A 54,988-nucleotide genomic window follows, 5' to 3' on the forward strand; every position below is an offset into this window, starting at 1 on the left:
GCGCTCTGTTCGCCCGCGCTCGGCCGGGTGGAGATCAGCAGCGCGGTACGGGAGTTGTGGACCAGCAGGGAGAAGCGGACGCTGCCCCGTGTGGTGGTGATGGTGCCGCGCAGCTCGGCGTCCCAGAGGTCGAGGGTCCAGTCGATATCGGTCACCTCGCCGGCGAGCGTGAGGTCGAAGTGGCCGATGGGCAGCCGCGAGAAGCCGTACGGGGCGCGCCACTGCGGCCGTTGGTCCTGCACCTGGCTGTGGCTGACCATGACTTTCACGGAGTTGGGCGTGGCGCCCCGGTAGACCTGGACACCGAGCAGGCCGTTGCCGAGGAAGGGTCCGTCCTTCCAGTCGCCCGGCAGCCTTCGCCATCGCATGGCGGCGGCTCTCACCAGCCGCTCATGTGTGCTTCCGGCCCGGTCCGAGGCTCCTTGGGGCGCGGCCCACGCGGTGCCGGATCCGGTCAGCCAGCCTCCGGCGCCGACGGCGGCGGCCGTGCCGATCACACCTCGCCGAGAGATTCCGTTCCCCGTCCCTGAGGTCACGTACATGCCTCCCATACCTGGTTGTGAACTACCGGGCATAGTGCAGGCTTGTCGAGCCGTAGGGAAGACCTCCGACCTATTGCAATTCAGAGAGGGGGCGAAGTAGCAGGTGAGGGGATACGGCTTCGAAGAGCCGCCCAAAGGTCCGATCAGACAGCCTTCTCGGCTGGGCGGACCAGCGGCGCGGGGAGGCCATCCAGGAAGAGCGCCCCGGCGAGCACCGCGGCGCTGCCCCGGGGCGCGACACCGAGCTCGCGCAGCTCGGCGTCCAGCCCGGCCAGGGCGGCCACCCCCACGGCCGTCGCCGTGCCGCCCGCCTCCAGGACGCCGCGCGCCCCGTCCTGCACCCGCCGGAGCCCGGGCGGGCCCGCGTGGTACAGCGGCCCGGTGTCCTGGAGCGTGCTCATCACGGTGAGCAGCGCGTCGAGGCGGGCCTGCGGCTCCGTGGCCCCCGCACCCCGCGCCCGGTTCAGGGCGTCCAGGGCGCGGCGTACATGCGGAAGGCCGGCCCGTGCCTCGCCGCGCGCCCCCGCCGCGCCGTAGGTGGCGGAGACCTGCGAGCCCGGCGAGGGCCTGCGCGGGGCACGCCGGTCCGGGTGGGCGGCGATCCGCTTGGCGACGGCGGGCAGTTCGCGGGGCGGGGCGGCGGGCTCCAGGGCGGCGGCCGCGACCAGCAGCCCCGTCACCCAGAGCGCCCCGCGATGCGGGCCCACGGCCGGGCCGCCGCAGGCCCGGGACATCGCCCACTCGGCCCCCCGGCCGATCGCGCCCAACTCCTCGCGGAGCGCCCGCGTCGGCCCGCCCGGGCGGCGGGCCGACGCCGCGATGGCCGCGAACGCCGGCGCCAGCGCCTTGGCCGACCAGCGCAGCGTGAGCAGATCCGTGCCGGTGGTCCGGGCCCGCGGATCGCGGGCGTCGGCGAGCCCGGGCTTCGGCGTGAGCTCCGCCTGCGCGATCAGGGCGCGCACCGCCGCCCGCGCCAGAGCGTCGTCCATGTCATCCACGGACCGCGACGCTAGTCAGCGAACCTGTCGGGAATGTGGGTCCTTCCTGTGCGCGGGCTGTGCGGCGCCGGCCCGATCGGTGCTGTCGGTACTGTCGTTGGGAGTGTTGAGATCGCGGTCGAGCGTCTCCGGCGCCATCCGGGTGGTGATGAGGCTGACCGCGGCGACCAGCGTCATATAGCCGGCCACCGGTATCCAGGACCCCGAGAAGGCGCTGACCAGCGCGGTACAGATCAGGGGCGCGACCCCGCCGCCGATCACGGAGGAGAACTCCCGGCCCAGGGTGACCCCGGCGTAGCGGTAGCGGTTTCCGAACAGCTCGGGGAAGTAGCTCATCTGCACGCCGACCGCCCCCTGGCAGGCCAGTACGAAGCCGATGACGATGGCCACGGTGATCGCGACCTTGGAGCCGGAGTTCAGCGCGACGAAGGTGGGGGTCGGCAGCAGGACCAGGGCGCCGACGATCAGGGAGTACACCGGGCGCCGCCCGAAGCGGTCCGAGAGCGTGCCGAAGCAGACCGCCGCGACGCCGCCGCACAGGGCGCCCAGCAGCAGCACTTCAGGGACGAAGTGCTTGTCGACGCCCACCGAGGACACCAGGTACGAGGCCATGAACACCTGGTAGGTGTACGACTGGGTGCTGATTCCGAAGTTCATGAAGAGCACCAGGAGCGTCGGCTTCCTGCCGTGCTTGAAGACCTCCTTCACCGGGGACGCGGGCCGCTCGTGCTGCTGCTTCAGCTCCTTGAAGACGGGGCTCTCGGTCAGCTTGCGCCGGAAGACCATGGCGACCACGGTGACCAGGAGGCTGCTGCCGAAGACGAGCCGCCAGCCCCAGCTCATCAGGGCGTCGTCGGAGAGGCGTTGAGCGAGGATCCAGGCCACGGCCCCGAGGGCGGTGCCCAGCGCGGCGCCGGTCATGACGAGGGAGGCCAGTCTTCCGCGCCGTCCGGTGGCCGCCGTCTCGGTGAGCAGGGTGGCGCCTCCGGACTGCTCGGCGCCCGCGCCGAAGCCCTGGGCCATGCGGCAGATCAGCAGCAGGATGGGGGCGAGCAGGCCCACTTGGCCGTATGTCGGCAGCAGACCGATCGCCAGCGTGGATCCGCCCATCAGCAGCAGCGTCGCGACCAGCACCCACTTGCGGCCGAGCCGGTCCCCGTAGCGGGAGAAGAAGAGCCCTCCCAGCGGCCGGGCGGCGAAGCCGACGGCGTAGGTGCTGAAGCTGGCGAGGATGCCGACGGAGGCCGAGACGTTCGGGAAGAACAGATCGCTGAAGATCAGCGCCGAGGCCGTGCCGTAGATGACGAAGTCGTACTGTTCCAGCGCGGTGCCGATCAGACCGGCCCAGGCGGCACGCCGTACCGCGCCCGGGTCGGTGGGCGTTTCCCCGGGTGGGGCTGTTGTGGCCGGCGTGGGAGGGGGCGCGGTGGTGCGCGCGGTGTTTTCCATGATCCATGCCTCCTTGAACGGATCGATTTCCGGAGCGGTTTCAGGGCAGGGCAAGGCAGGGGTGAGGGGGGTGGGGACGGGGTGGGGCGGGACCGGGCGGGAAACCCGGCGACCCCGGGAGAACGCGGAAGGGGAAGAGTGAAAGGGGGCGGGCCCTAGGCGCCAGGGCGGGCGGCCGTCTCGACGGGGGACGGTGCGGTGGCCGCCCGGGCATCGGCCGCCGCGGCGGCCGGGCCGAATCGCACGATGACGTCGATGAGTTCGGCGATCCGGGCCGTGAACGCGGGGTATTCGGGCAGGCCGTCGCCGAGCAGCCCACTGGCCAGGACGGCCTCGACGAAGGGTGTCCCGGAGGAGGTGCGGGGCCGGTCGGCGATCGCGGCGAGTGTGTCCCGGGCCGGGTCCGTCATCGCGGTGGCGTGCGGGCCCGGGGAGAATCCGTACGGTGGCGCCACACAGCACAGGTACGCGGCCACGGTCAGCGCCAGATGGTGCGGCATCCGCCCGGCGCGCAGCTGGAGCAGGGCGGGGTCGGGCACCCGCTGGCGGAGCTTGACCGAGCCGTCCGAGCCGACCTGCCGGGTGCGGTGGCCCAGTGCCGAGTTGGCCCAGCGGTCGAACAGCCGGCTGACATAGTCGTCGAGGTCGATGTCGGCGGGCACGGTGAGGCTCGGCAGGTACTCCTCGTGCAGCACGCTCCGCGCCGCCTCGGCGATGAACGGCCGGGCGATCGCGTCCGGGATGGTGTCCCGCCCGTCCAGGGCGCCCAGATAGGCGATGAGCGAGTGGGTGCCGTTGAGCAGCCGGAGCTTGAGCAGTTCGTACGGCTCGACGTCGTCCGTGAACAGCGCCCCGGCCAGCTCCCAGCGCGGACGCCCGGCGGCGAAGAGGTCCTCCATCACCCACATGGAGAACGGCTCGGCCGGCACCGGTACGGTGTCGCGCACGCCGAGGTGGGCCGCGACCGCCTCGCGGTAGGCGTCGGTGGTGGCGGGGACGATCCGGTCCACCATGGAGCCGGGAAACGCCACCGAGCTCTCCAGCCACGGCACCAGGTCGTCGCGTTCGGCCGCGGGGAGCGCCTCGGCGAACTCGCGCACCAGCCGCCTCGTCAACTCACCGTTTCCCACCAGGTTGTCGCAGCTCAGGACGGTCACCGGCCGGGCGTGGGCCCGGCTGCGGCGCTGTAGCCCCCGCACGATCCGCCCGATGGTGGTGCGCGGTGGCGCGTCGCCGCGCAGATCGGCCCGTACCGCGGGCGCGTCCAGGTCCAGGCCGTGGGTGCGCGGGGAGAAGGTGTACCCGTGCTCGGTGACCGTCATGGTGATGACGGCCGTGCCGGGCGCGGCCAGCGCGTCGAGCACCGCGTCCGGCTGCTCCGCCGCCACCAGCGCCCCGGTGTGCACGGCGGGGACGGTGACCCGGGTGCGGCCGGGGGAGATCTCCACGACCGCGTAGCGCAGGTCCTGTTCCCGCATCGCCCGGACCACGCCGGCGGACCGGCCGGCGACCCCGAGGATGCCCCAGGGGCCGTCGGCGCGGGCCAGCGCCGCCGCGGTGTGCACGGCCTGGTGGGCGCGGTGGAAGTTGCCGAGGCCGAGGTGGACGATGCCGGTCTCGGCCGGTGGCCGCGCGAGGACCGGCGCGGCCGGGGGAACGGTGGCCCGGCCGAGGCGGGGCACAGTCGTCGATCGCATCGTCACCAGTCCGTCATCGAGCCGTCGCGGCGCCGCGCGACGGGCAGGTAGGCGGGCTCGTACGGGAACCGGGCGGCCAGCGCCTCGTCGACCTCGACCCCGAGCCCGGGCCGGTCGCCGGGGTGCAGATGTCCGTCGGCGTAGCTCCACGCGTGCCGGAACACCTCGCGCACGACGGGCTCGTAGCCCATGTACTCCTGGATGGCGAAGTTCGGCGTCGCGAGGCCCACATGCAGCGACGCCGCGAGGGCCACCGGCGAGATGTCCGAGGGACCGTGCGGTCCGAGCCGCACCTGCCAGACCTCGGCGAGCGCCGCGATCCGCCGCAGATGGCTGATCCCGCCCGCGTGGGTCACACAGGTCCGTATGAAGTCGATCAGCTGCTCGGTGATCAGCGTCTGGCACTCCCAGACGGTGTTGAACACCTCGCCGATCGCCAGCGGGACGGTGGTGTGGCGCCGGACGTGCCGCAGCATCTCCTGGTTCTCCGCGGGGGTGACGTCCTCCAGCCAGTAGAGGTCCACCTCCTCCAGCGCACGGCCGAGCCGGGCCGCCTGGCCGGGGGTGAGCCGGTGGTGGGCGTCGTGCAACAGCTTCAGCTCGGGGCCCACATGCTCGCGTACCGCCGTGAGGACACGCGGGGCGTGCCGCAGGTAGGAGTCGGTGTCCCAGACCTCCTCCGCCGGGGCCGCGCCACGGTCGGCCGGCTCGTACCCGGGGCCGCCCCTGCTCACCCCGTACACCGTGTCCAGACCGGGGACGCCGCTCTGCGCGCGCACCGCGAGAAAACCCTGTTCGCGCCGCTCGTCGACCGCGTCGAGCAACTGGGGGATCTCCCAGCCGGAGGCGTGGGTGTACGTCAGGATCCGGTCGCGCACCGCGCCGCCGAGCAACTGGTACACCGGCTGGCCGGTGGCCTTCCCCTTGATGTCCCACAGCGCGAGGTCCACCGCGCCGATGGACGTCATCGTCACCGGACCGCGCCGCCAGTACGCCCCGCGGTAGAGGTACTGCCAGGTGTCCTCGATCCGTGCCGGGTCCCGGCCGATCAGCAGCGGAGCCACGTGGTCGCGCAGATACGAGGCGACGGCGAGCTCGCGGCCGTTGAGCGTGGCGTCGCCCCACCCGACCAGGCCCTCCGCGGTGGTGATCTTGAGTGCGACGAAGTTGCGGCCCGGGCTGGTCACCAGCACATCGACCGCGACGATGGTGTCGCTCCCCCCGGGCGTCGTCTCGTGCGTTTCTTTCATCGGTTGGCCCCCGGTGCCACGGCCACGACGTTGTGCAGCCGCTCGCCCGCGGCCAGCCGGCCGATGTTGGCGGCGATGTCACCGGCCCGGCGCACGAAGGTCTCGCGGGTGAGGCCCGAGGAGTGGGGTGTCATCAGTACGTTGTCCAGCGTCTCGAAGGGATGTTTGCTGGGGGCCGCGGAGTGTCCGCCGGCCGGGTAGCGGTACCAGACGTCGAGCGCGGCCCCGCCGATCGAGTGGTCGCCCAAGGCCCGGTAGAGCGCGTCCTCGTCCACGACGGGGCCACGGCCGACATTGACCAGCACCGCCGACGGGCGCATCCGGGACAGCTCGGGCGCGCCGATCAGCCCCGTGGTCTCGGGAGCCAGCGGGGCCGACACCACCACCACATCGGACCCCTCCAGCAGGGTGCCGAGGTCGTCGACGGTCCCGGACCAGGCCAGCCCCTCGGCCGCCGCGTCCACGCCGCCACGCCTGGTGACCGCCACCCCCCGCGCGCCGAACGCCCGGAACCGCTGCCAGCAGCGGGCGCCGATGTGCCCGAAGCCGACGAACCCGACCGTCGCCGCGCCCAGCGTGTCGACCCAGGGGGAGCGCGGGTCGTACGCGGGGGAGTCCCACCGCGCGCGGCGCAGCGCGTCGTGCTGCCGCAGAAAGCCGCGCCGCAGCAGGATGGCCGCCGAGACGGCGTACTCGGCGATCGAGTCCTCGTGGTGGAAGGTGTTGGCGACCTGGGTCCCGGGGGCCAGCGAGGCGATGTCGATCCCGTCCGTGCCGGCCCCGGCCGCGTGGACCAGCCGGAGCCGGGTGGCGATCGCGGCCATCCGGCCGTCGCACTTTCCCGTCACCAGCACATCCGCCGTCTTCACGGCCGCCTCGACCGCCCCGGCGTCCCGGGAGTCCGGCCAGCTGACGGACACTCCGTCCGGCAGCGCGGCCTCGAACTCGGCACGCAGCGGGTCGAGATTGGGGTCGACGACCACCACGGTCAGCATGTCGGCCGTCATGACCCGGCCCCTCCCGCTGCCGCTCCCACTGCCGCCTGGCCCGCCGCGGCGCCGTGCCCGGCGGGGCGGGTGCGGGCCGCGCCGGTCGAGCCGCGCACGATGAGCTGGGTCGGCAGCCGGAGCGTGCGCGGGGTCTGCCGCTCACCCCCGATGACCTTCCCCAGCAGCTCCAGGCTGAGCGCGCCGGCCCGCACCATCGGCACCGCGATGCTCGTCAAGGACGGCTGCGACACCTCCGCGAACGGGATGTCGTCGACCCCGACCACACTCAGGTCCTCGGGGACACTCACCCCCAGCGCCCGGGCGCCGGAGATCACCCCGAGCGCCACCAGGTCGTTGTGCGCGAGGACGGCGGAGGCGCCCGAGGCCACCACACCGGCCGCCGCGGCGGTCCCGCCCGCCACCGTCTCGGACTGCCAGCCCAGCAGCGTCAGCTCCAGCCCGGCCCGCCCGGCCTCGGCGCGGATCAACTCCACGCGCTGGGCGTTGGACCAGGAGCGCTGCATGCCCTGGACATAGGCGATCCGCCGATGGCCGAGCGCGGCCAGATACTCGACGGCCTGGCGCATGCCCTCGGCGGCGTCGGCGAGCACACAGTCGGCGCCGGTCGTCTCGCGGTTGACCAGCACGGCGGGCGTACGGCCGCAGATGTCGAGGACCTCGTCCGCGTCGAGCCGGGGCGAGCACACGATCAGCCCGTCGGCCTGCTCGTGGAGATGGGCGAGGACTTCGCGCTCGTGGTCGGGGTCGAAGTCGGTGTCGGCGAGCACGACGGTCTGCCCGCGGCGCCAGCCCGCGCCCTGCGCGGCCTTCACGAAGGCGCCGAACACGGGGTTGGCGATGTCGGGCACGACGACGGCGACCGTGGCGGTCCCCGCGTCGGCGGTCGGCTCGGCGGCACGCGCCACGGACGATTCGTAGCCGAGCTCTTGCGCAACGGTCAGCACCTTGCGCAAGGTCTGCGGTCCGAGCCGGTTGGGGTCGCTGAACGCGCGAGAGGCGGTGGACAGCGCGACATTGGCGCGCTTGGCCACGTCAGTGAGGGTGGGGGCCATGGGGACTCCGCTCCTGGTGCGACGGAGTGGTGCAGATGAACGACATGTTTCATGGTCGTCACCCTTGCGCAAACTTGTCAACGCTTGCCAAGGCATTGGCAAGCGCGTCGGCCGACCTCACACCCGGCACTCGACGGTGCAGCCGCGGAGCTCGTAGCCGCTTATCTCGTCCTTGAAGCCGACCCCGGGCGGGGTCGCCATCCGGATGCCGGGCAGCGCGAACAGACGGCTGAGGAAGATGTCCGTCTCCAGGATCGCGATATGGGCGCCGGGGCACTTGTGGGGGCCGTCGCCGAAGGACAGACCGGCCGCGCCGGCGCCCTCGGCCAGGGGGCGGCCGGGGCGGATCAGCTCCGGCCGCTCGCCCACCGTGCGGGCGTCGACATTGGCACTCTCCAGGTCCACATCGACCAGCGCCCCGGCCGGCACCGTCACGGCACCGTCGCCGCCGCGCAGTTCCAGCGCGGCGGTGGTACGGCGGCGCAGCCGGCCGATGACCGGCTCCAGCCGGAGGATCTCGTGCAGGATCGCGATCCGGCCGGGCTCGTCCGTGGCCCGGTACCGCGCGAGCAGGGCGCCGTCGGTGAACAGGTGCCAGGCCGCGACGTTGATGAACTCCCGGGTGGTGACCATCCCCGCCGCGGCGAAGGTGAGGCACTCGCCGAGGATCTCTCCGGCCGAACACCCTTCATCGAGCAGATGGGAGATCAGATCGTCCCGGCGGCGTCGGCGGCGGGCCCGCACGGCCGGGCGTACGTCGGCCAGATAGACCCGCAGCCAGTTCACGTTCTGGCGCAGCAGCCAGTGGATCCCGTGCAGGCTGGTCAGCCCGGGCCTCCCGAACTTCTCGGGGAAGAAACGCTCCAGCCGGCGCCGGATGCCGGGCCGGCTCTCCGTCAGACCGATCACGGACGCGGCCACCTCGATCGCCAGATGGAAGCTCAGGTCGGCCAGGTGTGCCCGGCCCGCCGCGCGGACCTTGCCGAGCTGCGCCTCCGCGACCCGGACCATGACCTCCCGGTACCGCTCGTCGACGCGGCGCGGCGTGAAGAACCGGGCCGTCTGCCGCCGGTGTTCACGGTGCTCGGGGCCGTCCCGGTACAGCACCGGCCGCCGGAGCCCCGACGGCAGCTTCTCCACGGTCTCGATGCCCAGACCGGCCTGCACGGTGCCGGTGCTGCGCAACACGGCGCGCGCCTCCGCGTATCCGCGCACCTGCCAGACCCCGTCGGGACCCCGCCGTACCGGGCAGCCGGAGCGTCCGTCGGAGTCTGCCGCTCGCTCGATCTTGCGTGCCCCGTATCCCATGCGTTCCCCGTCGTGGAGCCGCATCGCGCGGCCTGGGCCCGTCCCTTGAGGACACTCGTCCCCCGCGCCGAGCCGGACTAACCGGCCCCGTGCCCCGGGGTCCCGGTGGGGGAGAGCAGCAGGCGGTCGACCAGCGCGTCGACGTAGCCGGGGGTGAGCGGGGCCGTTCCGAACAGGACGCGGAGGTACATCGGGGCCAGGATGTGGTCGACCACGTCGAGGACGTCCGGCGCGCGTTCGCCTCGCTCGCGGGCCCGGTCGAGCATGACGCGCAGCTGGCGGGAGCGCTCGGCGAGGAACTCGTCGCGCGCCTGCACGCCCTGCTGCCCCGCGGTGGCCAGGGCGATGACCAGGCGCAGCACCGCCACACCGTCGGGCCCCGTGACGTCGCGGGTCACCTGGGCGGCGTAGGTGCGCAGGTCGCGGTCCAGGCTTCCGGTGTCCGGGATCGGGGAGTCGGCGGTGAGTCTGGTGAGCACCACGTCCTTGGTCAGGGCTTCGAGGTTGCCCCAGCGGCGGTAGATGCTGGTGTCGGCCACGCCGGCGCGGGCCGCGACCTCGCCGACCGCGAGGTTGCCGTACCCGCGTTCGGCGACCAGGTCGGTGACGGCCTGGTGCACCGCCGCGCGGACGCGGGCGCTGCGACCGCCGGGCCGGCGGCCCCGCTGGCGCTCCTCTTCTTCCATGGCCGCACCTTCTTCCACACCTCCACTTTAACGCAGTCGGTACTTGCGTTTATTGCCCGCGCCGTCATGCGGCCACGCTGAACGCGGTCGGCGACACGGGCCCTGACCCGCGTGGCGTCAGAAGCGGGCGCCGAGGGCGGAGCCGTCGCGGGGGACGAGGAAGGTCGAGGACGGGATCGAGCCGTCCGCCGCGCGGGGGCCGGTGATCTTCGCCTGGTCGGTGCTCAGCACCGAGCTCTCGTTCCACACCCCGCCCAGGTCCCAGGAGTTGCCCTGGGAGGTGGAGCTGCCGAGGTGGACCGGCTCGGTGTCCAGCAGTGAGAGGTTCGCGGTGAGCGTGGAGCGCGACCGGTCCGTCCGGAAGCCGCTGCCGCCGTTGCGGTAGGTGGTGGTGCGGGAGATGGCGAGGGCGCCCGGGTTGCCGTTGTCCGTGACACCGTGTGCCGCGTTGCCGAAGGCGATGGCGTTGCGCAGGGAGTGGTCGGCGGGCGGGTCCACGTCGCCACCGCCGCCCATCTTGAAGCCGTTGCCGTCACCGGTGAAGTCGGGGAAGTTCCACCGGTTGAACCCGTTGCCGTAGGCGATCGTGTTCTCGATGGCGATCGGGGAGGTGAATTCCCAGGCGTCGAAGCCGTCGTCCGCGTTGTTCCACAGCCGGGCGCCGCGGACCCGGTTGCCCGCGCCCTGGCCCTCCTTGATGGCCAGGCCGTCGGCGCTCTCGCCGTTCTTGCGCGGGTCGCGGTTGCCGTACGAGTCGAGGTTCGCGATCAGGTTGCGGCTGGAGGCGCCCTGGAGCTGGAAACCGGACTCGTAGTTGTCGCGTGTGGTCAGCCCGGTGAACTCGTTGTCGTTGCAGCCGGCGCAGTAGATCCCGTACGGCCCGTGGATGATCTCCAGCCCCCGGATCCGCCAGTACGAGGCCTCCTGGTGGATGGCCCCGCGCTCGGCCCGGGGGATGGAGCCGCCGACCGGGGTGTGGCTGGCGGGCAGCCGCTCGCCGTCGATGACGACATGTTCACCGGAGTAGTTGGTCAGCGTGATGGGGCTGGCCGCCGTGCCGGAGGTGGCGATGGTGATGTTGTCGGTCAGCTCGTAGGTGCCGCCGCGGACCGCGATGGTGTCTCCGGGCCCGCTTCGGTCCACCGCCGCCTGAATGGTGGCCAGCGGGTCCTCCAGGGTGCCCGCGCCGGTGTCGTGCCCGCCCACGGCCACGACGATCTGCCGCGCCTCGGCGGCGGCGGGCGCGGCGGGTAATGCCCGCGGCGCGCTCACCGCCGCCATGGACACCGCGCCGAGCAGCACCGTCACGGCTTTGTTGACCTTCACTGGGCCCATCCCTTCACCGGTCCGTCCTGGCCTCCGGCTCTACGTCGCCGCCCCGGCCCGATAGGTTGCCGCCTCCCGGGTCCGACCCCGGGGCCGGAACGCCGCCGGGACCGGGGCGGCGAGCGCGGGAGCGGGCGCTCGCCCGGGCCGTCCGGCGCCTACAGGCCCTGCGAGAGCAGCAGCTCATGGGCCAGTCGGGCGCCACGGGCCGCCGCCTCAGCCGCCGGGGCGTCGTCCTGCGTCGGGATGTCCTCCAGGCCCTGGGCGAGCGCGCGGACCGCGTCCGCCAGGGTCTGCACATGCGTCTCCAGCAGCCGCAGCCGGTCCTCCTCGCTCTGCGTGCCCAAGGTGCTCGGGCGGGTTCCGGGATCCCGCTCGGGGGTGTGATCCATCATCTCGGGGCCCTCCTCCCGGGTGCGTGGTCGCCAAGGAGTGGCGTCTCCTCTCAGCCTCGCACCTGGGGCGGCGCCGCGGTATGCCGGTCCGGGCCGGAGACGTCCACCGGGGTGAAGGCGGTCTTGCACGCGCCGGCGCCGCTGTCCTGAGTACGCGGGGCGGGGCTCGGGGTCAGGCGCGAGCCGCCTCCATATCCCGCAGGGCCGCCAGGAGCTGCGGTGTCACATGCCGCTGGGTGCGGGCCGACTCCTCGGGCGGATAGCCCCGGGGCACGGTCTCCACCAGCATGATCAGGTAGAGATAGGCGCGGTAGAGCGCCAGCCGCAGCCGTACGGACGGATCGAAGCGCGGCGGACCGGCGACCGCGGCGTATCCGGACAGGAAGTCCGCGTCGTCCTCCACATTTCCGAACAGCGCCAGCGAGACGAAGTCGGCCACCGGGTCGCCCCAGAACATCCGCTCGCCGTCGATGACGCCGCTGAGGGTTCGGGCCCCCGCCTCGCCGTCGAGCAGCAGGTTTCCCTCCCACAGGTCGAAATGGACCAGGGCGGGCCGGACCACATCGTCGAGTACGCCCGCCGCCGCGGCGAACGACTCCCTGACGCCGGCCGCCGGCACGGGCAGCCGGACCCGGAAGCGCTCGGCGTCGTCGAGCACCGCGTCCGTCATCGTCGTGAAGGCCTGCCGCCAGGTCGCCGCCGACGGGCCGAAGGGCTCGGCGGGGTAGCCGAAGCCGGTTCCGGCCACGGTGTGGAGACGGGCCACCAGCCGTCCGAGGTCCTCTCTGAGCCGACGGCGCTCGTGGTCCGGGATCGTCCCGGCGATCTCATGCCATGGCGCGCCGGGGCGCAGGGTGCTGATCAGATAGGGCCCGTGGGCCGCGTGCGGGTCGAGTTCGCCGTGTACGACCTCGGGGACCGGGATGTCCGCCGCCGTGGCCGCCGAGGCGTAGAAGGCCACTTCGCCCCGCAGGAGTTCGTGCTCGTAGCCGAGCCCTGGTGTCTCCGGGGGCGGGGGGATCTTCACCACCCACTGCCGGTGGTCGTCGAGGGCGACGCGTACCACCGTGTTGTAGGTGCCGCCGGACAGGGGCGTGTAGCGCGCGGCGTCCGCGTCGGCGATCCCCGCGGCCTTGAGCGCCGCGGCGGCCGCGGTGACCTGGTCCTCCTGCGGTTGTCGGCTCACGCGTGTTCCTCCTCGGCCGGGCCACGGGCCGCTCGCCGGGGGTGAGTGCTGCCTGTGGCGGGCGCACCGGGCGTGTTCGGGCGGCGCCGGGTGCGGGACGCCGCGGGACGGCTTCCCGCGCCCGGCGCCGGGCCGGACGGGTCAGACCTCCAATTCGCCCTCGATCTTACGCAGTTGATGACGGGCCATTGCCAGATTGGCCCGGTTCTTGTCCAGCGCCAGATAGAGGAAGAGCCCCTGGCTGTCTCGCCCCTTCAGCAGCCGGATCAGGTGGTACTGGTTGCCGAGGGTGATCAGGATGTCCTCGATGCCGTCCTTGAGGCCGAGCTGTTCCATGGTGCGCACCTTGGCGCGCACCACATCGGTGTTGCCCGCGGCGGCCACCGTCAGGTCGAGCTCCTTCCCTCCGCCCAGGGTGCCCAGCGCCATGCCGCTGGAGTAGTCGACCAGCGCGACGCCGAGGGTGCCTTCGATGCTCGTCATCGCCTCTTTGAGCGCGGTCTGGGTGTTCGCCATGATCGTGGCAGTTCCTTTCGATGGGTGGTGTCCGGACGGTGCCGGCGCCGCTGTCGCGGCGGTGGGGGGAAGCTGTGGTGGGTGGAGGGAAGCCGTGGTGGTCAGCCCTGCTCGGCCTTGGCGAGCGCGCCGCTGACCAGTTCGCCGACGCGGGCGCCCGACCTGCGGGCCTCCAGATGGAGCCGGCCGACGTTGGTGCGCCCGTCGGCCAGGACGGTCAGGACGGCCGCGTGCCCCGCGGCGTAGGTGGCGACATAGCCGTCCTCGCCCCGTACCAGCAGTTCGCGGAAGGCCCCCCGGCCGGTGGCGTCCGCCATCGACCGCGCCACTCCGAGGGCCGCGGCGGTCAGCGCGGCGACCCCCTCGGGCTCGACGGCGGCCGTGTCGTGCGCCAGCACCAGGCCGTCGCTGGTGGCGGCCAGGGCGCCGGTCACATGGGCGACGCGGGCCCGCAGCCGCCTGAGCTCCTCCAGCACCTCGGGTTCGGCGGCCATCAGCTGCTTCCTCTCCGTGCGCTGCCGCAGGGTGCGTCTCATGACACCGCGCACGGGGCGGCCGGGGCGGTCGGGGGAATCACAGGTGTGCCTCCAAGGCGTCACGGAGCCGACGCAGCAAGGTGACGTCGGGTTCGGCGAAGACGGCCGCGACGGGACCGCGGCCCGGGGTCGGCGGCCCGGGAGTGCGGGGCCGGGGTGTCGCCACGTGTCCGGCGGCCGCCAGCCGCCGGATGTCGATGAGGGTGTGGAAGGCGGGGCGGCCCAGTGCCCGGGCGATCCCGGTGGGGGTGCGGACACCGTCGACGAGCGCCAGCACCGCGCGCTGGCGGCGGGTGACGGGCGGGGCGTGTGCGTCGGGGCGGCGGGCCACCACGGGCTCCTGGTCGACCTGCGGATACGGCCACAGGCCGGCGAGCAGTTCGTGGCGGCGCCGGGTCTCCCGCTCCACCGCGTCCGCGCCCACCGGGCGCACCGGGCCCAGCCAGTGGGCCGCGCCCCGGTAGAAGCCGCGCGGTCCGCTGCCGGGGCCCAGCGCGAAATAGGCGGCGTCGAACAGCGAGCCCAGGTGGCAGATCTCCAGCTCCGCGTCCGACAGCCGGCCGCTGTCGACGAGGAACCGGCCGACGCCGCCGAGCGCGGCCCTCCGGTCGACCGCCTCCCGCCAGGTGTCGAGGGTGAGCCGCCCGCAGGCGGTGAGCAGCACGTCGATGCCGGGTGCCGAGGGGCTCTCGGCGTGCACGACCTGACCGTCGATCAGGTATAGCGTGCCCGCGTCGCACAGCAGGGCACCGCTGGCCCGCTCGGCGGCGAGCTCGGCGAGGCCCGGCGGGCGGTGGGCTCTGCCGGATCTCATACGAGCGCCAGACGCCGGGCCAGATCGCGCAGCCGCATCCGGGCGAGCGCCAGGTTTCCCTCCCGGCGGTCGAGCCACAGGTAGAAGAAGACGCCGCTGTCGAAGGCCGTGTCGACGAAGCGCAGCAGGTGGTAGCAGGTGCGGGTGGTGACGATGACGTCCTCCACGGGCACTGCCCCGGCCGTGTCGGCCGTGTCGGTGCCCGTGTCCGTGTCCGCCTCCGGGTTCGCGTCCTCGGCTGTGTCCTTGTCTGTTTTTTCGGCGAACGCGGCGAACGCGGTCTGCTCGGCGGCCAGGCGGGCCAGTTCCGCGGTCTCCGCGGCCATGGTCTCGGGGTCGTCGTCACGTGTCTCGCCGACCATGCCGAGCGCGAGTCCGCTGGTCCACTCGATCACGGCCGCTCCGCGCGCGCCGTTCACCGTCATGGCTTCGAGCAGACACTCGTCGATTCCGGGCATGCGGCTCCCCTCCAGCGTGGCCCGTGGCGCACCGGCGGCGTTTCGCCAGTGACGGCGAGGTTACGCACCGTTCAGCTCAGGGGAGGGAAATCCCGCAATGCTCCGAAACGGCGGGGTGTTTGTAGTAGGGTCCGCGGCTGCCATGATGCGCGATCATGGACACGACGAGTCAAGCCGCGGTCGCCGAGCGCCGCCGCTTCGGGGTGCTCAGGCAAAGGGACTTCCGGCTGTTGTGGACGGGCGAGACCGCCAGTGGACTCGGCAACAGCATCACCACGGTGGCGCTGCCCCTGATAGCGGTGGTGGTGCTGCGGGCCGACACCTTCGCCATCGGCCTGCTCACCGCGGCCGTCTGGCTGCCGTGGCTGGTGATCGGGCTACCGGCCGGCGCCTGGGTGGACCGGCTCCGCAAGCGGCCCGTCATGATCGCCTGCAATCTCGGCTCCGCCGTCATGTACGCGAGCGTCCCCCTCGCCGCCTGGCTGGACGCGCTCACCTATCCCCACCTGCTGGTGGTGGCGGTGGTGTGCGGAGTGGCGACGGTGTTCTTCAGCACCGCGTATCACGCGTACATACCCGTCGTGCTCCACGGCCGCGACCTGCTCGAGGGAAACGCGAAACTCCAGGGCAGCGAGGCCGGCACACAGCTGGTCGGCCGCGGCGCCGCCGGCCTGATCGCCCAGGCCTTCGGCGCGGTCCTCGGACTGCTGATCGACGCCATGACCTTCGTCGTCTCCACCGTGTGCCTGGCCATGCTGCGGGTCCGTGAACCGGAACCGGCCGCCCCCGCGCCCGAGGTCACGCTGCGCCAACAGATACGCGAGGGTTTCGGCTTCGTCATCCGCGACCGTTATCTGCGGCCGATGGTGACGTTCGGGGCCGTGGCAAACCTGGCACTGATGGGTTATCAGGCGATCCAGGTCGCCTTCCTGGTGCGCACGGTGCATGCGACCCCCGCCACCGTCGGTGTCCTGATCATGGTGGGCAGCCTCGGCGGGATCCTCGGCGCCTCGCTGGCCGGCCCCGTCGGCCGACGCTTCGGGACCGCCCGCGCGATACTGGTCATGCTGGCGCTCACCAGCCCCTTCGTGCTGCTCCTGCCCCTGACCACACCGGGGGCCGGTCTGCTGCTCTTCGCGGTCGGCGCGTTCATGGTGGGTTTGGGCATCGTCGCGTGCAACGTGGTGGTGGGCAGCTTCCGGCAGAGCTACTGCCCGCCCCACCTGCTGGGGCGGGTCGTCGCGACGGCCATGGTCCTCAACCACAGCACCATTCCGCTCGGTTCCCTGCTCGGCGGGCTCCTCGGCGACCTCGTCGGCCTCCGCCCCACCATGTGGATCATGACAGCCCTGTTCGCGCCCTGCTGGCTGCTCCTCGCGCTGAGCCCCATGCGCACCCGGCGCGACCTGCCCCAGGAGTCGCCGCGGCGCTGATCCGTATCCGGCGTGGCCTGTCCGGCAGGGTGACCGTCGCCGACGGAAGGAAGGCCCACCGTTTCCCGGCCGGCTGAGCGGGCCGGGAAACGGCGTACGCGGTCAGGGGGAGGGCCGCTGTGCCGTCCAGGAGTCGAGCACCGTCAGCACGTCCTTGAGGGTGTGCGCGGTGGCGTCCGGCTCCGCCGAGTCCGATCCGCGCTCTTCCTCGGGGATGTTGCTGTGGGGCACCCAGATGGTGCGCATACGGGCCTGCCGCGCACCGTAGATGTCCTCGAAGAGCCGGTCGCCGACGAACGCGCACGCGCCGGGGTCCTCGGCGCCCAGCTGTTCGGCGATCAGCTCGAAGATGAGCGGATTGGGCTTGGTCCAGGGCACCTCGCTGGAGTAGACCGCGGCGTCGATGAGGTCGTGGACGCCGTCCCGCTCGAAGATCTCGTGGTGCCAGTCGGCCGACCACAGCGTGTTGGAGAGCACGCCGACCCCCAGGTCCCGCTCGCGCAGGGTGCGCAACAGCTCCGCGCCGTCCGGGTCGAGGTAGGTGTGCTCCTCCCAGGCCCGTCGGTAGGTGGCGATCACCATGCCGTCCGGGACCACGTCCACGGCGCGGAACACCTCGTCGAGGGTGGCCGAGCACTGCGTGTCCCGGCAGCGGGCCATCAGGTCCCGCTCGGCCTGGAACAGCCGCTGGGCGAGGTCCGGCGCGCCGTCCGGGTCGATCTCGCGCGCGGTCTCCAGCCAGATGCCCGCCAGGTCCACCGTGTGCCAGGGAGTGAGCGTCCCCGCCCAGTCGAAGACGACGTACTTGATGGTCATGCTGCTCCTCGCCTTTCCCGCCCGAACCGGTCACGCCTGTTGTCCGCTGCCCACCGCGGCGCGCAGCAGGACGACGCCGACCGCGCACCCCACCAGCAGCGTCGGGCCCACCACCCACCACCCGTCCGCCGCCGTGACGGCCAGCCCCACCAGCGGTGGTCCCGCGAGCGATCCGACGCTGCCGAGCTGGGCCACCAGGCCGTTGGCGACGCCGACGTCGGCGCTGGTCCTCACCACGAGGGGGAGGGCAGCGAAGACGGTGGCGACCACCAACTCGTTGATGACCGCGATCAGCACCGCGCTGGTCATGGAGATGCCCAGCCCGCCCGTCGACCCGAACGCCGCGAAGGCGCCGGCCGGCATCAACAGGGCAGCCGTGAAAAGGTACTTCATCGGTGCCCCACGGCGCAGCAGCACACTCGCCGCGAAGCCCCCCGCCACTCCGGCGAAGGACACGCTTCCGGTGAGCGTTCCGGCCGCCGCGGTGGGAATGCCGAACTCGTCGTGCAGATACGTGGGGTACAGCGCGACGAACGTGACGATCGTGGCGCTGATGGTGGCGAAGCCGGCGCCGAGCGCGACCGGGCGGGCCAACCCGCGGGCGCGCGCCCACCGGTCACCGGAGCCGTCTCGGGCTCCGTCTCCGGCTGCGGCTCCGTCGCAGTCACGGGATTCCGCTGCCGCCGCCCGCCCGGCCGGCCCCTCCGCCTCCGGCCCGGCCTCCCGGGTGCCGGCCCCGGGCAGGCGGAGCGCCGCACCGGCCACCGCGAGGGTGGCCGCCGCGGCGACCGTCAGCGATGCCCGCCAGCCGAACCCCGCGGACAGCAGCCCGCCGCCGAACGCGCCCAGCGCGAGCCCCACCGGCATAAAGGTGCCCCAGATCGCCAGCGCCACCGTGCGGCGTTCGTCGTCGCCGAGCCCCAGGATCAGCACCGGGGCCGCGATCACGACGACCACATAGCCCACGCTCTCCACCAGCCGCCCGCCGAGCAGCAGTGGAAATCCGCCAGCCCGGGAGACCAGCAGCCCCGCGAGCCCCATCACCACCAGGCCGCCGATCAGCGTCCGTCGCGGGTCCAGGGGGCGCAGCGCGACGCTCACGGCCAGCCCCAGCACGGCGGCCACCGCGGTGACCGAGGACGCGACCAGGCCCACCTGTCCCAGCGAGAGCCCCAAGTCGTTCTCGAGGTCAATGGATACGGGGGTGATTCTGCCGATGCTGGTGGCAGCCATGACGCCCGACAGGTAAATTAAAGCAAAATGCCACCAATAGGCCTGCCGCCGGGCCGACGACCAATGGACATGGTTGTTCTGCTCGCCGGATTCCGGAATCCCTGCTTCAGCACTATCAGTGATGTCGCTCTTCCTGCCCATGGGTCAAAAACCTTTCCTTGGGGGTATCGCTCGATATGGTCGCAGCAGAAGACGGGGACGTGCCGCGCTCCGGCATTCTTGTGCTCGGTTCTCTGGTGATGGACCGTAAGTTTTTCGCCGCGGGGGTGTTCGAGCGCGGAGCGGGCAGCGGCGAAACGGTGTGGTCCATGGAGCGGCACCACGGCGGCGTCGGCCGGAATATCGCCACGAACGCGGCCCGGCTCGGCCACCCGGTCACCTTCGCCGGCCTGTCCGGCTTCGGCGCGGACGCGGCGGAACTGGAGGGCGCCCTGACCCGGGTGGGCGTCGCCCTCCACGTACGACGCGCCGCCGACGGCGTCGGACGGTTCGACGTCACGTTGGACGCCCACGGATCGCAGCTCGCCTCGCGTATCGCCCTCCCCGACCCGGCCCTGGGGAAGGCGCTGCGCGGTCCGGAGCTGGCCGCGCGCATCGCCACGGCAGGGGCGGTGGTGATGGAGGGCGGGCTCGACGAGGACCTGCTGGTGTGGGTGTCGGAACAGGCCAGGCGTCACGCGGTTCCGGTGTGCTGCCTGCCCACCCGGCAGGCGGACTTCGGGCCGCGCGCCCATCTGCTGCCCCGCTACGACGTGCTGGTCCTCAACGCCAAGGAGGCGGGCGCCCTGCTGGGACAGGACCCCGGCGCGCCGGCCCGGCCCGCCGAGCAGGCCGGGCTGCTGTTGCGCCGCGGCCCAAGGGTGGTCGTGGTCACCGACGCCGCCCGCGGGGCGGCCGTGGCGACCGCGGCCGACGCCGCCCGCGGGGCGGTGCACCTCCCGGCCGAGCCCGGCGTGTGCACCGACGACACGGGCGCCGGCGACGCGCTGGCCTCGGCCTTCGTCGTCGCCCTGGTGGCCGGCCAGGCGCCGCGGGACGCCCTGGCCCATGGGCTGCGGGCGGCCCGGGTGACCATCGCGTGCCCGCAGAGCACCTGTCACTCCCTGTCGCCGGCCCTCGTCGGCGCTGCGCCGAAGGGGCGCGCCGCCCGCGCCGGAGGCGCTGATGTGCACCGTGAAAGGGAGAGCGCGCGGAGGCCGCGAGGTACGAGTGGCCGAGCACGGTCGACCGTCGACAGGGGCTGAGGCGCCCCGGAGGCGAACCGAGTGTTGCGGCGTCAGCCGCACCTGACGGTGGACTCCACCCGGTGCGCGCGCATGGTGATGCCGTCCTCGGCGAGGGCGCGCGCGATGACCTCGTCGTCGTACGACGCGAGCCCGGCGTCGGTGAGGATCCTCAGGTCCGTGGAGTGCATCGGGAAATCGTCGACGCTGCCCTGCCGGACCTCGCCCACGTTGTGCCCCGAGAAGCCCTCGGGCAGCTCGTACGCGCGGTCGGCGAGGCAGGCGAACATCAGCAGGTGGTAGTTGCCCTGCTCCCACTTGCCGGTGAACTCATAGACGGCGAAGAGCGAGCAGGAGTCCACGAGGATGCCGGTCTCCTCGTGGGCCTCCCGCCGCGCCGCTTCCTCCGCTGCCTCGCCCGGCTCGATGCCCCCGCCCGGCAGCAGCCAGCTCCCGGCGTACGGCCCCTTGAGCTGGTGGACGAAGGTCACGGTACGGCCGGGCCCCGGTACCACCAACAGGGCGGCGGGCAGCACACGGTCGAAACGGCTCATGCTGATGTCCTCATTCAGTATTCGGTGGGCCGCCCTTCGGGCGGAATGACCAAGGCCAGACCCACGCGCTCCCCTTCCACCCTTCCCTTGCGGTGATACGGCTCCGTCCGCGTGGTGAATCCGTAGGTGGCCAGCGCCTGCCCGGGATTCGACAGGTCCGGGCCACAGATGATCACCTTTGAGCGCACATCGAACGCCATCGCCTCCGCGACGAGCTCCTGGCTGGGCTCGTCCGACTCGATATACGCCACGAACTCCCCCCTGGCCTTGAGTGAGTAGCGTACCGAGCGCACAGGGTGACCCTGACCACGCAGGTGCGCGTACATCAGATACTCGTTCTGGAAGCTCATCAGGGTCAGCCCCGAGGTGGCCCCCGCCACGATGGTGGGGAACGGCGCCCCGGGCGCGGCGGCGACCTTGCCGACGGTCATCACATTGCTGCGCCGGGCCTCCGCGTAATAGCCCTTGAACTCGCCGAACGGACCCTCGACTTCGTCCCTGGCCAGGACGTGCCCCTCGATGACATGGGTGGCGTCGTCCGGCGCCGGAGGGCTGCCGCCGAGCCCGAGCGGGCGCCCCAGCAGACGGGAGGCGATCTCGTAGTCGTCGCCCTCGGCGGGCAGCCGTGAGGCCGCCACCACGCAGATGGCGGGATCCGCGCCCAGGAACACCGAGATGGGCATCGGCCGCCCGGTCTCCAGCCAGGCCCGCAGATTGCGGTGGCCGTCGGTGCGCGGGTCGAGGAAGATACGGACCTCGTCGGGCGCGACCACCTGGATGCGGTAGAAGCCGAGGTTGACGCCGCTTCCGTCGGGCCGGGTGGTCACCCCCACGCCCGCGGTGATGTACGGGCCGGCGTCGCCCGGGCGGTGCTGGAGGATCGGCAGGGCGTACAGCAGATCGCCCAACTCCTCGCGCATACCGTCCGCTTGGCCCTCGCGCACGGGGTGCGCGGGGCCCGCCAGCCGGTCCGACATCTCCTCCAGGCGCTTCTCCTCGGTGGTGCCGAGCGCGGCGAGCAGCACCGCCCGCGGATACGGGTGCCCGAGCACCCGGCCGCCCGGGCGCTCCACGACGTTGGTGAACACCGTCGTCGGACGCGTCCCCAGGGCCTTCTCGAACTCCGCGAGGGTGCGCGCCACCTCCACCCGGCCGCTGAGCGGGGTGTCACAGGTGTACAGGTCCACCGCGTCGTAACAGGCGGGGAGGGACACCTCGGCCGCGCTCTCCACCGGGACGAGTCCGCGGCCGGGCAGCCCCCGCGGCCCTCCCGCCGTCATGGGCGCGCCGCCCGTGCGGTGGCGGGGAACGGCCGGCAGTCCGTGGTGCTCTCCCGGTCGGTCTCCCACGGGAAGACGATCCAGTCGTCGATCACCGCCGGACAGTAGTCGGGCACGTAGCCGGACCGGTGGTTGCGGACCACCGAGGCGAAGCGCACATCGGACCGCGCCACCCCGGCGTCCGCCAGATAGGCCAGCACCACATCGGCGGTGCTGCCGGTGCCGACGATGTCGTCCACCACCAGCACCCGGTCTCCCGGGCCCAGCGCGGGCGGTGTGCCCATGTCGATGACCGGCGCCTGTTTCGCGGCGTAACGGGTGTCGTCCGCGGTCCTGCGGACGCGGATGGTGTGCTGGACGGGCACATCGAGGGCACAGGTGAGAAAGCCGGCCGGGGTGAGCCCGCCGCGGGCCACCGCCAGCACCGCGTCCGGCCGGAAGCCCTCGTCCCGTACCCGGTCGGCGATGTCCCCGACCAGCTCCCCGAAGGAGGCCCAGTCCAGGAGGTAGGGCCCCTGCCGGGACCACATGCCGGGCCGCTCACCGGCCACCGCGGGGCGCGCCGTGGCGCCGGAGTCAGTCATCGCTCACCGCCCGGGTGACATGGTCGACGTCGATCTGCTCCGAGCGCTCGCGCGCGTGCGGGCGGTTCTCCGCCCGGCCCGCGGAGGTCACCCGGATGAACTCGGCGCGCTCCCGGAAGCCGGCCATGTCCCGCGCCCCCGAGTAGCTCATCGCCGACTGCACCCCGCCCATCAGCTGACGCAGCGTCCTGGCCAGCGGGCCGGTGGCGGGGAAGGTCGCCTCGGTGCCCTCCGGCACATAGTCGTCGACCTCCTCCCGGGTGATCTTCTCGCCGGCCGCGTGGCGCAGCGTCAGCTTCATGCCCAGCGAGACAAACCCGTTGCTCACCTTGTACGAGCGCCCGTCCCGGGTCACCGGGGTGGCCACGCTCTCATCGGCCCCGGCCAGCGCGGAGCCCAGCATGACCGCGTGTGCCCCGGCCGCCAGCGACTTGGCGATGTCGCCCGACTGCCGGATGCCGCCGTCCGCGATCACCCGCACCCCCCGCTCGGCCGCCGCGGCCGCGCAGTCCATGACCGCGGTGAGCTGGGGGACCCCGGTCCCGGCCACCAGCCGCGTCGTACACACCCCGCCGGGGCCGATGCCCACCTTCACCACGTCGGCGCCGGCCTCCGCGAGGTCCACGACCCCCGCGACCGTGGCCACGTTCCCCGCGGCCAGCGGCAGCCGCGGGTAGGCGGCTCGCAGCTTCGCCACCGCCTCGATCACCTGGTCGCTGTGGCCGTGGGCGACGTCCACGAAGAGGATGTCCACCCCGTGTTCGACCAGGCGCTCGGCGCGCTCCCGCCAGTCGCCCGAGACGCCCACCGCGGCACCGACCAGCAGTCGGCCGTCGACGGCGCGGGTCGCCTCGGGCGCCGCACCCTCTTCGGGCCGGTGCGCCTTGACCGCGTCCAGGTGGTCCAGCTGCTGCTCCACCGTCTGCATGCGGTGCAGCACGCCCAGGCCACCGTTCAACGCCATGGCCACGGCCATCCGGTCGCCCGTGCACCACTGGGTGTTCGCCGAGATGACGGGCGTGCGCAGCACGACGCCCGGCAGCAGCTCCGAGGAGGTGTCGGCCTGTCGACGACTGGTCAGCGGGGTGCGCTGGGGCACCAGCAGAACGTCGTCGAAACTCAGCCCGGTCCGCGGAGGTTCACTAACGCGCATCGAGATATGTGCTCCTCTCAACTGGGTTGGCGGGCCGGTCAGAAGCCGGCACCGCGGAACGATTCGCTGGTGAGGGTGAGCAACTCGGTGCGCAGGGCGCTGTCCTGGAGCGCGCCGCGCCATACGGCCGTGGTCATGGTGGCGGGGGTGCGGATGCCACGCATGGCCATGCACAGATGCTCGCCCTTGCCGATCACGGCGACGTCCGGCGACCCGGTGAGCTTCTCGACTTCGTCCGCGACGTCCTGCGAGAACTGCTCCTGCGACTGCAGCCGGTGGGCGTGCCGGTGGGCGATCCGGGCGAACTTGCTGAGGCCCAGCACCTGCCCGCGGGGGAGGTAGCCGATGGTCACCCGGCACGAGAACGGTAAGAGGTGGTGTTCGCACAGCGACCACACATGGATGCCCGAGACGGCCACCAGATCACCGCTGCAGCTGGACTCGAAGACCGTATCGGTCGAGCCGGGAGCGTACTGGGTGAACTCGCGCCACCAACGCGCGTAGCGCGCCGGAGTGTCGCGCAGCCCTTCCCGCTCGGGGTCCTCACCGATCTCCACGAGAAGCTGCCGGGCGAGTATTTCCAGGGGATCCCGTGGCGCCGCGCTCTGGGCGATCTGCTCGTCCCCCGGCAATTCGTCTATTCCACTGCTCATCAAACACCTCGTTTGCTGCCCCAGATGGTCACGTGCAGTCGCCCGGACAGATTCCACTTCCGGCCGACGACCTCGTCCGCGAGCGTGCGGATGCCCTCGTCGATCTCCTCGGGGGACTGTCCGCGCGGCATGATCCAAATGTTCTTCAGCGAGTGCCGTGCCACGAGCGTGTCCACCTCTTCCAGGTCGGACCTCGTCGCACAGACGAACTTGAAGGCCGTGCCGGGAAGCCGGGTGAACTCCCGAAGCACCTCCGGGACGATCCGGCGTTTCTCGGCGACCCCCGAGTGAACGAGCTTCGGCGACACGTTGAACCGGATTCCCGCCGCGGCCAGCGCGGCCCCCGGAGCCACCGTCCCATTGGTCTCGATCTCCACCGCGATCCCCGCCTCGCGCAGCGCGCGGACCACGGGCTCCAGCCTGGTCTGCTGGTTGAGCGGCTCCCCGCCGGATATGACGATCAGTCCGACGCCGAAGGCCAGCAGCTGCCGTGCCACGTCGGCCGGGTCCATCGCGTGCAGCTCCTCGGCCGGGCGGTAGGCGATCCCGGTGTCCGAGACACCCTTCCAGTCCCAGGTGTACGGAGTGTCGCACCAGCGGCAGTCCAGATTGCAGCCTCCCAGCCGCAGAAATGCGCAGGACGTGCCCGTGGAGGGTCCTTCTCCCTGTACGGCCCTAGGTGGGCCCGAAGATCTCGTTGACCACGAGCTTCGGTGCCGTCATGTTCACCACCCCCTTTCGTGTTCTCCTTCAAGGACCGGTCCCCGATCCGCTGTCACACCGGCGCGTCCACTCCGCCGGGGAAGGGGCGGTACGTCGCCCAGGTCTTGGGGGTCTCCGACACGCGTACGGCGGTGAGTTCGGGAAACTCCTTGACCCACCTCTCGTGGAGCCACATCGCGATGTTCTCCGCGGAGGGATTCACCCCGTCCAGCACATCGTTGAGATGCCGGTGGTCCAGCGTCTCGTCGACCCACTTCTGGAAGGCGGAGAGGTCGCCGTAGTCCCGGACGAAACCCGGAAGTGTCAGATCTTCCGGCGCCGCGGACAGTTCCAGGACGACCACATAGTTATGGCCGTGCAGCCGGGCGCACGGATGGCCGGATCGTAAATGATCCAGCTGGTGGCTCGCCGAGAAGCGAAACTCTTTGGTGATGGAGAGCATGATGAACCCTTCACCTCGCTTAAGTGAACAGGGAGCAGAAAAACCCTCTGCTCCGCTTTCCCGCTTAACGCCCTGACGAGCATTCCCGAGCGCAGGCAGGATCACAAGGGGGCAGTCGGGAACTTCATGATGGTGCCATCGTTGACCGGCTGTCGTGGACATGAGAATGTGGGGCCGACTGCCGCCGACCCCACATTCACTGGTTTCACACCGCTGTCGATGACTCAGGTGCCCTTCGACGCCTTGAAGTTACGGAAGAGCAAGTAGGTGTCGAGGATGTCCGACGAGGCGCTTTCGACCGACCGGTAGATGCCCCACTTGGGTCGGACATAGTCGTCCTGATCCGGGATCTTCACATTGGACATGCTGCCCTGGACCGCCACCGGAGCGCTGGAGCCGGTGCCATTGCGGGCCACGAATCCCGCCTTGCCGCTCGAGCCGATGGTGAACGTCCATTCGATGGTGATCCACTTGTTCCGCAGCGGCGACAGATTGGTCGAGGCGATATCCGGCGACCCGGAGTTGGCGTAGGCACGGGCCCGCAGGGTTTCCGTGCTGCCGCTGCGGCCCAGATCCAGGACGACGTACGGGCCCCCGTTGTCCACGGGCGTCTTGGTCTGGAAGATATGCGTGAACTTGCTGGTGCCGTGCAGCGAGGTCGGCATGAACATCTCGTAGGTGATGCTCCAGGTCTCGCCGTCGCGCATCTTCAGGGTCGTGCCGTCCTGCACCATGCCCTTGGACTCGGTGCGCTGACGGTCCCCGTCGCCGGTGGTGTCCCGGTCGTCCTTCCAGATGTTGAAGCGGTAGTGGTCACCGCCTTCGACGATGACGTAGTCCCGGTCGGGGTGGGCGTTTCCGCGGTCGGCCTCGATGCCTTCGAAGGCCTTGAGCCCGGCGCTGGACGGGTTCGGGTGCCAGAGGAGCTGCGGTGCCCGGGGGGTTGCCGGCGCTCGGGGCGCCGCCGACGCCGCCTTGCCGAGGGCGAGCGGAGTGCCGACGGCGGCGGCGGTCATGGAGCCGAGTACCGCCCGACGGCTGAAATGGCGTGGAGCGTGTTCGGTCATGTTCGTTGGTTTCCTTCTGAGGATGTCAACCGATGACACACGCGGTGCGGACGGACCGCGATGAAGGGGCCAGGGCGGTCCAACGTGAAGGTGCGTGGCATGCGGCGGGGTGCGGCTCGCTCCCGCCCCCGGGGCACGCCGGAACGCCTCCCACCATGGACTGGACCAATAAGCCCGTCAAGGCTCCGAACGGCCTTTCATCCGACCTTTACTGAGGGGCGCTTGTGCTCCTCGGTAGCGCGGAAGCGCTGAGCTGGGCCGTGGTCCTCGGGTTGCTCTGTTATTACGGAATACCGTAATCTCCGTCCTATGGCTGATGAGTCCCTGGAGAGACGGCTCGCCGCGCTCGAAGAACGGGTGTCGCGGCTGGAAGTGGAGCCGCAGGCGTCGCGGGACGAGGTGTTCTGGGCCCTCGACGGGCTGCGCCGCCGCCTCACCGGGGCCGGTCAGGTGCTGTTCACCGGCGCGCTGAACCTGCCGACGGGCGAGAGATACGAATGGCAGCAAGGCGCGGAGACAGGCCCGCTGTTGGAGGCGGACTGGTCGGAGGGGGCCGCGCCGCTGGCCGCGCTGGGCCACCCCGTCCGGCTGACCCTGCTGCGCGCGGCGCTGCGCGGCACCCGGTCCGCGGCGGAGCTCCAGGAGGCCGCGGGCCTGCACACCACCGGCCAGCTGTACCACCACCTCAAACAACTCACCGCCACCGGCTGGCTTCAGGCCGAGGGGCGCGGTCACTACCAGGTCCCCGCGGGCAGGGTGGTGCCGTTGCTCGTCGTGCTGTCCGCGGTGGTACCGACAGGCAACCGATCGACGGGGGAGTGACCCATGCAGCGGAGGAAATTCCTCACCGTGGCGACGACGGCGGCGGGGGCGTCACTGCTGCCCGGCAACGCCGCCGCGGCCGACGACCTGCCCGCGCTGGTGCGGCGGTATGTGAGCCGTGCGCTGGACGCCGGCAGCCCGAGCGCGGTCTGCGGGGTCATCCACGGCACCCGCACCTATGTCGCGGGCGGGGGAGAGGGTCCGGGCGCGTCGGCGCCGGACGGCCGAACCGTCTTCCAACTCGGCTCGATCACCAAGACGCTCACCGCCACGGCCCTGGCCCGCGCCGTGTGCGCGGGCACCACCCGCCTGGACGCGCCGCTGGTCCTGCCCGCCCGGTTCCCCGTCCCGCACCAGGGGCCACGGCGGATCACCCTGGCCGATCTGGCCACCCACACCTCCGGCCTGCCCTCGCTGCCGCCCAACCTGCTCGCCGGCGCCGACCCTGACGACCCGTACGCGCACTACACGCTGGACGACCTGGCGAGCGGCCTCGGCGAGACCACACTGGCCACCGAGCCGGGCAGCGTCTACGCGTACTCGAACCTCGGGTTCGGCCTCCTCGGTCAGGCGCTGGCCTTCGACGCCGTGGACTCGATGGTGCGACACCGGGTGGCGGAGCCGCTCCGCCTGACGGACACCACCACGACGCTGCGGCCGGACATGGCGTCCCGCAAGGCGGTCGGGCATCTCGCCGGACAGCCCGTCCCCGATTGGCACGACCATGTGCTCAGCGCGGCCGGCACCTCGATGTACAGCACCGCCGACGACATGGTGCGCTTCCTCGGCGCGCAGCTGCGCCCGGAGCACTCCCCACTGCGGGCCGCCATCGAGCTGACCCAGCGGCCCCACTTCACGGTCGATGACAATCTGCGGCTGGGGCTCGGCTGGCACCTCGGTCGGCTGGCCGGCGGCCGGACCATGACCTGGCACAACGGCGGCACGGGCGGATTCAGCACCTGTGCGGCCTTCAGTCGGGCGAGCGCCTCCGCGGCCGTGATGATGGTGAACACCTACAGCGAGCCGACCGCGACCGACCCCCGGCCGGTCGATGCCCTCACCTTCGCCCTGCTCGGCGAGCTCGACGTCGCGTGAGGCCGTCCTGAAAGCGTCGTGAACGCGCCGTGAAGGCGTCCGAGGGGGACAAGAGTTTCATATAAGACCACATATGTCGTAAAGGTTACATGTCTTGTAGGTCAGGGAATTGGGGGGAATGAACAGCTCCTGTCTGCTGTCGCTCTCTCTCCCCCCGGGACGCACCATGACCACCTTGCTCGAATCCCCCCTGCTCCTGACCGCCGAAAGGCAGACGCTGCGAGACCCCGTCCTCCTGGCGGCCGGCACCACCATCCCCGTGGGCGCCACTCCCCAGGGAGTGGTCGTGAGCCCGAACGGCGCACACGTCTACGTCGCCAACCAGGCGTCGAACACCATCAGTGTGATCGACCCCGTCAGCAACACCGTCACCACCACCATCCCCACAAACAACGGGCCGTCCCTCATAGCGGTCTCCCCGGACAACACCCGTGCCTATGTCACCCAGTTCGGCGACGCGTCGCTCGCAGTGATCGACACCGCCACCAACACGGTCCTGACGAACATCCCCGTGGGCGCCGCACCCATCGGGGTGGCGCTGACCCCCGACGGCGCCCGCGCCTATGTGGCCAACTTCCAAGACAACTCTGTCAGCGTGGTCGACACGGCCGCCGGCACGGTCACCGCCACCGTCCCGGTGGGCCCCGGCCCGGTCGGAGTGGCGGTGACCCCCGACGGCACCCATGCCTATGTGGCCTCCACCGCCGACGGCTCGGTCAGGGTGATCGACACCGCCACCAACACCGTCACCAGCACCACGGTGGTCGGCGATGTCCCGGTACTCGTGGCGATCACCCCGGACGGCACCCGCGCCTATGTGTCCACCGCCGGCGCTCAGTTCGTCGCCGTTCTGGACACGGCCACCAACACGGTCACCACCACGATCCCCGTCCCCACCCCTCGGCAGGTGGCCATCAGCCCGGACGGGACCGTCGCCTATGTGGCCAGTCTCGACCAGGACATCGTCAGCGTGATCGGCCTCGCCGCCAACGCGGTCCTCGGCACCCTTCCCACCGGAGATGGCCCGCTGGGCGTCGCGGTGACCCCGGATTCCACCCGGCTGTACGTGACCAACTCCCTCGCCGGCACGGTCAGCGCGATCTCACTACAGGCGATTCCCAGTGCCGGGCCGGTCACCGGCGGCACCACCGTGATCATCCGGGGCCACAATCTCTCCGGCGCCACCGCCGTGCACTTCGGCACGGCCACCGCCACGATCCTCGCCAACACCTCCACCTCGGTCACCGTCTCCAGCCCACCCGGTTACGGCACGGTCCCCGTGACCGTCACCACCGCCGGTGGCACCGGCAGCTTCGGCACCTTCACCTACCGTCCCGCGCCCGTCCTCATCGGCATCACCGTGACCAGCAGCCCCTTCGAGGGCGAGGGCGGCGCTCAGGGCCCCACCGGCGGTGGGGGCACCGCCGTCATCACCGGCCTCAACCTGGCCGGGGCCACAGCGGTGCACTTCGGTCCCAGCACGGCCACCATCGTGTCCGGCACCGACACCTCTCTCACCGTCAACATCCCCGCCGTCCCCGGCCCCGGCCCGGTGACGGTGACCGTGGTCACCCCGGGCGGCACCTCCAACGGCCTCCCCTTCACCTACTTCGACCCACCCACCCTGACCAGTGCCAGCCCCAACGAGGGCCCGACCTCGGGCGGCAACCAGGTCACCATCCAGGGCACCAACCTCGCCACCGCCCAGTCGGTCGCCTTCGACGGCGTCCCGGCGTACTTCTCCGTGGTCTCCGACAACACGATCGCCGCCACCGCCCCACCCCACCCCGTCGCCGGGCCCGTCAACATCGCGGTCACCACTGTCGGCGGCACCACCTCCTCGGGCCTTTACACCTACGTGGAGAGCCCGGGGTGAAACCCCGGCCCGGACCCGATCCGGTGTTCCGCAACTACTGCCGGAACACCGGATCGGGGCAGTTGTCCGGGTCCACCTGGTGGAACAGGACCGGGTCCGCCGGGGTACCGCCGACCAGCAGCTCCTGGCTGTCGCGGGCCACATAGTCCTCGGGGCCGACCTTGGCGAAGTTCAGCTCGACGATCCCGAACTCCTCGTCGCCGGGGACGACGGTGCCCGTGTCGTAGGACCAACTCCCCTGGCCGTCGAAGCGTCGTCCGTCGTCCTCCCCGAGGGACAGGTCGTAAGGCCAGTTCTTCACCTGGACCCGGCGCCCGAGGGTGATCCGCATGCCGTCGGGGCCCCGGTACGTCCCGGGCAGGTCGTACTCGGCCACGTCGGGACTGGTCTTCTCGCACTCCTCCGACACGACGTTCATGACGGCTATGCACCCCACCGGAAGCACGATGAGGCATGCCATCCCTATCAGCGCGAATCTGATCGGACGGACCCGCCAGAGCCTGCGGACCAGTCCTGGTCGCCTCGTCGTCGCCATCGCGCCGAGTCTGCCAGACGGGCCTGTCAGCGGTCGTCCGGGTCGATGCGCTCGGTCCAGACCATGGTTTCCCCAATGCCCGCACCGGGCCCGGTGTCATGGTTGGCCTTCTCCTGCCAGCCCTGGTATCCGGGCAGGGCCGACTCCATGTCGGTGTCGTTGTTGAGTGTGTACTGCACGATGAGCTTGCCGTCGGGGTCGGTGCCCTTGACGACGTAGTTGACGGCATAGGAGCCGAGCAGGGACTGCGCCTCGTTGGTGTCGCCGCCCCACAGATTGTCGAGGCCGGACAGGCCGGTCATGTCCTTCGCGTACATGCCCGCCTGCTCGGGGAATGACATACCCGAGATCTGGTACTTGGCCGTGCCCTCCCCGCGGCCGGCCTTCCACCCGTCCAGGGTCTGCTTCCGGATCCCGTCCATGCTGTCGCTCTTACGGAGCTGTTCGACGAACGGGTCGTGCTGGGAGAACGAGTAGTGGTCGTCGCCCGTCCCGGCCGCCCAGTTGGTCAGAAGGGTGCGCGGTGTGAGGTGGTTGGTGGACGGGAAGGGGTCGAGGCCGCCCATGTCCCGGCCGAGCGTGTCGTAGCGGTCCGTACTGATGCCGCTGGTGTGGTTGACGTCCGTGCGGACTTTCCCGGTGTTGAACCACTGCTCCAGGCCGACGTTCTCCATCAGCGTGATCGACAGGTTCTGGTCGACCTCGAACGCCTCCCGCAGGATCTCGTTGAGCCTGGTCTGGGCGGCGTTCACCTTCTTCACGTCGTCCTTGTCGTAATTCTCCGGCGCGCAGTCCGCGGCCAGGACCACTTGGGCCTTCTCGGGGTTGATGTACATCCCCTGTTCGCCGAACTCCCGCACCGCGTCGTTCAGCCTCTTCTGCGCGGCCCTCAGCTCCCCGGCCCCGTCCTCGACGGCCCTGCGCACGCCGTCGGCCACTTTGGCGGCGGCGGTCACCTGACGCTGGATGTCGTCGATCTGGGTCCAGGCGAAGGGGGCGGCCATCCCCTCCCAGTACCCCTTGTCCTTCAGGGGCTTCAGCACCTCGTCACGGATCTTGTCGTCCAGGTCCTTGATCTTGTCGTGGACGCCCTTCCACTTCGTGACCAGCGTGTCCAGCGCACCGAAGTCGGCCGATCGGAACTCCTGGTAGAAGGTTTCCATCAGTACCTCGAGATCGACGAGAACGACGAGAACGACGGGTCGCCGGTCAGATACGAGCGGTCCTGGAGACCGCCGTCGTAAAGCCCGGGACGTTCCTTCCGGCCGAACGAGTCCCCCGTGCCCAGGTCCTGCTTCACGTGTATGTCGGCCGCCGCCCGCAGGCTCTCGGAGATATGGGCGAGCCAGGCGGTGACCGTGCCCGCCTGCTCTTCCCAGTGCTTGTGCGACCGTCTCAGCGCGCTCTCGACCTGGAGGCCGTGCACACCCTTGACCGCGGTGGAGGTCGGCTCCTCCAGCGACGCCGCCTGCTTGTGGAGGGTGTCGTAGACCTCGTCCGCCTTGCCCGCCGCGCGGCGCAACACACTCGGGGCGATCGCGAGGTTCTGCGGTACCGGGCCCTGGACGCCGGGGGCGAGCGGACGCCTGGGCGCGGGCGCGTTGGGGTCGTAGATGTTGGGTTTCCCCGGCTGGGCCGACAGGGGCGGCGGGGCAAGGATCCCGCCACCCTCCGATGGGCCGGGCGGCAGGGGGAGTTGGTCGTCTTTCGGCTCCGGCAGATCGTTGTCGCTCATGACACCCCCGTTGTGTGCACGACAGGGTACGTAGGTTAGCGCCGTGAGCGCTCCCTCACGCCGAAATGCCGAACAGCTCAGCCGAACAGCAGGGCGTTGCACTCCCGCTGGAGCGTGAGGTCCTGCCACATCGGGTGGTGCGGTGCGGCGTTGGAGCACACGACCGTTCCCCAGGCGCCGACCCGAGCGGACTCGGCCACCGCGCGGCGGCAGAACGCGGCCCCGACCGGGCCCTCCTCGAAGGTGCCGTGCAGCGGGGTGTAGCCGATCCAGCCCTCGCCGAAGACCAGGGGGACCCCGGCCCCGGCCGCCCAGTCGGCGGCGGCCTCGATCCAGGTGACCAGCCGCTGCTCCATCGCGAGGCGGTGGACGGCGTAGCGCCCGTACAGCCAGGCGTCCCATTTGGCCGGGTCGCACCAGTCGTGCGCGTAGATCTCGCGGCCGACGAGGGTGGCCTCGAGCCGCCACAGGTCCTCGGCGGGCGGCGCCCAGTCGGCCAGGTCCGGGGCGTCGGGGCGCAGCAGGTGTTCCCCGGCGAAGTCCTGCGGGAAGGGGCGGGACCGGTCGCGCAGGGCGAAGACGTCGATGAGCTCGTCGAGCACGCCGTAGACATACGGGTGGAAGACCGCCACGTCGATGTCGCGCGGGACGCCGCGCAGCGACCCGACCGGGACCTTCGCGTAGTTGACGGTGACCGGCCGGTCGGGGTGGCGCTCCCGGAACCGGGCGAGGCCGCGCTCCAGGCGCGGCCGCAGGGCGACCACGGTGTCCGGGCCCGTCAGCCCCTGGGTGAGCCGTCCGCCCTGGACCTCGTTGTGCAGCTCGGTGAAGGCGATCCGGTCGTCGAGCCCGTCCGCGGCGAGGAAGTCGATCAGGTCGGCCAGCGCGTCGGCGAGGGTTTCGGCGCGCCGCTCGGGATCGACGGCCATCAGGGCGTCGTACCAGGAGCGGTCGCCGCCGAACGACGGGCTCTGCTGGTACTCCCAGCTGGAGAGGATGATGAAGCAGCCGTGCCGGCGGGCCGCCTCGAACAGCGCGCGAAGGTGGGCGCGGCCGTCGATCTCGGTGCTGCCGCCGACGTCGTACCAGCGGGTCCGCTGCCCGTACCCGCCGCCCAGCGGTCCCAGCCGGAGTTTGCCGGTGTCGAGTCCGGAGCGGAAGAGCAGAAAGGGCATGGCGCAGATGCGCACGGTGTTGTATCCGCGCGCCACGGCCTCCACGAAGGCCCGGTCGAGGTCGGCGAAGGGCTCCCCGGGGCCGGTACGGGTGTACCAGCTGAAGTCCCACAGGGAGATGGTCAGTTTCTCCGGCAGGTGGTCGGGCGGCGCGACGGGCACGGGGAACCGGCCTTTCGGTAGGCGTCCGGCTCATCGTGGGCGGGCGTCACCGAGGTGTCAAGATGTATTCATAATTAACGTTCACGGTATGGTGGGCGCTTCGCCCGTCGTCGTCCGCCTGCCCTGGCGCCACCTTCTGGCACCACGTTCTGGCGCCACGTCCTGCAACCATGAGGAGGAACCCCCATGTCGTCCTATGCCGGCCGAGGCGTGCACGGCCAGGTGGTGCGGCAGCTGGGTGCCCGCATTGTGGGCGGTGACTTCGCCGAGGGCGAGGTCCTGGACATACGGGCCCTCGGCGCCGAACTCGACGTCAGCCTCACCGTGATGCGCGAATCCCTGAAGGTCCTCGCGGGCAAGGGGCTGATCGACGCCCGCCAGAAGCGCGGCACCTTTGTGCGCCCCCGAGCCGTCTGGAACCTCCTGGACTCCGATGTCATCCGCTGGCGCATGGAGACGGGGGACGGTGAGCGGCTGATGCACGACCTCGCCGACGTCCGCTCCGTCGTGGAGCCCGCCGCCGCCCACCGCGCGGCGCTGCGCCGCACCGAGGCCGATCTCGTCGCGCTGGGCGCCGCGCTCGCCACCATGGGGGACGCCCACGGGGACACCGCGGCCGAGGCGGAGGCCGACGCCTCGTTCCACCGCGCGCTGCTCGCCGCCACCGGCAATGAACTCCTCGCCCGCCTCGACCTGTTGCTGGAACCCGGCCTGCGCGAGCGGGACCGGCTGGTGCACGCCCACGGGGGCGCCGACGACCCCGTACCCAGCCATCGCGCGGTCCTCGACGCCATCCGGGACCAGGACGCCCCGCGCGCCGAACTGGCCATGCTGGACCTGCTCGCCAAGGCGGCCGAGGACCTCGACCAGGTGTCGGCCACGCGGGCAGACCGGGCTGACGCGGGCTGACGCGGGCTGATCGGCTGCCAGGCGGTCACCTCACCGTGTTCGGTCCGGGTGGCCGATCGCCTCCCAGGGGGCCAGGTTCCACGGGCTCTCGGTGTTCGCGGGGTCCAGCAGCCGCCGGAGGTGCTCATCGGAGACGCTCTGCGGCGCCGGGAAACCTTCGCTCGGGGTGCCGCGCAGCATGTCCATCCAGACCAGACGGCCTATCAGATAGCCCTGGGCGTACTGCGCCCAGGAGCCGTATGCCCCCCTGGCCCGCGGAACGATCTCGTGCAGCAGCCGCCAGGCGTCGGCCTCCTCCAGATAGCCGGCCGCGAAGCCGTTGCGGACGACGTCCACGTAGAGCGCGATGTCCCAGGCCAGCGGGGAGGCATCGGAGCGCTGCCCGGCTCGTTCCCGGTAGCCGAACCGGGCGAGTTTGTTGAGCCGGCCGAGCAGCGCCGGCCGCGAGGAGATCTCCCACTTCTCGGCCAGCCACTTCCGGGCGCGCCCGCCGTTGACGTGCTTGTACGGATAGAGGGTGAGCCGGGAGGCTCTCGCCTCCCGGCTCACGGGTGCGCACAGCGACACCATCCACAGCTGATGCAGTGTCAGCGGAACGGGGTATTTGCGCTCGACGGGAGCTCCTCGCAGCATGGTCCGGAACACTACGCGAGCCGTCGGCCGGTGGGCCCCGGGGGTGTCGCTCGGCGAGCTCAGCCTTTCGCCGACATGGCCGACGTGGCCGACGTGGCCGATGCGGGTGTGGGCCCGCCGACCCGGAGCTCGGTCAGGTCGACGGCGTCGGCCATCGCCTGCAGCCCCGCGTCGTTGAAGTGCAGGTGGTCGCCCGTGTCGTAGGCGGGGAGGATGCGGTGCGGGTCTGCGGGGTCGCGGACCACGGCGTCGAAGTCCACCACCGCGTCGAAGGTGCCGCTGTTCCTGATGAACTCGTTCACGGCCTGCCGTACGGCCTCGCGGGCCTCGGTGTAGCCGCCATTGCCGCCGTACGGGGTGATCGTGCCACCGATGACGCGGATGCCGCGGGCGTGGGCCTGCTCGGCGATGCGGCGGTAGGCGTCCGCGAACGCCGCGGGGTCGGTCTGGTTGGGGGTGCCCTTGATGTCGTTGATGCCCTCCATCACGATGAGGGCGCGCACCCCGCTGCGGGAGAACACGTCCGCGTCCAGCCGGGTCAGGGCGCTGGGCCCGGTACCCTCCAACAGCACGCGGTTGCCCGAGATGCCGGCGTTGAGTACGCCCAGCTGTTGGCGCGCGGGCAGTTCGCGCAGCCGCGCGGCCAGCCTGTCGGGCCAGCGGCGGTTGGCGCTCGCCGTCGACCCCGATCCGTCGGTGATGGAGTCGCCGAGTGTGACCACGCTGCCCGGGGTGCGTGGGCTGAGCACGTCCACGCCGGTCACGTAGTACCAGGAACTCGTGGTGGCGGTGAACGCGGCGCCGTCCTCGTCGGCGGTGTGGTCGCCGTCCGGGGCGAGGAACGAGGTCTGCAGGGCGGAGCGGTGGTAGGTCGCGGGCCCGGAGTCGGCCGGGGTGAACAGGGTGATCAGCAGGTTGGTGTCCGCGGGGACGCGCAGCGGTACCGGGTCGCTGACCACGTCCTCGCCGACGGGCACGGTGACCGAGGTCCGGCCGTGGAAAGTGGCCGGGCGGGCCGTCCCGGCGATGGCGTTCGGGCTCTTCGGTGCCCCGGCCTCCTGTAACGCCACGGTGGCCGCCCCGAGTTCGAGCGGGGCCGTGCCGAGCCGGTTGGACACCCGGATCCGGGCCGCGTGGCCCCCGACGCTGGTGTGCACCACATTGCGGATCGAGTTGCCGGGCAGGCCCGGCACGGTGCCGGAGGCGGCGGCCTCCCAGGTGCCGACCCAGCCCCGGTCGGAGTGTCCGGGGGCCGGTCTGGTGCCCGCCCACGCGGGTGCCGCTCCGCTCAGCGGCACCAAGGCGAGGGTCAGTGCGACGACGAGAGCCGAGAGAACGTGCCGGATCGAGACCATGTGGTGCTGCCCTTCCAGGTGAGAGCCAGCCGGATGAGGTCACATGCGGAACGCGACGCCGCGCTCGGTGAGGATGCGGGTCGATCGCGGTGCGGGTCGATCGAGGCTGAGCGCGACGTAGGCAATCATCACCGAAACATCGGATGCGTCAAGGTGTTCGGCAAGAACGGCCTGGGTGTGCCTGGAGAGTTCCGGCCTATACACCCGATGTATCGGCGGACGCGGCGGAGGTGACGGCGGCGGAAGTGGCACCGGCTCCGGCGGTGCCGTCGGCAGGGCGAGGCAGACGGCCGGCGGCATGGTCTGGGTGCGGCCGGTCAAGTCGCCGGCGAAGGTGATGGTGGCGCCGAACTCGCCCAGCGTGCGGGCCGGTGTGCGAAACGGGTCGTCGAGGAAATCTTCCTCTGCCCTGTCATGCCTTCTCGATGACCACATTCGTCGACTTGATCACGGCCACCGCCGGCACACCGGGTTCCAGCTCCAGTTCCTCGGCCGACTCCCGGCTGATCATGGACACCACGCGGAACGGCCCGGCCTGGATCTCCACCTGCGCCGACACATCTCCGAGGATCACCTCGGTGACGATGCCCGAGAAGCGGTTGCGCGCCGAGGAGCCGGTGCTCTCGCGCTCCCCGCGGTTCAACTCCCGTACGAACACCGCCAGATCCGGCCCCGGGATGATCCGCCGGCCCTGCTCGTCGCGCTCGGCGCGCAGCCTGCCGCCGTCGACCCAGCGCCTGAGGGTGTCGGCGCTGACACCCACCAAGGCCGCGGCATCCCCGATCCGGTACGTGTGCATGCGTAGATCATACTGCCGCAGATGCCAGTCACCGGAGCGGTATCGCATCGCAGAAGCGGGACTGTCCCGCAAAAGTGGCGCTGTCGACCAACCGGCCCGCGGTCCCGCTGACCACGTCGACGGCAAGACGGCGATGGGCCGCGAAGAGCTTGAGGGCGGCGAAGACGGCGTCGTGGAAGGCGATGTCGCAGCGCACCATCTCGTGCTCGTCCGTCGCGCGCTCCATCAGACCGGCCGCCTTTTCGGCGACCGTGAGGTCCTCCTCCGGCCGCGAACTGCTGCGCGACCCCTCCTGGCCGCAGCACGCCGCGCTCACCCTCGGAGCCGAGCCCCGCTGGCCGGACCAGTACGCCTATGTCGTACAGCGGCGCAACAAGGGCTGACGGCTGCGACGGTCCTGGTCGCTGTCGAGGAAGAGCGGCCGACCCTGCTGGTCGGTGGCCGGGTTGCTGTGTTCGCGGCTCGTGCTCTTCTCTCCCCACGGGCGGGCGCTGCACCACGGAGGCCGCGCCGAAGCTCATGCGGCCCAGCGCGATCCGGCTGGCCTTCAGGCCTGATGTCCCCGGGGTCGGCAGCCAGGACGCCGAGTTCTTGTCCATGGCGCTCCTCGCTGACACACTCATCCGCAGAAAGCGCTTACTCCGGGGTGGTGGGGAAGCAGCGGCAACGCCCCGGCCACTCCCGTGGCTGCTCAGTGGACGGCACAGACAACGACGAGTTCGAGGTGCGGAGAAACGGTGAGCGAACACAGTCGCAGGGAAGTGTTGCGGGCCGGCCTTGGCGCGGCGGCCGGATCGACGGTGCTCGGCGGGATCGGTGGTGCTGCCCAGGCCTCGGCAGCGGCACGGTCCGGCGGGCCGGTCGAGGCGGGCGGCGGGGCGACGGGCGGAGAAGGCACGGGCGGTGAGGCGGCCTCGGCGCGGGGGCGGCTCCCGTGGGTGGCGGACCTGGGGGACGGGCGCTATCAGAACCCGGTGCTCAACGCCGACTGGTCCGATCCCGACGCGATCCGCGTGGGCGCGTACTTCTATCTGGTCGCCTCCACCTTCAACCGCATCCCCGGACTGCCGATCCTGCGCTCGGCCGACCTGGTCAACTGGAGCATCATCGGGCACGCCCTGACCGAACTGGAGCCCAAGGACCACTTCAGCCAGCCGAGGCACGGCGATGGGGTGTGGGCCCCGGCCCTGCGGCACCACGACGGCAAGTTCTGGATCTTCTATCCAGACCCGGACTTCGGGATCTTCATGGTGACCGCCACCGATCCGCGGGGGCCATGGAGTAAACCGCACCCGGTCAAGCCGGGCAAAGGCCTGATCGATCCGTGTCCGCTGTGGGACGACGACGGGCAGGCCTATCTGATCCACGCCTGGGCGAAGAGCCGCAGCGGCATCAACAACCGGCTGACGCTGCACCGTATGAGCCCGGACGGGAGCGGCCTGCTCGACGCGGGCCAGATCGTGATCAACGGCGATGACCTGCCCGGCTACACCACGCTGGAGGGGCCGAAACTCTACAAGCGGGACGGCTGGTACTGGATCTTCGCCCCGGCCGGCGGAGTCACCAACGGCTGGCAGTCGGCGTTTCGCTCCCGCACCATCCAGGGTCCCTATGAGGACCGCATCGTGCTGGCCCAGGGCGACACCCCCGTCAACGGGCCGCACCAGGGAGCATGGGTGGGTACCGCGGGCGGTGAGGACTGGTTCCTGCACTTCCAGGACCGCGGGGCCTACGGCCGGGTGGTGCATCTACAGCCGATGCGGTGGCGCACCGACGGGTGGCCGGTGATGGGCGCCGACGACGGCAGCGGCCGGGGCACCCCGGTGCTGGTGCACGCCAAGCCGCGCGTCGACGGCCGGGCCAGGGTGACCGCGCCGGCCACCGGCGACGAGTTCACCGGAGCGGAGCTGGGGAGACAGTGGAGCTGGCAGGCCAACGCCGATCCGGCCTGGTGGTCGCTGCGCCGGTTCCCGAGCCGGCTCGCCCTGGCCTGCCGGCCCAGCCCGGTCACCCATGACCTGCGGCTGCTGCCCAATGTGCTGGGCCAGCGGCTGCCCGCCGAATCCTTCGTCGCGACGACCTCGATGACGCTGTCCGCCAGGACCGCCGAGGCCCGGGCCGGACTCGTCATGCTGGGCGAGAGCTACGCCTGGGCGGGCCTGCGCCACGACGGCGACCAGATCGTCCTGGCGTACCGCACCGCGGCCAAGGACGCCGCCGAGGTGGACGCCGCCACGCCGGTGCCGCTGGGGAGACCGCGCGTGGCGGTGCGGCTGCGGGTGAGCGTGAGCCCCGGAGCGGTGTGCCAGTTCGCGGCCGACGTGGACGGTCACGGGTTCGCTCCGCTCGGCGCGCCGTTCCAGGCGACGGCGGGCAAGTGGATCGGGTCGACGGTGGGGCTCTTCGCCACGCGGCCGGAAACCAAAACCATCGACACGGGTGGTGCGGCGGAAGCGGCGGAATTCGACTGGTTCCGGGTTCGCCCGGGCCTCTGAGCCATGCGAGCCGCTCGCGGCCCGGCCCGGCCCGGCCCCGCTCCGGGCCGGGCCGGGCGCGGAGGCCTCCGCTACACCAGGGCGTGCTCTCTGCGGGGCCGGGCCGTGGCGAGGCGGCACACGGCGTAGGCGGTCCTGGTGAGATCGTCGGCGGCGTGGCGCAGGGCGGTGTCGAGATCGCGGGGCCCGGCGCCGATGGGCAGGACCGCGGTGGCGCCGCGCCCATAGAGGCGGTCGGCCTCCGGGGTGATCGTCCCGCCGAGTACGACGCACGGAACGGCGGCGTCCGCGCAGGCGCCCACCACCGCGCTGACGGTCTTGCCCGCGTCCGTCCCGGCGTCCACCTTCCCCTCCGCGGTGAGGCAGAGGTCCGCCGCGGCCAGTTGCTCGTCGAAGTGGGTCAACTGCCGGACCAGTCCCGCGCCGGGCACCAGTTCGGCCCCCAGCGCGAGCAGCGCGGCTCCGAGGCCGCCGGCGGCGCCACCGCTCGCGACCGACCCGGCCCCGAGCAGGGGGGCGAGCCGTCGCAGTCCGTCGTCGAGGAGTTCGACCGTGGCCGGCTCGGCACCCTTCTGGGGCCCGAAGACCCGGGCGGCGCCATCGGGCCCGTACAGGGGGCTGAGGACGTCGGCCGCGGCGACCAGTTCGACGCCGGCGAGTGCGCGGCGCGCCGGAGCGAGGTCCACCGAATCGATGCGGCCGCGGCTCAGGTCGGCGCCGCTGCCCGCCAGCGGCGTCCCGTCGGCGTCGAGGATCCGGGCCCCGAGGGAGGCGAGCATTCCCGTTCCGCCGTCCATGGTCACGGTTCCGCCCAGGAAGACGATGATCCGCCGTGCTCCCTGCCGCACCGCCGCGAGGATCGGAGCGGCCAGGCCGGCGCTGGAGGCGCGCATCACGTCGTGCTCCGCGGTGGCCGGCGGATCCCAGCCGATCGCCTCCGCCGCCTCGACGACCGCGGTCCCGTCGTCCAGGCGGCCGAAGCGCGTCTTCAGGGGGTGGCCGAGCGCGTCGACGGCGTCGACGTCGACGACCGCGCCCCCGCGCGCGGCCTGCACGGTGTGACGTGAACCCTCTCCGCCGTCGGCGAGCGGGTGCTCGACGGGGGTACCGCCGGCCGCGCGGACGCCGGCGGCGAGGGCGGCGGCCGCTTGGGCGGCGTCCAGCGAGCCACGCAGCTTGTCCGGGGCGCAGACAACACGCATGGGGGTTCCTTTCGTTGTGGTTTCGCGGTCAGACGGTCATCCAGCCCAGGACCGGAGTCGACTGCAGATAGATGAGGAGTGCGAACCCGGCGAGGAGCCCGAGGCTCCAGCCGATCACCTTGCGGAAGATCGTGCCCTCGCTGCCGGCCATGCCGATCGCCGCGGCGGCGACAGCCAGGTTCTGCGGCGACAGCATCTTTCCGAGCACGCCGCCGGTGGAGTTGGCGGCCGCGAGGAGCACGGGATCCAGCCCGGTCTCACGCGCCGCGGTCACCTGAAGCACTCCGAACAGCGAGTTGGCCGAGGTGTCGGACCCGGTCACCGCGACGCCCAGCCACCCCACGATCGGGGAGAACAGGGCGAAGGCGGCGCCGGTCTGGGCCAGCGCGGTGCCCAGGGTCGAGGTCTGGCCGGAGAGGTTCATGACCCACGCCAGGGCGAGCACCGACGTCACCGTGACGACGGTCCAGCGGAGTTGGCGCAGCGTGGCTCCGTACGCCCGCACCGCGCGGCCGGGCCCGACCCGGTAGAGCGCCATGGTGAGCAGACCGGCGAACAGCAGGATGGTGCCCGCCGCCTTGAGATGTTCCAGTTTGAAGGTCACGGCCGCGGCGGGCCGGCCTTCGGGGGACTCGACGTGCAGGCCGGGCCAGGTGAACTGGGCGACGCCGTGCGCGGCCAGCCACTCCTTGACGGGTCCGGCCTGGGTGAGCGCGAAGAGCGCACAGATGATGAGGTACGGGGCGAACGCCATGAGGGCACTGCCCTCACGGTCCTCGGAGTCGGCCTCGGCGGGCGCCTGGGGGGCCTGCTGCACCGTGCGCGGCTGCCAGACCCGCATGAACCCGAGCACCGTCGCCAGGGTGACCACGCCCGCGATGATGTCGGTGGTCTCGACGCTGATGTAGTTGGCGGCCACGAACTGGGCAAGAGCGAAGGTCAGTCCCGCGACCACCGCGACGGGCCAGGTCTCCCGAACGCCCCGTCGGCCGTCGAGCAGAAACACCAGCAGCAGCGGGATGAACGCGGCGATCATCGGCGTCTGCCGTCCCGCCATCGCCCCGAGGTCGCCGAGCGGCAGACCGGTCACACCGGCGAGCGTGGTCAGCGGCACCGCCATGCTGCCGAACGCGACCGGCGCCGTGTTGGCCACCAGCGCCACGGTCGCGGCCCTGATGGGAGCGATGCCGACGGTGACCAGCATGACCGCGGTGATCGCCACGGGGGCGCCGAAGCCGGCCAGCGCCTCGATCAGCGCTCCGAAGCAGAACGCGATCACGATGCCCTGGACGCGCTGATCGGAGGAAATGGTGCGGAAGGACCGCCGCAGCACGGCGAACCATCCGGTGATCTCGGTCATGCGATAGATCCACAGCGCGTTCACCAGGATCCACATGATGGGAAAGAGACCGTAGAAGCCGCCTTCGACCGCCCCGGACAAGGCCTGCGGTAAGGGCATGCCCCAGACCACCACGGCGAGGGCCAGCGAGAGGACCAGAGAGGTCAGCGCCGCTATCTGCGCTCTCACCTGGAAGACCCCGAGCAGCACGAACAGGGCGAGCAGGGGCACCGCCGCACAGAGCGCGGACCAGAGCAACGACCCGGCCAGTGGGTCAAGCACTTGTCGGTACATCGAACCTCCCGGTGCGGCGAGCGGCGCCGCTTGGAGCATCAAGGCCATGGCGAGGTTCTAACTTGTAAGACAAGTACTCTCAACAGTCAAGGATTCGCGTGTGGTAATTTGAATGTGATGTGGGCTAAGTCCAACTCATTCCCAGGAGGCGTGATGGCGAGTCGCCTGAAGGCGACATCCCTGATCGACGCGCTCGTTCTCGAGCTGCGCGAGCAGATCCTCGACGGGCGGATCGCCGGCGGCACGGCGCTCACCGAGACCGAGGTCGCCAAGCAGTACGAGGTGGCGCGGCCCACCGCCAAAGCGGCCATCGAGCGGCTGACCGGCGAGGGCCTGTTGCGTCGAGACGCCCACAAGAGCGCCCGGGTACCGGTCTTCGACGCCGACGACATCGCCGACCTGTACTTCACCCGCGCCTGCGTGGAACGCCAGGTCATGCGCGAGCTGGCGCAACGGCGGTCGGTGCCCCCCGCCGCCGTCTCCGCCCAGGTGGAGATCCGCAAACTGGCGGAGGCGGACGACTCCACGATCGCCGCGGTCGAGCCCGATGTCCGCTTCCACCGCTCGCTCGTCGACGCGCTCGGCAGCCCGCGCCTCAGCCGCGTCCACGCCTCGGTCATGGCCGAGATGCGTCTGTGCATGGCTCAGGTCCAGACGTACAAGCTCCTCCGCATCGCCGAGATCGCCGATGAGCACCAGGACATCCTGGACGCCATCGCCGACGGCGACACCGAGCGTGCGGACCAGGCTCTTGCCTTCCACCTCAACCGAGCCTGCGAGCAACTCCGCACGCGATCCGGCTGATCCGGGCGGCGGGGGCCGAGCCGCGACAGCCGGCCGGACACTGCCCGGGCCGCTGGCCGGTCTGTTGGCGGAGAGCCACACCGTCATCACCTACGACCTGCGCGGCAACTCCCGAAGCCGGCTCACCGGCCCGCCCGGGCCCCAGCGGATCGAGGAGCACGGCCACGACGCCCACCTGCTGCTGAACGCGGCCGCCGCCGGTGAACCGGCGCATGTCTTCGGCACCAGCTATGGCGGCATGATCGGCATGGACCTCCTGGCCCGGCACCCCTGCCAGGTGCGGGCGCTGGTGGCGCACGAGCCGTTCGTGATCGATCTGCTGCCCGACGCGGACCGCTGGCATGCGCTGTTCCAGGAGGTGTACGAGCTGTACGAGCGTGAGGGCCTCGACCCCGCGTTGCGGAAGTTCAGCGCGGCGATCGGCGTGGACGCGCCACCGGAAGCGGACCAGAGCCTGCCCGCCCCGGTGCGGGAGATGTTGGCGCGCATTCGCGCCAACATGGAGACCTGCCTGGCGTACGAACTGCGTTCGTTCGTCCGCTTCAGGCCGGACGCCGAGGCGCTGCGCACGGCGCGGTTCACCCTGGTGATCGGCGGCGAAGGGCCGAAGACGCTGACGCACCGCACGACCGGGGTCCTGGCGGAGCAAGTCGGCGCCCCGATCGCGGAGTTCCCGGGCGGACACGTGGGTTTTCTGACGCACCCGGCGGATTTCGCCGTTGCGCTGCGCGGCGCCTTCGAGGGCTGAGCCGCCACCCCCACAACCCATATAGCGTTGTCAGGGCGACCCTCCAGATCAGCGCGGCTCCGTGCGGACCGTCATGGGGTGTTCGCGCAGTCAGCGCACTCGTCGGGCAGGGAGATTGGATGAACACTTATGACTACGTCGTCGTCGGCGCCGGATCCGCGGGCTGTGTGCTGGCGGCGCGGCTGACGGAAGACCCCGATGTCCGGGTGGCGTTGATCGAGGCGGGCGGCCCCGACACCGCGCAGGAGATCCACGTTCCGGCCGCCTTTCCCCAGCTCTTCAAGAGCGGGTTCGACTGGGATCTCGACTCGGACCCGGAGCCGGGGGCCGGAGGCCGGCGCGCCTATCTGCCCCGGGGCAAGGTGTTCGGGGGCAGCAGCTCGATCAACTCGATGATCTATATGCGCGGCAACCGCGCCGACTACGACGGCTGGGGCGCCGCCGGGGCCACAGGATGGTCGTACGCCGAGGTGCTGCCGTACTTCCGGCGCTCCGAGGACAACCAGCGCGGCGAGGACGGGTTCCACTCGGTGGGCGGTCCGCTGACGGTCAGCGACAGCAGGTCGGACCACCCGCTCGCCACGGCGTTCGTCCAGGCCGCCGAGCAGGCGGGCTACAAGCGGAACGAGGACTTCAACGGCGAGACACAGTTCGGCGTCGGGCGGTTCCAGCTGACCCAGCGCGGCGGCATGCGCTGTAGCACGGCCGTCGCCTATCTGAACCCGGTCCTGGAGCGGCCGAACCTCACCGTGCTCCACACGGCCCGGGCCCACCGCGTGGTGCTCGAGGGCGGCCGGGCGACGGGGGTGGAGGTGGACCGGGGCGGCACGGTCGACGTGGTCCGCGCCGACCGTGAGGTGATCCTGTCCGCGGGCACCTACGAGTCCCCGAAGCTGCTGATGCTCTCCGGGATCGGGCCCGCCGCCACGCTGTCGGCCTTCGGCATCGATGTGGTGCGCGATCTCCCGGTGGGCCAGGGCCTGCAAGACCACTACATGGCGCTGCTCAACTTCCGCACCGGCGTCGAATCCCTGATGAGCGCGGCGAGTCCGGAGAACGCCGCGCTGCTGGAGCGCGACGGGCGCGGCCCGCTGACCAGCAACATAGGAGAGGCCGGCGGCTTCTTCCGCAGCCGGGACGGACTGGACGCGCCGGACGTGCAGTTCCACATGGCTCCGGTGCTGTTCCACCAGGAAGGGCTCGGCCCCGTCACCGAGCACGGTCTCGCGTTCGGCCCGTGCGTCCTGGCCCCGACCAGTCGCGGCGAGGTGACGCTGCGCTCCCCGCGCCCGGACGCCGCACCCCGGATCGTGCACAACTACCTGACGACGGCCGAGGACCGGGACTGCATCGTCAGCGGCATCCGGATCGCCCTGCGGATCGCGGGGCAGGAGGCGCTGGCCGAGGTGGTCACCGGCCCGTTCGACGTGCCGGACACGCACTCCGACGCGGAACTCCTCGCCTTCGCGCAGCGGGTCGGGCAGACGCTGTACCACCCCACCTCGACCTGCGCCATCGGCTCGGTGGTCGACCCCGAGCTGCGGGTGCTGGACGTGGCGGGCCTGCGGGTCGTCGACGCCTCGGTGTTCCCCACGGTGCCAAGAGGGAACACCAACGCGCCCGTCATCATGGCCGCGGAGAAGGCGGCCGACCTCATCCGGGGAGTCGCGAGGCCGACCACCTGACGCGACGACCAGGGCCCGGTCAGCAGTACGGTGGCTGATTGGTCAGGGAGGCCGCCACCCGCATCCAGACGCCGAAGAGCCGGTACAGGCTGGGCAGCGCGCCCTGCGCCTCGACGGTTCGCGTGTCCGTCGAGGTGACGCCCGGAATGCCGAGGAGCGTGGCGGCCACCGAGGCCGACTGCCAGCGGACGGTGAGGGTCGACGGGGCCGACGTCACCGACTGAGCCGTCCGCGGTGCGGGGAGGCCGGCGGCGACCGCTTCCTCGATCGCCGTACGTGCTTCGTGGGCCGGGCGCAGTTCTGCCGCGAAGCGGTCGCGCGCGTACTTGACGGCAACGGTGGCGACGGACCCGTCCCACTCCGTCATCTCCGCGCAGGCGCTGTCGTCACCGGTGAGGACCGCCACCGGGACGCCGATGGCCGCCGCGGTGGCATGGGCCAGGCCGATCTCGCCCACGGGTCGGCCGTCCAGCCACATGTCTTCGATCTCGTGGCCCATAAAACTGTGGCTCAGCACACCGAGCGCACCGGCCCGCGAGTGGTAGCCGACGCAGATGACGGCGTCGTGCTCGGGGGTGAGACCTTCGAGCATGGTCATCTGTTTGGGCCTGCCCCGGATGAGGCGGGCCGCCGGGTGCAGGGACTCGGGCAGGAGGTTGCGCTGGGGACCGTGCGCGTCATTGACGGTGATGTCGGTGGCACCGGCGGCGATGGCGCCCCGGATGGCCGCGTTGACATCCTCCGCCATCATCAGCCGTCCACGCTCGTAGTCCCGTCCGCCCGGCTGGACATCGTCGGCGTCGACGAGCCCGGTGACGCCCTCCATGTCCACGCTGAAGTAGATCCGCACGTCGCGCACTCCTCACACTTGATCACCCAGGGGACGCCCGGCGCTTCTCCTCCGGTTCCCTGCCCGGCGGCGGGGTTCAGGCCGGGTTCATCCTCGCGGGTGGGTGTCGGCGGGCTGGAAGCCGCGCAGCCGGAGGCTGTTGCCGACCACGAAGACGGAGGAGAAGGCCATGGCGGCTCCGGCGATCATCGGGTTGAGGAGTCCGGAGGCCGCGAGGGGGAGCGCGGCGACGTTGTAGGCGAAGGCCCAGAAGAGGTTGGACCTGATGGTTCCCAGGGTCTTGCGGGAGAGGCGGATGGCGTCCGCCGCCGCCCTGAGGTCGCCGCGCACCAGCGTCAGATCGCCCGCCTCGATGGCGGCGTCGGTGCCGGTGCCCATCGCCAGCCCGAGGTCGGCCTGGGCGAGTGCGGCGGCGTCGTTGACGCCGTCGCCGACCATCGCCACCGAACGGCCCTCGCCCTGAAGGCGCTTCACCACGTCCACCTTGTCCTGCGGCATGACCTCGGCGATCACATGCTCGGGCGCGATGCCCGCCTCCGCGGCGACCGCCTCGGCGACGGTCGTGTTGTCGCCGGTCAGCAGGATGGGGGTGAGACCGAGGGCGCGCAGCCGCCTGATCGCTTCCGGGCTGGTGTCCTTGATGGCGTCCGCCACCTCGAGGACGGCGCGGGCCTCGCCGTCCCAGGCGACCGCGATGGCCGTACGCCCGCCGGCTTCGGCCTCGGCCTTGGCGCGCTCCAGCTCGGTGGGCAGGGAGATGGCCCATTCGGCCAGGAGCTTCTCGCGGCCGACCAGGACGGCGTGTCCCTCGACGATGCCCTGGACGCCGAGACCGGGGACGCCTGCGAAGTCCTCGGGGGAGGGCAGGGCGCCCACCCGGGCGGTGGCGCCGGTGGCGACGGCCTGGGCGATGGGGTGTTCGGAGGAGTGTTCCAGGGCGCCCGCGAGCCGCAGGACAGTTGTGTCGTCCGTGCCCTTCGCGGTGTGGACGGCGAGCAGGGTCATCCGCCCGGTGGTGACGGTGCCGGTCTTGTCCAGGACGATGGTGTCGACCTTGCGCGTGGTCTCCAGGACTTCGGGGCCCTTGATGAGGATGCCGAGCTGGGCGCCGCGCCCGGTGCCGACCATGAGCGCGGTCGGGGTGGCCAGGCCCAGGGCGCAGGGGCAGGCGATGATGAGGACGGCGACCGCGGCGGTGAAGGCGGCGGCCAGGCCCGCGCCGTTGCCGAGCCAGAAGCCCAGGGTGCCGAGCGCGAGCGCGATGACGACCGGGACGAAGACCGCGGAGATCTTGTCGGCGAGCCGCTGGGCGGCGGCCTTGCCGTTCTGCGCGTCCTCCACCAGCTTGGCCATGCGGGCGAGCTGGGTGTCGGCGCCGACCCGGGTGGCCTCGACGACCAGGCGGCCTCCGGCGTTGAGCGTGGCGCCGGTGACGCTGTCGCCCTCGCCGACCTCGACAGGGACGGATTCGCCGGTGAGCATGGAGGCGTCGACCGCGGACGCCCCCTCGACGACCGTGCCGTCGGTGGCGATCTTCTCCCCGGGGCGGACCAGGAACCGGTCGCCGACCTTCAGGTCGCCGACCGGGATGAGCTCGTCGCGGCCGTCGCGCAGGACGGTGACTTCCTTGGCCCCGAGTTCCATGAGCGCCTTGAGCGCCGCGCCCGCCTTGCGCTTCGACCGTGCCTCGAAGTACCGCCCGGCCAGGATGAAGGCGGTGACGCCGGCCGCGGCCTCCAGATAGATGTTCCCGGCGCCGTCGGTGCGGGCGATGGTGAACTCGAAGGGGTGGGTCATGCCGGGCGTACCGGCCGTGCCGAAGAACAGGGCCCACAGCGACCACAGGAACGCGGCGCTCGTGCCGACGGAGATCAGGGTGTCCATGGTGGCCGCGCCGTGCCGGGCGTTGGTCCAGGCCGCCTTGTGGAAGGGCCAGGCGGCGTAGGTCACCACGGGGGCGGCCAGCGTCAGCGACAGCCACTGCCAGTAGTCGAACTGGAGGGCCGGGACCATGGCCGTCGCTATCACGGGGACGGCGAGGAGGACAGCCGTGGTCAACCGCTGGCGCAGCGGACGCAGTTCGTCGGGCGCATCCCCCTCCGCCTCCTCGCCTGGCGCCGACCCGGTGCGCACGGGGTCGGGCTCGGGTTCCCGCGCGGTGTAGCCGGTGGCCTCGACGGTGGCGATCAGGTCGTCGACGGCGACGTCCTCCCGGAAGGTGACTTTCGCCTTCTCGGTGGCGTAGTTGACGGTGGCCTCGACCCCGTCCATGCGGTTGAGCTTCTTCTCGATCCGGGCGGCACACGAGGCGCAGGTCATGCCGCCAATGGCGAGTTCGACCTCGGCGGCGCCGGGCGTGGTGGTGGTCATGTCTGCTCCTCGCAGTAGGGGGCGGGGGCGGGGCCGCGGCTGGGCGGCCCCGCCCGGGCGGGGCAGCTCAGGCGTCCGCGGTGGCCACTCGGCCGGCGAAGCCGTAGCCCGCTTCGTCGACGGTCCTGGCGAGCAACTGGTCGAACGCCGCGTCGGGCTTGGTGGCGGTCGTCACGGTCACCAGTCCGGTGCCGATCTCGACCTCGACGGCCTTGACGTCGTCCAGACCGCCGACGGCCTTGGCGACGACTCCCTGGCAGTGGGCGCTGCCGACGCCCTCGACCCGGTAGCTGGTCCTGGGCGTGGTGTGGCAGCTTCCGTCCGGGGTGCAGCAGTCCGACATGGGTGGTCCTCCGTCATCGATGGTTGATACCCCAGCGGGGTATCGGTGACGGCTTCTTGTATACCCCCCTCCCGTATTCATCGCAAGGGTGGGTCGGGCTTGACTTGATACCCCCAGGGGGTAATTTGAGGTGTCGATATGCGGCTCCGCCGCGTGGGCATGAAGGCCGCGGGAACGCGGCCAGGAGACAAGGGGTGTGTCATGAACACTGGACTGCGGATCGCCGCATTCGCCGCCGCGCTCGCCGCGACCTTCGGCACCGCGTACGGCGTGGGCAGCGGAGTCGGTGAGATCTCGCCCGAGCCGGCGAGCGCGGCTCACCAGGGGCACCCGGATGCCTCGCGGGGCGAGCGGGGCGAAGGGGGCGAGGGGGCCGAGCACGGCGGAGGACATGAGCAAGGCCAGGACGGAGGGCATGAGCCCTCCCCGCCCGGAGGTCTCCAGATATCCGAAGGGGGCTACACCCTCGATCTGAGGACCTCGCGACTCCAGACCGGCAAGAGCGCCGATCTGCGCTTCGCCATCGTGCGGGACGGGACGGGACGCCCGCTCACCGCGTACGACCGTGAGCACGACAAGGAACTGCACCTGATCGTCGCCTCGCGCGACCTGGCGACCTTCCGCCATCTGCACCCGACCCGGGCGGCCGACGGCACCTGGTCCACCCCCGTGGATCTGCCCGAGGCCGGCCCGTACCGGGTCTTCGCCGACTTCACGCCCAAGGGCGGGGAAGGGCTCACACTCGGCGCCGACCTGGCCGTGGCCGGAGCGTACGAGCCGACGGAACTGCCCGCGCGCGGCACCACGGCCCGCGTCGACGGTTACCAGGTCGAGCTGGGCGGCGGCCTCACGCCGGGCAAGGGCAGCGAGCTGACGCTGACCGTCACCAGGAACGGCAAGCCGGTGCGGGACCTCCAGCCCTACCTCGGCGCCTACGGCCACCTGGTCGCCCTGCGCTCCGGCGACCTCGCCTATCTGCACGTCCACCCCGGAGGTGAGCCCGGAGACGGCAAGACGAAGCCCGGACCCGAGATCTCCTTCACGGCGACGGCACCGAGCCCGGGCGCCTACCGCCTGTTCCTGGACTTCAAGCACCAGGGCAAGGTCCACACCGCGGCCTTCACCGTGCAGACCGCCCCGAATACCTCAATTGGATGAGGGGGAATTCGATCGACTGAGGTACTCGGATTTCGGCTAAACGTACGAAGCTGCAGGCCAGGGCGGCTTTCTAGGCTCTGAGACATGGAAATTCGCGGCGGCGGCCCCATCACCGCGCCGCTGTGTTGCCCCTGTCCCCTCCGGAAGAGCTGAAGTCTTGATGCCTGCTGCCCCCCGAGTACGTCCCGCCCCCGACCAGACCGGCCGCCGCCAGCGCATGCTGGGCGCGGCGGTCGCCGCGAGCCTGGCGCTGGGTGCCCTGGCGGCACCCGCGGCCATGGCCGCGGACCGCGGCGCACCGCGCGGCGCCGGGGCGGCCGGTGCCCAGAAGCCCGGCCCCAAGCTCGACACCGGCTCCCCGGTGCGGGTGAACCAGGTCGGCTATCTGACCCACGGCCCCAAGAAGGGCACCGTCGTCACCGGCGCCACCAAGCCCCTGACGTGGACCCTCAGGGCCGCCGACGGCACCAAGCGAGCCGGCGGGACCACCACGCCCGCAGGCGTCGACCGCAGCTCCGGGCAGAACGTCCAGACCTTCGACTTCAGCAAGGTCACCGCCCAGGGCAAGGGATTCACCATCAACGTCGACGGGAAGCAGAGCGAGCCGTTCTCCATCAGCGACGACCTCTACAGCTCGCTGCGCCGCGACTCGCTGGAGTACTTCTACCAGAACCGCAGCGGCATCAAGATCGACGCGGATCTCGTCGGCGGCAAGTACGCCCGCCCGGCGGGTCATGACAAGGCGACCGCGCACCGGGGCGACACCGACGTGCCGTGCCAGCAGGGCGTGTGCGACTACCGCCGGAATGTCTCCGGTGGCTGGTACGACGCCGGCGACCAGGGCAAGTACGTCGTCAACGGCGGTATCTCCGTGGCCCAGCTGATGTCCGAGTTCGAACGCACCCGTACCACCAAGGGCGCCGACGCCAAGCCGCTGGGCGACGGCCGGCTCCGGGTGCCCGAGCACGGCAACGGCATCCCGGACATCCTCGACGAGGCCCGCTGGGAGATGGACTTCCTGATGCGCATGCAGGTGCCCCAGGGCAAGCCGCTCGCCGGCATGGCCTTCCATAAGGTGCACGACAAGGAGTGGACCGGGTTCCCGACGCGGCCGGACCAGGACAAGCAGCAGCGTGAGCTGCACACGCCGTCCACCGCCGCCACGCTCAACCTCGCGGCCACCGCCGCCCAGAGCGCCCGCCTCTTCAAGCCCTACGACCCGCAGTTCGCCGCCCGGAGCCTGCACGTGGCCAAGACCGCCTGGGCCGCGGCCAAGGCACATCCGAACATCCTGGCCGGCGACCAGGACTCCACGGGCGGTGGCGCCTACGGCGACAGCAACGTCAGCGACGAGTTCTACTGGGCCGCGGCCGAGCTGTTCATCACCACCGGTGACAACACCTACCGCAAGGCCGTCCTCGACTCTCCGCTGTACGGCGACGTCGACGCGATCTTCCCGCGCACCAGCGCCCTGTCCTGGGCGTCGACCGCGGGCCTCGGACAGCTCGACCTGGCCACCGTGGACAACAAGCTCACCGACAAGCAGCGCGCCGAGGTGCGCAAGACGGTGATCCGGGCCGCCGACCGCTACGCCGCGTTCTCCGCGAAGTCGGCCTACGGCGTGCCGTACGCGCCGAAGGGCGGCAAGTACGAGTGGGGCTCCAACAGCCAGGTGCTGAACAACATGGTCGTCCTCGCCACGGCACACGAGCTGACCGGCAAGACCCGCTACCGTGACGCGGTGCTGCGCGGCATGGACTACCTGCTGGGCGGGAACCCGCTCAACCAGTCCTATGTCACGGGCTACGGCGAGCGGGACTCGCACCGCCAGCACCACCGCTTCTGGGCGCACCAGCTCGCCGCCAAGCTGCCGAGCCCCGCGCCCGGCACGCTGGCCGGTGGCCCGAACTCCGGGCTGGAGGACCCGGTCGCCCAGAAGAAGCTCAAGGGCTGCGCCCCGGCGATGTGCTACATCGACGACATCATGGCGTTCTCCACCAACGAGGTCACCATCAACTGGAACGCCCCGTTGGCCTGGATCTCCTCGTACGTCGACGATCTGGGCAAGGGCATGGCCTACAAGGGCTGAGCCGGCCGTCCCACATCACGCCGCCGAGGGCGGCCGCGCACCGGGCGCGGCCGCCCTCGACGCATGACAGGGGTGTTAGGAGATGGTGATGGCCAGTTCGTCGTCGGTGAAGGTGCCATGGGCGGGGTTGACGTCCGTTTCCCCGCCGCGGCCGTCGCAGCCCCGGTCCGGGTTGAACAGGAGATAGGTGCCCGAGGAGCAGCTGATGGCCATTTCGGCGTCGCCGCCGAGGACCACGTTGCCGGACAGGTTGGCCCCGCCCTGGACGATGGCGTTGTCCTTGACCACGACGTTGCCGCTGATGGTGGCGCCGGAGTTGACCCAGGACAGGCCCTCGATACGGGCGTTGCCGGTGACGGTGGAGCTGCCGAACACCGCGGCGCGCGGCCCGACGTAGACGCCGGCGGCGACGTTGGCGCGGTTGTCGACCCAGCCGCCGCCGTTGGAGTGCCAGTGTCCGCCGCCGGTGGCGGTCGGCTTCTGGTAGCCCGGCTCATAGCCGGACGGGATGGCGCCGCTGATCCGGAACTCGTACGGGTAGCGGTAGTTCTTGGTGTAGCCGTCGAGGTAGGCGTAGTGGTGCACGGTGCTCGGGGCGCCGGTGACCACCAGGTACACCTCCTTCTCGCCGGGCTGGGTCTGGAAGCTGAGCTGACCGTCGGCGCTGGTGGAGACGGGCCCGTAGCGCGGGGTGCCGTTCTTCACCGCGACAAAGCCGTAGGACCAGCCGGACCCGGCGGCCGCGTTGACATGGCCCTTGAGGTGCAGCCGGATCAGTGCCCCGTCGCTGCTGGGCACCAGCTTGATCTTGTTGTAGCCGTAGTCGGACGGGGCGAGCGGGTCCGGAATGGCGTAGTGGCCGGCGGACTGGTTGACCGCGTTCACCGGGACGCCGTTGTAGGCGTTGATGAAGCCCGCGCCGTAGACGTTGTTGATGAACGGCATGATGTGGGACCGGTTGGAGTAGTCGTAAGTGACCTGGCGCTGCGCGTACTCGGCGATCCGCGTGTTCAGCTGGGCCTGGCTGAGGTTGTTGATCCGCCGGTACACCTCCAGCGGGTGTTCGTTGTTCTTCGCCTGGTTCCAGATGTCGGTGAAGGTCTTCATCCCGCCGTAGCGGTCGACCAGGTACTGCACCAGCATCCAGTTGCCGTAGTGGTGGCGGCTGGAGGAGTAGGCGAGGTTCTCGGTGCGCAGGAACCGGGTCAGATCGCCCGCGCCCCCGTCCGGGTACACCTGCATCGCCATGTACTCGGCGCCGGTCTCCCAGAATGTCCCGGCCGACGGATCGGTCAGCCCGGCGCCGCCGCCCTTGCCCATGAACGTGTAGTTCTGGAAGACATGGCCCAGTTCATGGGCCAGTCCCCAGGAGCCGGGCTGGGCCGCGCCGGGGGCGATGTTGATCACCCCGACTCTGCCGTCGGCCTGGCCGCCCGAGGCCCAGGCGTTGAGGTTGCTGTTGTTCCAGGTCTGGGTGACGATCACGTCGATCTTGTGCTGGGACAGCAGGCCGGTCTCCGGCGTGAACTTCAACGTGCTGACGTAGAAGGAGTACAGCCGCTCCAGCTGGCTGAGGATGTCGTCGGGGTCGAACCGGTACTGCCCCGATGCGTTCTTGGGGTCGGTACCCGACTTCTCCCCCCACAGCAGGATGAAGTTGTTCGACTCCTTGGTCCTGTTCTGGGCCCAGGGCACCTCGCCGGTCGCCGCCCAACTGGGCGGGATGTACACCGTCTTGGCCGCCGCTGCCGTCGGTGCCTGCTGGCGCGCTGCCGCCGGTGTCACGCCCAGCGCGACGGTGAGCGCCAGCATCGCCGCCGCCGTGATTAATCGTCGCGGCCATGTCAATAATGGGGATCTCATGCCCGATCCTCCGTTTCGATGGGATTCCCGTGGGGTGTGAGGGAATGGTGTCACGGGAGCGCTCCCACGGCCATTGCCGCGCGCACTCCGCATCTATGTCACGCGGAAGAAGCGGTCGGCGTCTACAACCATCCAACCCCCTCGCATGTCACCTAGATGACGCAAACAGCGTCCAGAGGTAATAAGGGGGATACATGAAGCTTTCTCGCTATATGGCCGCCACCGCGGTCCTGGCCTCCGCCGTCGCGGGCACCGCGGCCCTGGCCCC

The 54,988-nt window shown here is 71.3% G+C and carries 54 protein-coding genes and 1 pseudogene (2 of these 55 only partly in view); 14 read left to right on the forward strand and 41 right to left on the reverse strand.

The window, feature by feature from the left end:
• The 16 genes from ACWY4P_RS51050 to ACWY4P_RS51125 form a co-directional block, all read right to left on the reverse strand.
• On the reverse strand, nucleotides 1-497 hold the 5' end (the start) of the coding sequence (locus ACWY4P_RS51050) for a glycosyl hydrolase family 95 catalytic domain-containing protein (protein ID WP_456207641.1). Its footprint begins 1,792 nt before the window's first position; 497 of the gene's 2,289 nt are visible here — the first part of the coding sequence; its start codon is at nucleotides 495-497; the stop codon falls past the left edge of the window.
• Between the two features lie 188 nt (nucleotides 498-685).
• Nucleotides 686-1,531: a triphosphoribosyl-dephospho-CoA synthase gene (locus tag ACWY4P_RS51055; protein WP_456213326.1), complete on the reverse strand. Its 846-nt coding sequence runs from the start codon at nucleotides 1,529-1,531 to the stop codon at nucleotides 686-688.
• A 24-nt stretch (nucleotides 1,532-1,555) separates the two neighbouring features.
• Nucleotides 1,556-2,989, reverse strand: a complete 1,434-nt coding sequence (locus ACWY4P_RS51060) for an MFS transporter (protein WP_456207642.1) — start codon at nucleotides 2,987-2,989, stop codon at nucleotides 1,556-1,558.
• Nucleotides 2,990-3,144: 155 nt separating this feature from the next.
• Nucleotides 3,145-4,686 (reverse strand): mannitol dehydrogenase family protein, encoded by a 1,542-nt coding sequence (locus tag ACWY4P_RS51065; protein ID WP_456207643.1) that lies wholly within the window; start codon nucleotides 4,684-4,686, stop codon nucleotides 3,145-3,147.
• Between the two features lie 2 nt (nucleotides 4,687-4,688).
• Nucleotides 4,689-5,936, reverse strand: coding sequence for a D-mannonate dehydratase ManD (gene manD, locus ACWY4P_RS51070; RefSeq protein ID WP_456207644.1), 1,248 nt, complete (start codon nucleotides 5,934-5,936; stop codon nucleotides 4,689-4,691).
• A complete protein-coding gene (locus ACWY4P_RS51075; protein ID WP_456207645.1) occupies nucleotides 5,933-6,943 on the reverse strand; it encodes a 2-hydroxyacid dehydrogenase in 1,011 nt (336 codons plus the stop codon). Before ACWY4P_RS51075 ends, manD begins: the two co-directional genes overlap by 4 nt.
• Entirely contained in the window at nucleotides 6,940-7,998 is a 1,059-nt protein-coding gene (locus ACWY4P_RS51080) for a LacI family DNA-binding transcriptional regulator (RefSeq protein WP_456207646.1), read from the reverse strand. Before ACWY4P_RS51080 ends, ACWY4P_RS51075 begins: the two co-directional genes overlap by 4 nt.
• 117 nt (nucleotides 7,999-8,115) lie before the next feature.
• Nucleotides 8,116-9,306 carry a cytochrome P450 gene (locus tag ACWY4P_RS51085; RefSeq protein WP_456207647.1) on the reverse strand — a complete coding sequence of 397 codons (1,191 nt, stop codon included), beginning with the start codon at nucleotides 9,304-9,306 and terminating at the stop codon, nucleotides 8,116-8,118.
• 77 nt (nucleotides 9,307-9,383) lie between these two features.
• Nucleotides 9,384-9,992: a TetR/AcrR family transcriptional regulator gene (locus tag ACWY4P_RS51090; protein ID WP_456207648.1), complete on the reverse strand. Its 609-nt coding sequence runs from the start codon at nucleotides 9,990-9,992 to the stop codon at nucleotides 9,384-9,386.
• A 117-nt stretch (nucleotides 9,993-10,109) separates the two neighbouring features.
• Nucleotides 10,110-11,318: a right-handed parallel beta-helix repeat-containing protein gene (locus ACWY4P_RS51095; protein ID WP_456207649.1), complete on the reverse strand. Its 1,209-nt coding sequence runs from the start codon at nucleotides 11,316-11,318 to the stop codon at nucleotides 10,110-10,112.
• Nucleotides 11,319-11,476: 158 nt separating this feature from the next.
• Nucleotides 11,477-11,713: a hypothetical protein gene (locus ACWY4P_RS51100; protein ID WP_456207650.1), complete on the reverse strand. Its 237-nt coding sequence runs from the start codon at nucleotides 11,711-11,713 to the stop codon at nucleotides 11,477-11,479.
• 172 nt (nucleotides 11,714-11,885) lie between these two features.
• On the reverse strand, nucleotides 11,886-12,899 hold the full coding sequence (locus tag ACWY4P_RS51105) for a phosphotransferase family protein (RefSeq protein WP_456207651.1): 1,014 nt from the start codon (nucleotides 12,897-12,899) through the stop codon (nucleotides 11,886-11,888).
• A gap of 141 nt (nucleotides 12,900-13,040) precedes the next feature.
• Complete coding sequence (locus ACWY4P_RS51110) at nucleotides 13,041-13,415, reverse strand: hypothetical protein (RefSeq protein ID WP_456207652.1); 375 nt, start codon at nucleotides 13,413-13,415, stop codon at nucleotides 13,041-13,043.
• Nucleotides 13,416-13,516: 101 nt separating this feature from the next.
• Nucleotides 13,517-13,951 (reverse strand): roadblock/LC7 domain-containing protein, encoded by a 435-nt coding sequence (locus tag ACWY4P_RS51115; protein ID WP_456207653.1) that lies wholly within the window; start codon nucleotides 13,949-13,951, stop codon nucleotides 13,517-13,519.
• A gap of 37 nt (nucleotides 13,952-13,988) precedes the next feature.
• Entirely contained in the window at nucleotides 13,989-14,765 is a 777-nt protein-coding gene (locus ACWY4P_RS51120; protein ID WP_456207654.1) for a transcriptional regulator, read from the reverse strand.
• Complete coding sequence (locus tag ACWY4P_RS51125) at nucleotides 14,762-15,223, reverse strand: hypothetical protein (RefSeq protein ID WP_456207655.1); 462 nt, start codon at nucleotides 15,221-15,223, stop codon at nucleotides 14,762-14,764. The genes ACWY4P_RS51120 and ACWY4P_RS51125 overlap by 4 nt, the downstream gene beginning before the upstream one ends.
• Before the next feature lie 155 nt (nucleotides 15,224-15,378).
• Here ACWY4P_RS51125 and ACWY4P_RS51130 point away from each other — a divergent pair, with 155 nt between their 5' ends.
• Entirely contained in the window at nucleotides 15,379-16,656 is a 1,278-nt protein-coding gene (locus ACWY4P_RS51130) for an MFS transporter (RefSeq protein ID WP_456207656.1), read from the forward strand.
• A gap of 102 nt (nucleotides 16,657-16,758) precedes the next feature.
• Here the strand turns inward: ACWY4P_RS51130 and ACWY4P_RS51135 are convergent, their stop codons facing one another.
• Both ACWY4P_RS51135 and ACWY4P_RS51140 read right to left on the reverse strand, forming a co-directional pair.
• The gene (locus ACWY4P_RS51135; protein WP_456207657.1) at nucleotides 16,759-17,472 is read right to left on the reverse strand and encodes an HAD family hydrolase; all 714 of its coding nucleotides are present in this window, start codon (nucleotides 17,470-17,472) and stop codon (nucleotides 16,759-16,761) included.
• A gap of 30 nt (nucleotides 17,473-17,502) precedes the next feature.
• Nucleotides 17,503-18,705, reverse strand: a complete 1,203-nt coding sequence (locus tag ACWY4P_RS51140) for an MFS transporter (protein ID WP_456207658.1) — start codon at nucleotides 18,703-18,705, stop codon at nucleotides 17,503-17,505.
• Nucleotides 18,706-18,944: 239 nt separating this feature from the next.
• Here ACWY4P_RS51140 and ACWY4P_RS51145 point away from each other — a divergent pair, with 239 nt between their 5' ends.
• Entirely contained in the window at nucleotides 18,945-19,949 is a 1,005-nt protein-coding gene (locus tag ACWY4P_RS51145; protein WP_456207659.1) for a carbohydrate kinase family protein, read from the forward strand.
• A 32-nt stretch (nucleotides 19,950-19,981) separates the two neighbouring features.
• Here ACWY4P_RS51145 and ACWY4P_RS51150 read toward each other — a convergent pair whose 3' ends face one another.
• From ACWY4P_RS51150 to ACWY4P_RS51185, 8 genes are all read right to left on the reverse strand, one after another.
• Nucleotides 19,982-20,482 carry an NUDIX hydrolase gene (locus tag ACWY4P_RS51150; protein ID WP_456207660.1) on the reverse strand — a complete coding sequence of 167 codons (501 nt, stop codon included), beginning with the start codon at nucleotides 20,480-20,482 and terminating at the stop codon, nucleotides 19,982-19,984.
• Between the two features lie 14 nt (nucleotides 20,483-20,496).
• Nucleotides 20,497-21,831 carry a UbiD family decarboxylase gene (locus ACWY4P_RS51155; protein ID WP_456207661.1) on the reverse strand — a complete coding sequence of 445 codons (1,335 nt, stop codon included), beginning with the start codon at nucleotides 21,829-21,831 and terminating at the stop codon, nucleotides 20,497-20,499.
• On the reverse strand, nucleotides 21,759-22,346 hold the full coding sequence (locus ACWY4P_RS51160; RefSeq protein ID WP_456207662.1) for a phosphoribosyltransferase: 588 nt from the start codon (nucleotides 22,344-22,346) through the stop codon (nucleotides 21,759-21,761). Before ACWY4P_RS51160 ends, ACWY4P_RS51155 begins: the two co-directional genes overlap by 73 nt.
• Nucleotides 22,339-23,499 carry an IMP dehydrogenase gene (guaB, locus tag ACWY4P_RS51165; RefSeq protein ID WP_456207663.1) on the reverse strand — a complete coding sequence of 387 codons (1,161 nt, stop codon included), beginning with the start codon at nucleotides 23,497-23,499 and terminating at the stop codon, nucleotides 22,339-22,341. The genes ACWY4P_RS51160 and guaB overlap by 8 nt, the downstream gene beginning before the upstream one ends.
• A gap of 38 nt (nucleotides 23,500-23,537) precedes the next feature.
• Nucleotides 23,538-24,152, reverse strand: coding sequence for a GTP cyclohydrolase I (folE, locus tag ACWY4P_RS51170; protein ID WP_456207664.1), 615 nt, complete (start codon nucleotides 24,150-24,152; stop codon nucleotides 23,538-23,540).
• Nucleotides 24,152-24,781: a 7-carboxy-7-deazaguanine synthase QueE gene (locus ACWY4P_RS51175; protein ID WP_456213327.1), complete on the reverse strand. Its 630-nt coding sequence runs from the start codon at nucleotides 24,779-24,781 to the stop codon at nucleotides 24,152-24,154. The genes folE and ACWY4P_RS51175 overlap by 1 nt, the downstream gene beginning before the upstream one ends.
• Before the next feature lie 146 nt (nucleotides 24,782-24,927).
• Nucleotides 24,928-25,317, reverse strand: a complete 390-nt coding sequence (locus ACWY4P_RS51180; protein WP_456207665.1) for a 6-pyruvoyl trahydropterin synthase family protein — start codon at nucleotides 25,315-25,317, stop codon at nucleotides 24,928-24,930.
• 224 nt (nucleotides 25,318-25,541) lie between these two features.
• Complete coding sequence (locus ACWY4P_RS51185; RefSeq protein WP_456207666.1) at nucleotides 25,542-26,384, reverse strand: hypothetical protein; 843 nt, start codon at nucleotides 26,382-26,384, stop codon at nucleotides 25,542-25,544.
• A 309-nt stretch (nucleotides 26,385-26,693) separates the two neighbouring features.
• On the opposite strand from ACWY4P_RS51185, the gene ACWY4P_RS51190 reads away from it, so the two are divergent.
• The 3 genes from ACWY4P_RS51190 (at nucleotide 26,694) to ACWY4P_RS51200 (ending at nucleotide 30,177) form a co-directional block, all read left to right on the forward strand.
• Complete coding sequence (locus ACWY4P_RS51190; RefSeq protein ID WP_456207667.1) at nucleotides 26,694-27,206, forward strand: ArsR/SmtB family transcription factor; 513 nt, start codon at nucleotides 26,694-26,696, stop codon at nucleotides 27,204-27,206.
• A gap of 3 nt (nucleotides 27,207-27,209) precedes the next feature.
• The gene (locus ACWY4P_RS51195) at nucleotides 27,210-28,301 is read left to right on the forward strand and encodes a serine hydrolase domain-containing protein (protein ID WP_456207668.1); all 1,092 of its coding nucleotides are present in this window, start codon (nucleotides 27,210-27,212) and stop codon (nucleotides 28,299-28,301) included.
• A gap of 166 nt (nucleotides 28,302-28,467) precedes the next feature.
• Nucleotides 28,468-30,177 (forward strand): IPT/TIG domain-containing protein, encoded by a 1,710-nt coding sequence (locus ACWY4P_RS51200; RefSeq protein ID WP_456207669.1) that lies wholly within the window; start codon nucleotides 28,468-28,470, stop codon nucleotides 30,175-30,177.
• Nucleotides 30,178-30,211: 34 nt separating this feature from the next.
• Here ACWY4P_RS51200 and ACWY4P_RS51205 read toward each other — a convergent pair whose 3' ends face one another.
• From ACWY4P_RS51205 to ACWY4P_RS51220, 4 genes are all read right to left on the reverse strand, one after another.
• Nucleotides 30,212-30,595, reverse strand: a complete 384-nt coding sequence (locus ACWY4P_RS51205; RefSeq protein ID WP_456207670.1) for a hypothetical protein — start codon at nucleotides 30,593-30,595, stop codon at nucleotides 30,212-30,214.
• 143 nt (nucleotides 30,596-30,738) lie between these two features.
• Nucleotides 30,739-31,875, reverse strand: coding sequence for a hypothetical protein (locus ACWY4P_RS51210; protein WP_456207671.1), 1,137 nt, complete (start codon nucleotides 31,873-31,875; stop codon nucleotides 30,739-30,741).
• Nucleotides 31,875-32,447 carry a hypothetical protein gene (locus ACWY4P_RS51215; protein WP_456207672.1) on the reverse strand — a complete coding sequence of 191 codons (573 nt, stop codon included), beginning with the start codon at nucleotides 32,445-32,447 and terminating at the stop codon, nucleotides 31,875-31,877. Before ACWY4P_RS51215 ends, ACWY4P_RS51210 begins: the two co-directional genes overlap by 1 nt.
• Before the next feature lie 77 nt (nucleotides 32,448-32,524).
• The gene (locus tag ACWY4P_RS51220) at nucleotides 32,525-33,784 is read right to left on the reverse strand and encodes a cellulase-like family protein (RefSeq protein WP_456207673.1); all 1,260 of its coding nucleotides are present in this window, start codon (nucleotides 33,782-33,784) and stop codon (nucleotides 32,525-32,527) included.
• A 186-nt stretch (nucleotides 33,785-33,970) separates the two neighbouring features.
• On the opposite strand from ACWY4P_RS51220, the gene ACWY4P_RS51225 reads away from it, so the two are divergent.
• The gene (locus ACWY4P_RS51225; protein ID WP_456207674.1) at nucleotides 33,971-34,693 is read left to right on the forward strand and encodes a FadR/GntR family transcriptional regulator; all 723 of its coding nucleotides are present in this window, start codon (nucleotides 33,971-33,973) and stop codon (nucleotides 34,691-34,693) included.
• A gap of 30 nt (nucleotides 34,694-34,723) precedes the next feature.
• On the opposite strand, the gene ACWY4P_RS51230 is transcribed toward ACWY4P_RS51225, so the two are convergent.
• The 5 genes and pseudogenes from ACWY4P_RS51230 to ACWY4P_RS51250 form a co-directional block, all read right to left on the reverse strand.
• Nucleotides 34,724-35,326 (reverse strand): DUF1266 domain-containing protein, encoded by a 603-nt coding sequence (locus tag ACWY4P_RS51230; protein WP_456207675.1) that lies wholly within the window; start codon nucleotides 35,324-35,326, stop codon nucleotides 34,724-34,726.
• 59 nt (nucleotides 35,327-35,385) lie between these two features.
• On the reverse strand, nucleotides 35,386-36,681 hold the full coding sequence (locus ACWY4P_RS51235) for an SGNH/GDSL hydrolase family protein (protein ID WP_456207676.1): 1,296 nt from the start codon (nucleotides 36,679-36,681) through the stop codon (nucleotides 35,386-35,388).
• Between the two features lie 243 nt (nucleotides 36,682-36,924).
• A pseudogene (locus ACWY4P_RS51240) lies at nucleotides 36,925-37,050 on the reverse strand (molybdate ABC transporter permease subunit); the annotation flags it as partial.
• A gap of 43 nt (nucleotides 37,051-37,093) precedes the next feature.
• A complete protein-coding gene (locus ACWY4P_RS51245) occupies nucleotides 37,094-37,480 on the reverse strand; it encodes a TOBE domain-containing protein (protein WP_456207677.1) in 387 nt (128 codons plus the stop codon).
• A 28-nt stretch (nucleotides 37,481-37,508) separates the two neighbouring features.
• Nucleotides 37,509-37,706 carry a hypothetical protein gene (locus ACWY4P_RS51250; protein ID WP_456207678.1) on the reverse strand — a complete coding sequence of 66 codons (198 nt, stop codon included), beginning with the start codon at nucleotides 37,704-37,706 and terminating at the stop codon, nucleotides 37,509-37,511.
• Nucleotides 37,707-37,731: 25 nt separating this feature from the next.
• On the opposite strand from ACWY4P_RS51250, the gene ACWY4P_RS51255 reads away from it, so the two are divergent.
• Together ACWY4P_RS51255 and ACWY4P_RS51260 are read left to right on the forward strand one after the other, a co-directional pair.
• Nucleotides 37,732-37,863, forward strand: coding sequence for a hypothetical protein (locus ACWY4P_RS51255; protein ID WP_456207679.1), 132 nt, complete (start codon nucleotides 37,732-37,734; stop codon nucleotides 37,861-37,863).
• 354 nt (nucleotides 37,864-38,217) lie between these two features.
• The gene (locus ACWY4P_RS51260) at nucleotides 38,218-39,975 is read left to right on the forward strand and encodes a glycoside hydrolase family 43 protein (protein WP_456207680.1); all 1,758 of its coding nucleotides are present in this window, start codon (nucleotides 38,218-38,220) and stop codon (nucleotides 39,973-39,975) included.
• Between the two features lie 71 nt (nucleotides 39,976-40,046).
• Here the strand turns inward: ACWY4P_RS51260 and ACWY4P_RS51265 are convergent, their stop codons facing one another.
• Nucleotides 40,047-41,177, reverse strand: coding sequence for a glycerate kinase family protein (locus ACWY4P_RS51265; protein ID WP_456207681.1), 1,131 nt, complete (start codon nucleotides 41,175-41,177; stop codon nucleotides 40,047-40,049).
• A gap of 28 nt (nucleotides 41,178-41,205) precedes the next feature.
• The gene (locus ACWY4P_RS51270) at nucleotides 41,206-42,810 is read right to left on the reverse strand and encodes an L-lactate permease (protein WP_456207682.1); all 1,605 of its coding nucleotides are present in this window, start codon (nucleotides 42,808-42,810) and stop codon (nucleotides 41,206-41,208) included.
• A 153-nt stretch (nucleotides 42,811-42,963) separates the two neighbouring features.
• Here ACWY4P_RS51270 and ACWY4P_RS51275 point away from each other — a divergent pair, with 153 nt between their 5' ends.
• The 3 genes from ACWY4P_RS51275 to ACWY4P_RS51285 all read left to right on the forward strand — a co-directional run bounded on the left by ACWY4P_RS51275 (nucleotide 42,964) and on the right by ACWY4P_RS51285 (nucleotide 46,047).
• Nucleotides 42,964-43,614: a GntR family transcriptional regulator gene (locus ACWY4P_RS51275; RefSeq protein ID WP_456207683.1), complete on the forward strand. Its 651-nt coding sequence runs from the start codon at nucleotides 42,964-42,966 to the stop codon at nucleotides 43,612-43,614.
• Nucleotides 43,562-44,362 (forward strand): alpha/beta fold hydrolase, encoded by an 801-nt coding sequence (locus ACWY4P_RS51280; protein WP_456207684.1) that lies wholly within the window; start codon nucleotides 43,562-43,564, stop codon nucleotides 44,360-44,362. Before ACWY4P_RS51275 ends, ACWY4P_RS51280 begins: the two co-directional genes overlap by 53 nt.
• A gap of 119 nt (nucleotides 44,363-44,481) precedes the next feature.
• Entirely contained in the window at nucleotides 44,482-46,047 is a 1,566-nt protein-coding gene (locus ACWY4P_RS51285; RefSeq protein ID WP_456207685.1) for a GMC family oxidoreductase, read from the forward strand.
• A gap of 19 nt (nucleotides 46,048-46,066) precedes the next feature.
• On the opposite strand, the gene ACWY4P_RS51290 is transcribed toward ACWY4P_RS51285, so the two are convergent.
• The 3 genes from ACWY4P_RS51290 to ACWY4P_RS51300 form a co-directional block, all read right to left on the reverse strand.
• Nucleotides 46,067-46,897: a M55 family metallopeptidase gene (locus tag ACWY4P_RS51290; RefSeq protein ID WP_456207686.1), complete on the reverse strand. Its 831-nt coding sequence runs from the start codon at nucleotides 46,895-46,897 to the stop codon at nucleotides 46,067-46,069.
• A gap of 87 nt (nucleotides 46,898-46,984) precedes the next feature.
• Nucleotides 46,985-49,267 (reverse strand): heavy metal translocating P-type ATPase, encoded by a 2,283-nt coding sequence (locus tag ACWY4P_RS51295; RefSeq protein ID WP_456207687.1) that lies wholly within the window; start codon nucleotides 49,265-49,267, stop codon nucleotides 46,985-46,987.
• Between the two features lie 67 nt (nucleotides 49,268-49,334).
• Nucleotides 49,335-49,610 (reverse strand): heavy-metal-associated domain-containing protein, encoded by a 276-nt coding sequence (locus ACWY4P_RS51300; RefSeq protein WP_456207688.1) that lies wholly within the window; start codon nucleotides 49,608-49,610, stop codon nucleotides 49,335-49,337.
• A gap of 201 nt (nucleotides 49,611-49,811) precedes the next feature.
• Between ACWY4P_RS51300 and ACWY4P_RS51305 the strand changes: the two genes are divergently transcribed.
• Nucleotides 49,812-50,768 carry a hypothetical protein gene (locus tag ACWY4P_RS51305; protein WP_456207689.1) on the forward strand — a complete coding sequence of 319 codons (957 nt, stop codon included), beginning with the start codon at nucleotides 49,812-49,814 and terminating at the stop codon, nucleotides 50,766-50,768.
• 217 nt (nucleotides 50,769-50,985) lie between these two features.
• On the forward strand, nucleotides 50,986-52,857 hold the full coding sequence (locus tag ACWY4P_RS51310) for a glycoside hydrolase family 9 protein (RefSeq protein WP_456213328.1): 1,872 nt from the start codon (nucleotides 50,986-50,988) through the stop codon (nucleotides 52,855-52,857).
• A gap of 75 nt (nucleotides 52,858-52,932) precedes the next feature.
• Here ACWY4P_RS51310 and ACWY4P_RS51315 read toward each other — a convergent pair whose 3' ends face one another.
• Nucleotides 52,933-54,669 (reverse strand): DUF6055 domain-containing protein, encoded by a 1,737-nt coding sequence (locus tag ACWY4P_RS51315; protein ID WP_456207690.1) that lies wholly within the window; start codon nucleotides 54,667-54,669, stop codon nucleotides 52,933-52,935.
• 245 nt (nucleotides 54,670-54,914) lie between these two features.
• Here ACWY4P_RS51315 and ACWY4P_RS51320 point away from each other — a divergent pair, with 245 nt between their 5' ends.
• Nucleotides 54,915-54,988, forward strand: partial view of a spore-associated protein A gene (locus ACWY4P_RS51320; protein ID WP_456207691.1) — the beginning only. Its footprint extends 370 nt past the window's final position; only the first 74 of its 444 coding nucleotides appear in the window; its start codon is at nucleotides 54,915-54,917; its stop codon lies off the right edge, out of view.

It is taken from the genome of Streptomyces sp. LZ34 (assembly GCF_053890475.1).

Bases quoted from the DNA above. Each gene is read 5' to 3' on its own strand.
- ACWY4P_RS51055 (WP_456213326.1), bottom strand. From the start codon at position 1,531: ATGGACGACGCTCTGGCGCGGGCGGCGGTGCGCGCCCTGATCGCGCAG.
- ACWY4P_RS51060 (WP_456207642.1), bottom strand. From the start codon at position 2,989: ATGGAAAACACCGCGCGCACCACCGCGCCCCCTCCCACGCCGGCCACA.
- ACWY4P_RS51065 (WP_456207643.1), bottom strand. From the start codon at position 4,686: ATGCGATCGACGACTGTGCCCCGCCTCGGCCGGGCCACCGTTCCCCCG.
- manD (WP_456207644.1), bottom strand. From the start codon at position 5,936: ATGAAAGAAACGCACGAGACGACGCCCGGGGGGAGCGACACCATCGTC.
- ACWY4P_RS51075 (WP_456207645.1), bottom strand. From the start codon at position 6,943: ATGACGGCCGACATGCTGACCGTGGTGGTCGTCGACCCCAATCTCGAC.
- ACWY4P_RS51080 (WP_456207646.1), bottom strand. From the start codon at position 7,998: ATGGCCCCCACCCTCACTGACGTGGCCAAGCGCGCCAATGTCGCGCTG.
- ACWY4P_RS51085 (WP_456207647.1), bottom strand. From the start codon at position 9,306: ATGGGATACGGGGCACGCAAGATCGAGCGAGCGGCAGACTCCGACGGA.
- ACWY4P_RS51090 (WP_456207648.1), bottom strand. From the start codon at position 9,992: ATGGAAGAAGAGGAGCGCCAGCGGGGCCGCCGGCCCGGCGGTCGCAGC.
- ACWY4P_RS51100 (WP_456207650.1), bottom strand. From the start codon at position 11,713: ATGATGGATCACACCCCCGAGCGGGATCCCGGAACCCGCCCGAGCACC.
- ACWY4P_RS51110 (WP_456207652.1), bottom strand. From the start codon at position 13,415: ATGGCGAACACCCAGACCGCGCTCAAAGAGGCGATGACGAGCATCGAA.
- ACWY4P_RS51115 (WP_456207653.1), bottom strand. From the start codon at position 13,951: ATGAGACGCACCCTGCGGCAGCGCACGGAGAGGAAGCAGCTGATGGCC.
- ACWY4P_RS51120 (WP_456207654.1), bottom strand. From the start codon at position 14,765: ATGAGATCCGGCAGAGCCCACCGCCCGCCGGGCCTCGCCGAGCTCGCC.
- ACWY4P_RS51125 (WP_456207655.1), bottom strand. From the start codon at position 15,223: ATGCCCGGAATCGACGAGTGTCTGCTCGAAGCCATGACGGTGAACGGC.
- ACWY4P_RS51130 (WP_456207656.1), top strand. From the start codon at position 15,379: ATGGACACGACGAGTCAAGCCGCGGTCGCCGAGCGCCGCCGCTTCGGG.
- ACWY4P_RS51135 (WP_456207657.1), bottom strand. From the start codon at position 17,472: ATGACCATCAAGTACGTCGTCTTCGACTGGGCGGGGACGCTCACTCCC.
- ACWY4P_RS51140 (WP_456207658.1), bottom strand. From the start codon at position 18,705: ATGGCTGCCACCAGCATCGGCAGAATCACCCCCGTATCCATTGACCTC.
- ACWY4P_RS51145 (WP_456207659.1), top strand. From the start codon at position 18,945: ATGGACCGTAAGTTTTTCGCCGCGGGGGTGTTCGAGCGCGGAGCGGGC.
- ACWY4P_RS51150 (WP_456207660.1), bottom strand. From the start codon at position 20,482: ATGAGCCGTTTCGACCGTGTGCTGCCCGCCGCCCTGTTGGTGGTACCG.
- ACWY4P_RS51160 (WP_456207662.1), bottom strand. From the start codon at position 22,346: ATGACTGACTCCGGCGCCACGGCGCGCCCCGCGGTGGCCGGTGAGCGG.
- guaB (WP_456207663.1), bottom strand. From the start codon at position 23,499: ATGCGCGTTAGTGAACCTCCGCGGACCGGGCTGAGTTTCGACGACGTT.
- folE (WP_456207664.1), bottom strand. From the start codon at position 24,152: ATGAGCAGTGGAATAGACGAATTGCCGGGGGACGAGCAGATCGCCCAG.
- ACWY4P_RS51180 (WP_456207665.1), bottom strand. From the start codon at position 25,317: ATGCTCTCCATCACCAAAGAGTTTCGCTTCTCGGCGAGCCACCAGCTG.
- ACWY4P_RS51185 (WP_456207666.1), bottom strand. From the start codon at position 26,384: ATGACCGAACACGCTCCACGCCATTTCAGCCGTCGGGCGGTACTCGGC.
- ACWY4P_RS51190 (WP_456207667.1), top strand. From the start codon at position 26,694: ATGGCTGATGAGTCCCTGGAGAGACGGCTCGCCGCGCTCGAAGAACGG.
- ACWY4P_RS51195 (WP_456207668.1), top strand. From the start codon at position 27,210: ATGCAGCGGAGGAAATTCCTCACCGTGGCGACGACGGCGGCGGGGGCG.
- ACWY4P_RS51200 (WP_456207669.1), top strand. From the start codon at position 28,468: ATGACCACCTTGCTCGAATCCCCCCTGCTCCTGACCGCCGAAAGGCAG.
- ACWY4P_RS51205 (WP_456207670.1), bottom strand. From the start codon at position 30,595: ATGAACGTCGTGTCGGAGGAGTGCGAGAAGACCAGTCCCGACGTGGCC.
- ACWY4P_RS51210 (WP_456207671.1), bottom strand. From the start codon at position 31,875: ATGGAAACCTTCTACCAGGAGTTCCGATCGGCCGACTTCGGTGCGCTG.
- ACWY4P_RS51215 (WP_456207672.1), bottom strand. From the start codon at position 32,447: ATGAGCGACAACGATCTGCCGGAGCCGAAAGACGACCAACTCCCCCTG.
- ACWY4P_RS51225 (WP_456207674.1), top strand. From the start codon at position 33,971: ATGTCGTCCTATGCCGGCCGAGGCGTGCACGGCCAGGTGGTGCGGCAG.
- ACWY4P_RS51230 (WP_456207675.1), bottom strand. From the start codon at position 35,326: ATGCTGCGAGGAGCTCCCGTCGAGCGCAAATACCCCGTTCCGCTGACA.
- ACWY4P_RS51235 (WP_456207676.1), bottom strand. From the start codon at position 36,681: ATGGTCTCGATCCGGCACGTTCTCTCGGCTCTCGTCGTCGCACTGACC.
- ACWY4P_RS51245 (WP_456207677.1), bottom strand. From the start codon at position 37,480: ATGCACACGTACCGGATCGGGGATGCCGCGGCCTTGGTGGGTGTCAGC.
- ACWY4P_RS51250 (WP_456207678.1), bottom strand. From the start codon at position 37,706: ATGGAGCGCGCGACGGACGAGCACGAGATGGTGCGCTGCGACATCGCC.
- ACWY4P_RS51265 (WP_456207681.1), bottom strand. From the start codon at position 41,177: ATGCGTGTTGTCTGCGCCCCGGACAAGCTGCGTGGCTCGCTGGACGCC.
- ACWY4P_RS51270 (WP_456207682.1), bottom strand. From the start codon at position 42,810: ATGTACCGACAAGTGCTTGACCCACTGGCCGGGTCGTTGCTCTGGTCC.
- ACWY4P_RS51275 (WP_456207683.1), top strand. From the start codon at position 42,964: ATGGCGAGTCGCCTGAAGGCGACATCCCTGATCGACGCGCTCGTTCTC.
- ACWY4P_RS51285 (WP_456207685.1), top strand. From the start codon at position 44,482: ATGAACACTTATGACTACGTCGTCGTCGGCGCCGGATCCGCGGGCTGT.
- ACWY4P_RS51295 (WP_456207687.1), bottom strand. From the start codon at position 49,267: ATGACCACCACCACGCCCGGCGCCGCCGAGGTCGAACTCGCCATTGGC.
- ACWY4P_RS51300 (WP_456207688.1), bottom strand. From the start codon at position 49,610: ATGTCGGACTGCTGCACCCCGGACGGAAGCTGCCACACCACGCCCAGG.
- ACWY4P_RS51305 (WP_456207689.1), top strand. From the start codon at position 49,812: ATGAACACTGGACTGCGGATCGCCGCATTCGCCGCCGCGCTCGCCGCG.
- ACWY4P_RS51310 (WP_456213328.1), top strand. From the start codon at position 50,986: ATGCTGGGCGCGGCGGTCGCCGCGAGCCTGGCGCTGGGTGCCCTGGCG.
- ACWY4P_RS51315 (WP_456207690.1), bottom strand. From the start codon at position 54,669: ATGCTGGCGCTCACCGTCGCGCTGGGCGTGACACCGGCGGCAGCGCGC.